Origin of the sequence: Imperialibacter sp. EC-SDR9 (genome assembly GCF_902498805.1) — a bacterium.
Classification (GTDB): domain Bacteria; phylum Bacteroidota; class Bacteroidia; order Cytophagales; family Cyclobacteriaceae; genus Imperialibacter.
The window spans coordinates 173,014-229,106 of record NZ_LR701578.1 but is presented as its reverse complement, the minus strand read 5'-3'; the positions used below and the strand labels follow the sequence as shown (position 1 = coordinate 229,106).

The 56,093-nt window shown below is 46.8% G+C and carries 58 protein-coding genes, 1 pseudogene and 1 riboswitch (2 of these 60 only partly in view); of the genes and pseudogenes, 23 read left to right on the top strand and 36 right to left on the bottom strand.

Translation table 11 applies throughout. From position 1 onward, the window contains the following. The 8 genes from GC130_RS07995 to guaB all read right to left on the bottom strand — a co-directional run. On the bottom strand, positions 1-146 hold the 5' end (the start) of the coding sequence (locus GC130_RS07995; protein WP_151997751.1) for a MoxR family ATPase. It extends 817 nt beyond the left edge of the window; the window shows 146 of its 963 coding nt (coding positions 1-146); the start codon lies at positions 144-146; its stop codon lies beyond the left edge, outside the window. 6 nt (positions 147-152) lie between these two features. Further along, complete coding sequence (locus GC130_RS07990; RefSeq protein WP_151997750.1) at positions 153-1,505, bottom strand: peptidylprolyl isomerase; 1,353 nt, start codon at positions 1,503-1,505, stop codon at positions 153-155. Then, positions 1,480-2,355 carry a peptidyl-prolyl cis-trans isomerase gene (locus GC130_RS07985; RefSeq protein WP_226940407.1) on the bottom strand — a complete coding sequence of 292 codons (876 nt, stop codon included), beginning with the start codon at positions 2,353-2,355 and terminating at the stop codon, positions 1,480-1,482. Before GC130_RS07985 ends, GC130_RS07990 begins: the two co-directional genes overlap by 26 nt. After that, positions 2,345-4,513: a peptidylprolyl isomerase gene (locus GC130_RS07980; RefSeq protein ID WP_193217806.1), complete on the bottom strand. Its 2,169-nt coding sequence runs from the start codon at positions 4,511-4,513 to the stop codon at positions 2,345-2,347. The genes GC130_RS07985 and GC130_RS07980 overlap by 11 nt, the downstream gene beginning before the upstream one ends. Before the next feature lie 22 nt (positions 4,514-4,535). Next, complete coding sequence (locus GC130_RS07975; protein ID WP_151997748.1) at positions 4,536-4,952, bottom strand: ATP-binding protein; 417 nt, start codon at positions 4,950-4,952, stop codon at positions 4,536-4,538. Beyond that, the gene (locus GC130_RS07970; protein WP_151997747.1) at positions 4,942-5,286 is read right to left on the bottom strand and encodes an STAS domain-containing protein; all 345 of its coding nucleotides are present in this window, start codon (positions 5,284-5,286) and stop codon (positions 4,942-4,944) included. The genes GC130_RS07975 and GC130_RS07970 overlap by 11 nt, the downstream gene beginning before the upstream one ends. Further along, complete coding sequence (locus tag GC130_RS07965) at positions 5,283-7,382, bottom strand: GAF domain-containing SpoIIE family protein phosphatase (protein WP_151997746.1); 2,100 nt, start codon at positions 7,380-7,382, stop codon at positions 5,283-5,285. The genes GC130_RS07970 and GC130_RS07965 overlap by 4 nt, the downstream gene beginning before the upstream one ends. Positions 7,383-7,490: 108 nt before the next feature. After that, the gene (gene guaB / locus GC130_RS07960; RefSeq protein WP_151997745.1) at positions 7,491-8,963 is read right to left on the bottom strand and encodes an IMP dehydrogenase; all 1,473 of its coding nucleotides are present in this window, start codon (positions 8,961-8,963) and stop codon (positions 7,491-7,493) included. A 102-nt stretch (positions 8,964-9,065) separates the two neighbouring features. Between guaB and pnuC the strand changes: the two genes are divergently transcribed. The 5 genes from pnuC (at position 9,066) to GC130_RS07935 (ending at position 14,636) form a co-directional block, all read left to right on the top strand. Then, entirely contained in the window at positions 9,066-9,689 is a 624-nt protein-coding gene (pnuC, locus tag GC130_RS07955; protein ID WP_370455767.1) for a nicotinamide riboside transporter PnuC, read from the top strand. Beyond that, positions 9,686-10,201, top strand: coding sequence for an AAA family ATPase (locus tag GC130_RS07950; RefSeq protein WP_151997743.1), 516 nt, complete (start codon positions 9,686-9,688; stop codon positions 10,199-10,201). The genes pnuC and GC130_RS07950 overlap by 4 nt, the downstream gene beginning before the upstream one ends. Before the next feature lie 73 nt (positions 10,202-10,274). Next, a riboswitch (TPP riboswitch) is annotated at positions 10,275-10,390 on the top strand. Between the two features lie 53 nt (positions 10,391-10,443). After that, on the top strand, positions 10,444-12,915 hold the full coding sequence (locus GC130_RS07945) for a TonB-dependent receptor (RefSeq protein WP_151997742.1): 2,472 nt from the start codon (positions 10,444-10,446) through the stop codon (positions 12,913-12,915). Then, positions 12,915-13,982 carry a DUF6687 family protein gene (locus GC130_RS07940; protein WP_151997741.1) on the top strand — a complete coding sequence of 356 codons (1,068 nt, stop codon included), beginning with the start codon at positions 12,915-12,917 and terminating at the stop codon, positions 13,980-13,982. The genes GC130_RS07945 and GC130_RS07940 overlap by 1 nt, the downstream gene beginning before the upstream one ends. A gap of 30 nt (positions 13,983-14,012) precedes the next feature. Further along, complete coding sequence (locus GC130_RS07935) at positions 14,013-14,636, top strand: hypothetical protein (protein ID WP_151997740.1); 624 nt, start codon at positions 14,013-14,015, stop codon at positions 14,634-14,636. Here the strand turns inward: GC130_RS07935 and prmC are convergent. Beyond that, positions 14,633-15,499 (bottom strand): peptide chain release factor N(5)-glutamine methyltransferase, encoded by an 867-nt coding sequence (gene prmC, locus GC130_RS07930; RefSeq protein ID WP_226940406.1) that lies wholly within the window; start codon positions 15,497-15,499, stop codon positions 14,633-14,635. The genes GC130_RS07935 and prmC overlap by 4 nt on opposite strands. 47 nt (positions 15,500-15,546) lie before the next feature. Between prmC and ribD the strand changes: the two genes are divergently transcribed. Together ribD and GC130_RS07920 are read left to right on the top strand one after the other, a co-directional pair. Then, positions 15,547-16,584 carry a bifunctional diaminohydroxyphosphoribosylaminopyrimidine deaminase/5-amino-6-(5-phosphoribosylamino)uracil reductase RibD gene (gene ribD, locus GC130_RS07925; protein WP_151997739.1) on the top strand — a complete coding sequence of 346 codons (1,038 nt, stop codon included), beginning with the start codon at positions 15,547-15,549 and terminating at the stop codon, positions 16,582-16,584. Then, complete coding sequence (locus tag GC130_RS07920; RefSeq protein ID WP_151997738.1) at positions 16,584-17,066, top strand: GAF domain-containing protein; 483 nt, start codon at positions 16,584-16,586, stop codon at positions 17,064-17,066. Before ribD ends, GC130_RS07920 begins: the two co-directional genes overlap by 1 nt. Here GC130_RS07920 and GC130_RS07915 read toward each other — a convergent pair. The 6 genes from GC130_RS07915 to GC130_RS07890 form a co-directional block, all read right to left on the bottom strand. Next, positions 17,056-17,538 carry an RDD family protein gene (locus GC130_RS07915; protein WP_151997737.1) on the bottom strand — a complete coding sequence of 161 codons (483 nt, stop codon included), beginning with the start codon at positions 17,536-17,538 and terminating at the stop codon, positions 17,056-17,058. The two genes, GC130_RS07920 and GC130_RS07915, sit on opposite strands and share 11 nt — an antisense overlap. A 74-nt stretch (positions 17,539-17,612) precedes the next feature. Further along, entirely contained in the window at positions 17,613-18,269 is a 657-nt protein-coding gene (locus tag GC130_RS07910; RefSeq protein WP_151997736.1) for a phosphatidylserine decarboxylase family protein, read from the bottom strand. Between the two features lie 4 nt (positions 18,270-18,273). Next, positions 18,274-19,548 (bottom strand): Glu/Leu/Phe/Val dehydrogenase, encoded by a 1,275-nt coding sequence (locus GC130_RS07905; RefSeq protein ID WP_151997735.1) that lies wholly within the window; start codon positions 19,546-19,548, stop codon positions 18,274-18,276. 143 nt (positions 19,549-19,691) lie between these two features. Beyond that, a complete protein-coding gene (locus GC130_RS07900; RefSeq protein WP_151997734.1) occupies positions 19,692-20,522 on the bottom strand; it encodes a phosphatidate cytidylyltransferase in 831 nt (276 codons plus the stop codon). Next, on the bottom strand, positions 20,503-20,709 hold the full coding sequence (locus GC130_RS07895; RefSeq protein WP_151997733.1) for a putative signal transducing protein: 207 nt from the start codon (positions 20,707-20,709) through the stop codon (positions 20,503-20,505). The genes GC130_RS07900 and GC130_RS07895 overlap by 20 nt, the downstream gene beginning before the upstream one ends. Next, positions 20,702-21,643, bottom strand: a complete 942-nt coding sequence (locus tag GC130_RS07890; protein ID WP_151997732.1) for a CPBP family intramembrane glutamic endopeptidase — start codon at positions 21,641-21,643, stop codon at positions 20,702-20,704. The genes GC130_RS07895 and GC130_RS07890 overlap by 8 nt, the downstream gene beginning before the upstream one ends. 60 nt (positions 21,644-21,703) lie before the next feature. Between GC130_RS07890 and dusB the strand changes: the two genes are divergently transcribed. Both dusB and GC130_RS07880 read left to right on the top strand, forming a co-directional pair. Then, complete coding sequence (gene dusB / locus GC130_RS07885) at positions 21,704-22,699, top strand: tRNA dihydrouridine synthase DusB (RefSeq protein ID WP_151997808.1); 996 nt, start codon at positions 21,704-21,706, stop codon at positions 22,697-22,699. 26 nt (positions 22,700-22,725) lie between these two features. Then, a complete protein-coding gene (locus tag GC130_RS07880) occupies positions 22,726-23,598 on the top strand; it encodes a DMT family transporter (protein ID WP_226940405.1) in 873 nt (290 codons plus the stop codon). 5 nt (positions 23,599-23,603) lie between these two features. Here GC130_RS07880 and GC130_RS07875 read toward each other — a convergent pair whose 3' ends face one another. The 4 genes from GC130_RS07875 to GC130_RS07860 form a co-directional block, all read right to left on the bottom strand. Further along, complete coding sequence (locus tag GC130_RS07875) at positions 23,604-25,088, bottom strand: DASS family sodium-coupled anion symporter (protein WP_151997730.1); 1,485 nt, start codon at positions 25,086-25,088, stop codon at positions 23,604-23,606. Positions 25,089-25,169: 81 nt separating this feature from the next. Further along, positions 25,170-26,108: a DUF1684 domain-containing protein gene (locus GC130_RS07870; RefSeq protein ID WP_151997729.1), complete on the bottom strand. Its 939-nt coding sequence runs from the start codon at positions 26,106-26,108 to the stop codon at positions 25,170-25,172. A 59-nt stretch (positions 26,109-26,167) separates the two neighbouring features. Further along, positions 26,168-26,578, bottom strand: a complete 411-nt coding sequence (locus GC130_RS07865) for a DUF2141 domain-containing protein (RefSeq protein ID WP_151997728.1) — start codon at positions 26,576-26,578, stop codon at positions 26,168-26,170. After that, positions 26,575-27,492, bottom strand: a complete 918-nt coding sequence (locus GC130_RS07860) for a hypothetical protein (protein WP_226940404.1) — start codon at positions 27,490-27,492, stop codon at positions 26,575-26,577. The genes GC130_RS07865 and GC130_RS07860 overlap by 4 nt, the downstream gene beginning before the upstream one ends. Positions 27,493-27,598: 106 nt before the next feature. Here GC130_RS07860 and GC130_RS07855 point away from each other — a divergent pair, with 106 nt between their 5' ends. Both GC130_RS07855 and GC130_RS07850 read left to right on the top strand, forming a co-directional pair. Further along, complete coding sequence (locus GC130_RS07855) at positions 27,599-28,828, top strand: FAD-dependent oxidoreductase (protein ID WP_151997727.1); 1,230 nt, start codon at positions 27,599-27,601, stop codon at positions 28,826-28,828. An 86-nt stretch (positions 28,829-28,914) separates the two neighbouring features. Continuing rightward, positions 28,915-29,898, top strand: coding sequence for a Gfo/Idh/MocA family protein (locus GC130_RS07850; protein WP_151997726.1), 984 nt, complete (start codon positions 28,915-28,917; stop codon positions 29,896-29,898). On the opposite strand, the gene GC130_RS07845 is transcribed toward GC130_RS07850, so the two are convergent. Both GC130_RS07845 and rmuC read right to left on the bottom strand, forming a co-directional pair. Beyond that, positions 29,895-30,275, bottom strand: a complete 381-nt coding sequence (locus GC130_RS07845) for a co-chaperone GroES family protein (protein WP_151997806.1) — start codon at positions 30,273-30,275, stop codon at positions 29,895-29,897. The genes GC130_RS07850 and GC130_RS07845 overlap by 4 nt on opposite strands. 59 nt (positions 30,276-30,334) lie before the next feature. Beyond that, positions 30,335-31,669: a DNA recombination protein RmuC gene (rmuC, locus tag GC130_RS07840; protein ID WP_151997725.1), complete on the bottom strand. Its 1,335-nt coding sequence runs from the start codon at positions 31,667-31,669 to the stop codon at positions 30,335-30,337. 289 nt (positions 31,670-31,958) lie between these two features. Here rmuC and GC130_RS07835 point away from each other — a divergent pair, with 289 nt between their 5' ends. The 3 genes from GC130_RS07835 to GC130_RS07825 all read left to right on the top strand — a co-directional run bounded on the left by GC130_RS07835 (position 31,959) and on the right by GC130_RS07825 (position 34,501). Then, a complete protein-coding gene (locus GC130_RS07835; protein ID WP_151997724.1) occupies positions 31,959-32,360 on the top strand; it encodes a hypothetical protein in 402 nt (133 codons plus the stop codon). Between the two features lie 129 nt (positions 32,361-32,489). Beyond that, on the top strand, positions 32,490-33,038 hold the full coding sequence (locus GC130_RS07830) for a DUF3124 domain-containing protein (protein ID WP_151997723.1): 549 nt from the start codon (positions 32,490-32,492) through the stop codon (positions 33,036-33,038). Positions 33,039-33,049: 11 nt separating this feature from the next. After that, positions 33,050-34,501 carry a potassium/proton antiporter gene (locus GC130_RS07825; RefSeq protein ID WP_151997722.1) on the top strand — a complete coding sequence of 484 codons (1,452 nt, stop codon included), beginning with the start codon at positions 33,050-33,052 and terminating at the stop codon, positions 34,499-34,501. 132 nt (positions 34,502-34,633) lie between these two features. On the opposite strand, the gene GC130_RS07820 is transcribed toward GC130_RS07825, so the two are convergent. Continuing rightward, complete coding sequence (locus GC130_RS07820) at positions 34,634-36,109, bottom strand: FAD-dependent oxidoreductase (RefSeq protein ID WP_151997805.1); 1,476 nt, start codon at positions 36,107-36,109, stop codon at positions 34,634-34,636. Positions 36,110-36,248: 139 nt separating this feature from the next. Beyond that, positions 36,249-37,865: an alpha/beta hydrolase-fold protein gene (locus tag GC130_RS07815; RefSeq protein ID WP_151997721.1), complete on the bottom strand. Its 1,617-nt coding sequence runs from the start codon at positions 37,863-37,865 to the stop codon at positions 36,249-36,251. A gap of 325 nt (positions 37,866-38,190) precedes the next feature. Between GC130_RS07815 and GC130_RS07810 the strand changes: the two genes are divergently transcribed. Further along, complete coding sequence (locus GC130_RS07810) at positions 38,191-39,933, top strand: ABC transporter ATP-binding protein (RefSeq protein WP_151997720.1); 1,743 nt, start codon at positions 38,191-38,193, stop codon at positions 39,931-39,933. 69 nt (positions 39,934-40,002) lie between these two features. On the opposite strand, the gene GC130_RS07805 is transcribed toward GC130_RS07810, so the two are convergent. From GC130_RS07805 to rimO, 3 genes are read right to left on the bottom strand one after another with little or no spacing between them, the layout of a single operon-like run. Next, positions 40,003-40,560 carry a 5-formyltetrahydrofolate cyclo-ligase gene (locus GC130_RS07805; RefSeq protein ID WP_151997719.1) on the bottom strand — a complete coding sequence of 186 codons (558 nt, stop codon included), beginning with the start codon at positions 40,558-40,560 and terminating at the stop codon, positions 40,003-40,005. Positions 40,561-40,566: 6 nt separating this feature from the next. After that, positions 40,567-42,129 (bottom strand): bacillithiol biosynthesis cysteine-adding enzyme BshC, encoded by a 1,563-nt coding sequence (gene bshC, locus GC130_RS07800; RefSeq protein WP_151997718.1) that lies wholly within the window; start codon positions 42,127-42,129, stop codon positions 40,567-40,569. Between the two features lie 6 nt (positions 42,130-42,135). Next, the gene (rimO, locus tag GC130_RS07795) at positions 42,136-43,446 is read right to left on the bottom strand and encodes a 30S ribosomal protein S12 methylthiotransferase RimO (protein WP_151997717.1); all 1,311 of its coding nucleotides are present in this window, start codon (positions 43,444-43,446) and stop codon (positions 42,136-42,138) included. Positions 43,447-43,649: 203 nt separating this feature from the next. On the opposite strand from rimO, the gene GC130_RS07790 reads away from it, so the two are divergent. Together GC130_RS07790 and GC130_RS07785 are read left to right on the top strand one after the other, a co-directional pair. Next, on the top strand, positions 43,650-44,111 hold the full coding sequence (locus GC130_RS07790; protein WP_151997716.1) for a DUF6452 family protein: 462 nt from the start codon (positions 43,650-43,652) through the stop codon (positions 44,109-44,111). After that, the gene (locus GC130_RS07785; RefSeq protein ID WP_151997715.1) at positions 44,092-44,784 is read left to right on the top strand and encodes a DUF6048 family protein; all 693 of its coding nucleotides are present in this window, start codon (positions 44,092-44,094) and stop codon (positions 44,782-44,784) included. Before GC130_RS07790 ends, GC130_RS07785 begins: the two co-directional genes overlap by 20 nt. Before the next feature lie 231 nt (positions 44,785-45,015). Here GC130_RS07785 and GC130_RS29205 read toward each other — a convergent pair. The 7 genes and pseudogenes from GC130_RS29205 to GC130_RS28565 all read right to left on the bottom strand — a co-directional run. Then, positions 45,016-45,123 (bottom strand): annotated as a pseudogene (locus tag GC130_RS29205) (type II toxin-antitoxin system RelE/ParE family toxin); the annotation flags it as partial. Between the two features lie 129 nt (positions 45,124-45,252). After that, positions 45,253-45,486: a hypothetical protein gene (locus GC130_RS07775; RefSeq protein WP_151997714.1), complete on the bottom strand. Its 234-nt coding sequence runs from the start codon at positions 45,484-45,486 to the stop codon at positions 45,253-45,255. A gap of 47 nt (positions 45,487-45,533) precedes the next feature. Next, positions 45,534-46,490, bottom strand: coding sequence for a signal recognition particle-docking protein FtsY (gene ftsY, locus GC130_RS07770; protein ID WP_151997713.1), 957 nt, complete (start codon positions 46,488-46,490; stop codon positions 45,534-45,536). A 216-nt stretch (positions 46,491-46,706) separates the two neighbouring features. Continuing rightward, positions 46,707-46,859, bottom strand: coding sequence for a DUF4295 domain-containing protein (locus tag GC130_RS07765; RefSeq protein WP_151997712.1), 153 nt, complete (start codon positions 46,857-46,859; stop codon positions 46,707-46,709). A 2-nt stretch (positions 46,860-46,861) separates the two neighbouring features. Then, the gene (gene rpmG, locus GC130_RS07760; protein WP_151997711.1) at positions 46,862-47,044 is read right to left on the bottom strand and encodes a 50S ribosomal protein L33; all 183 of its coding nucleotides are present in this window, start codon (positions 47,042-47,044) and stop codon (positions 46,862-46,864) included. Positions 47,045-47,064: 20 nt separating this feature from the next. Continuing rightward, a complete protein-coding gene (gene rpmB / locus GC130_RS07755; RefSeq protein WP_151997710.1) occupies positions 47,065-47,304 on the bottom strand; it encodes a 50S ribosomal protein L28 in 240 nt (79 codons plus the stop codon). Positions 47,305-47,380: 76 nt separating this feature from the next. Further along, the gene (locus GC130_RS28565) at positions 47,381-47,551 is read right to left on the bottom strand and encodes a DUF5522 domain-containing protein (protein ID WP_193217805.1); all 171 of its coding nucleotides are present in this window, start codon (positions 47,549-47,551) and stop codon (positions 47,381-47,383) included. Between the two features lie 80 nt (positions 47,552-47,631). On the opposite strand from GC130_RS28565, the gene rocD reads away from it, so the two are divergent. The 5 genes from rocD to GC130_RS07730 all read left to right on the top strand — a co-directional run bounded on the left by rocD (position 47,632) and on the right by GC130_RS07730 (position 52,882). Then, complete coding sequence (rocD, locus tag GC130_RS07750; protein WP_151997709.1) at positions 47,632-48,912, top strand: ornithine--oxo-acid transaminase; 1,281 nt, start codon at positions 47,632-47,634, stop codon at positions 48,910-48,912. Positions 48,913-49,036: 124 nt separating this feature from the next. Next, positions 49,037-51,055 carry a tetratricopeptide repeat protein gene (locus GC130_RS07745; protein ID WP_151997708.1) on the top strand — a complete coding sequence of 673 codons (2,019 nt, stop codon included), beginning with the start codon at positions 49,037-49,039 and terminating at the stop codon, positions 51,053-51,055. A 135-nt stretch (positions 51,056-51,190) separates the two neighbouring features. Next, positions 51,191-51,817 carry a response regulator transcription factor gene (locus tag GC130_RS07740; RefSeq protein ID WP_151997707.1) on the top strand — a complete coding sequence of 209 codons (627 nt, stop codon included), beginning with the start codon at positions 51,191-51,193 and terminating at the stop codon, positions 51,815-51,817. A 59-nt stretch (positions 51,818-51,876) separates the two neighbouring features. After that, complete coding sequence (locus GC130_RS07735) at positions 51,877-52,425, top strand: biopolymer transporter ExbD (RefSeq protein ID WP_151997706.1); 549 nt, start codon at positions 51,877-51,879, stop codon at positions 52,423-52,425. A 4-nt stretch (positions 52,426-52,429) separates the two neighbouring features. Beyond that, on the top strand, positions 52,430-52,882 hold the full coding sequence (locus GC130_RS07730; RefSeq protein WP_151997705.1) for a biopolymer transporter ExbD: 453 nt from the start codon (positions 52,430-52,432) through the stop codon (positions 52,880-52,882). Here GC130_RS07730 and GC130_RS07725 read toward each other — a convergent pair. From GC130_RS07725 to GC130_RS07715, 3 genes are read right to left on the bottom strand one after another with little or no spacing between them, the layout of a single operon-like run. Next, on the bottom strand, positions 52,879-53,967 hold the full coding sequence (locus GC130_RS07725; protein ID WP_151997704.1) for a glycoside hydrolase family 3 protein: 1,089 nt from the start codon (positions 53,965-53,967) through the stop codon (positions 52,879-52,881). The two genes, GC130_RS07730 and GC130_RS07725, sit on opposite strands and share 4 nt — an antisense overlap. After that, entirely contained in the window at positions 53,964-55,316 is a 1,353-nt protein-coding gene (locus GC130_RS07720; RefSeq protein ID WP_151997703.1) for a neutral/alkaline non-lysosomal ceramidase N-terminal domain-containing protein, read from the bottom strand. Before GC130_RS07720 ends, GC130_RS07725 begins: the two co-directional genes overlap by 4 nt. Before the next feature lies 1 nt (position 55,317). Next, positions 55,318-55,767: a DinB family protein gene (locus tag GC130_RS07715; RefSeq protein ID WP_193217804.1), complete on the bottom strand. Its 450-nt coding sequence runs from the start codon at positions 55,765-55,767 to the stop codon at positions 55,318-55,320. 141 nt (positions 55,768-55,908) lie between these two features. On the opposite strand from GC130_RS07715, the gene GC130_RS07710 reads away from it, so the two are divergent. Further along, positions 55,909-56,093: the 5' portion of a glycosyl hydrolase gene (locus GC130_RS07710; protein ID WP_226940403.1), read on the top strand. It continues 2,977 nt past the right edge of the window; the window shows 185 of its 3,162 coding nt (coding positions 1-185); the start codon lies at positions 55,909-55,911; its stop codon lies beyond the right edge, outside the window.

The following is a 56,093-nucleotide window of genomic DNA, read 5'->3' as shown; positions in this document are numbered from 1 at the left end:
GAATGCCCCTGACAGAAAATAGACGAAATTAATAGCTTAACTACCTTGTCCTGACCAACTATTACTTTCGAAACTTCCTTTGTTAACTGTAGATATGACTGGTGAAAAGCATCAGCGGCCTCTTTGTCGTTTTTAAACTGAACCATTGTTTATCAGTAATTCTCTTTTAAAAGATTGCAGAAGTCGAATTCTGGATCAACGTCAATGTACACATCTCCCTGTGCTTTACGAAACCACTCAGATAGAATCTTATTTTTTTTGGCGCTTAGTGTAGCCTGATAAATCTTCTGGAAATCTTGCTCCAGGTTTGCCTGGTGGGGCGAAACCTTGTCTTTGTAGTAGATCAGTCTCAAAGCCTGAGTCCCGTCATCTAGCCTGTAGTCAATGGGTGCAGTAATGTTACCAACCTTCATCGTGTCTAAAGTAAAGAAAAGCACTGGGTCGATTTCTTCAACGGAAACTCTCGGAGCTCCGGTACCATCAAGCAGAAAACCGCCGTCGGAAGCTGTCGCCTTGTCGTCGCTATATTCTTTCGCTGCCTTTTCAAAAGTTATTGTCTTTGCCTCAATTTGCGTTTTTAGGCTGTCGAGGTAGTCCCGGGAGGCTTTGATGTCAGCAGGAGAGGGCACAGGAATCATCAAGATGTGCCGACTGTTGTAGGTGTTTCCTCTTCTTTCTACAAGTTGTATGATATGAAACCCAAAGTCGGTTTCAACAGGCATCGAAATTTCTCCTGGCTGCATGCTAAGCGCAGTGGCTTCAAACTCGGGTGCCAAATCTCCTCGTCTGAAGAATCCGAGTTCACCATTGTTTCTCCTCACACTTGGATCCATGGAATACTGTTGGGCAAGTGTAGCCATGCTTTCACCGGCTAGGATTTTATTTCTGATGGCAGTTAACTGTGTGCGAATTTTTTCCTTTTCGACCTCACCAGGCTCAGGAATTTTTACGATTTGGCCAATCGTTACTTCAGTTGAGAAAAATGGCAGAGAGTCGGTGGGAATGGTTTTGAAGAACTTCTTCACTTCTGCTGGTGTCACGGTCAAGTCTTTGGTGATGGTTCCCTGCATTTTTTCCACAACCATCTGCTCCTTTACACTCTCACGAAGCTCGTCCTTGAACTGATCTATGGTTTTCCCGTAGAATTCCTCCAGCCGCTCCTCGGAGCCGACCTGATTGATGAAGAATTGCAGTCTGCGATCCAAATTATTTTCTACATCACCATCTTCCACCATCACAGAGTCGATTTCAGCTTTGGCAACAAGCATTTTATTGATAACCAACGTTTCCAGGGCATCACATCTTGTGATACCTGTAATATCGTTTCTCGATAGCATTTCCAGGTAGGATTTTTCCATGTCCGACCTTAATATGATATAGTTATCGACCTTAGCGATGATCTCATCCAATACCATGGTTTGTTGTCCCATTACTTTTAGGGATGCCACCGCAGTCAAAGCCAGTGAAAGTGCGAATATTCTAGTTCCTGTAAATTTCAAATTCATCGTTTTGTTGCGCCTCGTTTATGATCTCTTCTTCCAGTTTCTTAGCGAGCTCAATTTTACGCTTATTAAGAATAATATTAACTATGTCTTCTCTGATAAACTCCAACGGAGAAACCTGATCAGAGATTTTGTATTCAAGCAGTTTTATGAAGTAAATAAACTTGTCATCCGACGACTCGACGAAAGAATTATCCCGCAAAAACTGAACTTTGTTGGGAATGGTGGCAAGCGGCGTGCTTTTCACCACCTCATCAAAGTTGAGCCAGGCGTTGTCCTCAAGTGAGGAGGATATTGCAAACCTGAAGCAATATGACTTGATTTCTTCCATGTCGGAGTCGGGGTAACTTCTTAACAGACCCCGGATTCGTGAAATTCGTGGGGCCTCCTTGGGAATTTTGACAAAGAGGCACTTGATAATATTCTGCTTCAGCAGAAAGTTCTCAAACTTATCGTCGTAATAGGTTTGTATTTCCTGCTCAGAAACCTCCTTGCTAAGGCGCCTGCTGATCTCATATTTTTCAAACTCATGCACCATGAGGGCATATTTATAGTCAAGCACTTTGCGTTCGATTTCTGCTTCGTTGAATTCTATCTTCGAAGACGCCTTGGCAATCATGAGTTGTTTTTTTATCCAACCATCAACGTACTTCTCAACAAGCTTGACACTGTCTTCAGGAGATAAATTTTCAGGAGCAATTCCCGTGAGGTCCGCTTTATAGAGGTAAGTGTCAAACACACGTGCTACCGGAATTTCCTGAACATTAGCTTCCTCTCCTGATTTTAGCTTTATGAACTCGCAGCTATGCAGTAGAGAAACGAAGAGAATAAAAGGAAGGTATTTACTTTTCATTAAGTTGTTTTACTACATTTTTCCAAGCCCTGCCGTTCACCTTTACCGGGTACTTTGCCTTCAGCTCATTTAGCCACGTGGTTTCCAGAAATTCCTGGTAATCTGAAACCACTTTGCCTTTGACCTCTACCAGATCTTTTCGGGTAGGCTGCTGTATATTCCTTATATACATTATCCTCGAGAAGGCGCCGTCGTTGACGAAATGAATCCCCGCCTTCCAGTATTCTTTGGGAACCAGATTGTTGTCTTTCTCAAGTAGAGTATTTGAAACCTTCAAAGATAGCGTATCCGGGCCATTGAAATATTTTTCTAACACACTTTTTGATTGGGTGAGCAATTCAATTTGCCAGGAGTTGATTTCATCTTCGATAAAGCCGACTCTTGACACCACATCTGGAAATGCGGTCTTTATTTCCTGAATGGTTTTTTCCTTTGTATAAATGTATAGGCCTAACGTGTCAATCGAACTGAATACCTGTGCAAGGCCTGTCTTTGTCGCTCCCCATTCTGTGGCGGTGCCAACCGTGTATTTTCTTAAAAGAAACAATGTGTCGATGGAAGAGTCCATCAGGGTTTCCAGCGCTTTATTTTCACCTTCAATGGCTAACACCTCTGCCCGTTCATTCCATACATAGTCACCCCTGTGCTCTGAGAAAAAGTTGTTCAAGCCCACCGTATCGGTGTTTGCCATCTGCCACACCTTTTCATTCATGACCTCAAACAGCAGAGTGCCATCAAAGTACTCATTGTACAAAAACCGGTAAGCTGGATTAGTGGCATAGAGTTGCTGGAGCTCGATGTCTTCCAGTTTCTCGAGTAAGAAATCGTCCCAAAGCTCAGCAGCATATTTTTCAGCCGTTAGGTGGCTGGTCTTCTTTTGGTTTATCTCCACATACCTAAAGAAATCTTCAGTTGTTAGCTGGGTATCGGCAGCACTAACCAGCACTTTTTTCAATTCTGACCCTTTGGAGTCGTAAGACCAATTACCTTCAATGATCCTGCCGTCTATCAATAAAAAGGCAGCCCTTTTCGGCTCAATAAAAATCTTCACGTTTAGTCGGCTGATCAAACTATCAATAGTTTGATCATTTCTGCTGGAGGAGCGGTCATCGCCCGAAATGCGTGATTCAATCATTGCCCTTACCTCTTCCAAAGGCGGCACTGGCTTCTTCTCCGCCAGTTTGATGATGTGCCACCCATTTTGTGCCTTGAGAGGCTCGGAAATGTCGCCGGGCTTGTTCAAACCACTTGCCGCCGTATAAAATGATGCTGGTAGCTGCCTAAAGGTTAGCCAGGGTAGTTCTCCACCTTTGCTTTTGTTGGAGGCTTCGTCGCTGTATTGTGCTACCAAGGTGTTCCAGTCTTCACCTTTGTCGAGTTTTGCTTTTACCTCCGTAGCCCTGGTGTACGCCAATGTTGAATCGGTATTTATTTTGAAGAATATATGGGCGAGTTTAATAGACCCCAGGGCTTTTCGCCTTGAATGGACATACACAACGTGGTAACCGAACGATGTTTTGAACGGGTCAGATACTTTTCCGGGCGCTGTTTTAAAGGCCGCATTTTCGAAGGGGTACACCATTTGGAAGGCTCCAAAATAACCCAAATAGCCATTGTTTTGCGCAGCCGACGGATCTTGCGAATATTGTTTGGCCAATGTGGCAAATGATTCTCCATTACCTACCCTTTTTTTGATGTCAAGAAGTAGGTTGTATGCTTTGAGAGTATCTTCAGGTGAGGCATTCGCTGGAATTTCTATGAGGATATGGGAAGCCTCCACCTCCTCCAGGGTGCGGCTGTAAGCTTCTCTGACCAGCTCCTCGTTAATGAGGTTTTCGGTCAGGTAAGGTTTTGCCAATTGTTTTTTGTAGCCAGCCATTTCCTCAACAAATGCTGGCTTTTTATCGTAACCAAGTGCTTTTGCCTCCTTTACCTTGAGCCGGAAATTGACATAGAGCTTGAAGTAGTCGTTGAGTTCTTTCTCTGTGAAAGACCCGGAAGTCGCCTGCCGGTTTTTGTTGAAGGCATAGAGAAACTCGTCTGTCGAAAAGGTTTCGTCACCAATCTGAAATAGGTGATCATCTTTCTGGGAGAGTAACGGATTGGATAGACCAAATGAAAAAATGAAAAAGGCAAAAAGGACTCCCTTGGGCTTCATTATTCTGTTCGAGGTGTTTTGACTATTTGTTAAAATCCTTCGTGAGTCTGCAAACATTGTAACCATTGGACTGGTAGAATTCGATTTTATCCATGATCCGGTTAACTAGCATCAGGCCAATGCCTCCCTTTTTCTTGGTTCTGATAATATCTGACAGCGAGGGCTCTTTGTACTGAGCCATGTTGAATGCCTCACCGTGGTCTTTTATTTCAAATACTGTCGTTTTATCTGCTTTGAATTCGACCGAAATTTCAATGGATTCGTTGGCATCGCACCCATGGGAATGAATGATTAGGTTAGCGCACACCTCGTCCACAGCAAGCACAACCTTGTGACTTTCCACATCGGAAAGGCCATGCTGCCTCAGCAAATCGTCAACGAATTGACGAATTTCCTGAAGTTTATCAGTACTGCACGATGCCTTATAATTATATAACATTTAATAAACCCTTAGCGGACTTTTCGTCATCAACAATTTTTAAAAGCTGATCGAGACCCAAAATTTGAAAAACATGGAAAACCTTGTCCTGCAAGCCGAAAATAACCATGTTAATTTCCTTTATTTCCAGTTCTTGTATGTACGACATAAATACTCCCAGTCCTGCAGAAGAAATATAGTTAAGCCCAGAGCAGTCGATCATTATTTTTTTGAAGCCATCAGATACAGCGTTCTGGATGGTTGCATCGAGCTGAATAGATGAACTTGCATCCACTTCGCCTCCAACGCTAATGCACACATATTCTTTGTCTTCTGCTGTAGAGATTTCAATCATTTTTTAGTTTTTACGGATTCAACACTTTTAACGTTTTCATGCCCAGTGAACTTTACGATGAGCATGGTATAATCATCGTCCAACGATCGTTTTCCACAGAAATCGTATAAATCATCAATGATTCCGTCCTTTATTTTGTCGGGCGATAGGTTAGCATGCTTAAGTAGAGAGGTGCGGAGGCGATCGTAGCCAAATTCCTCCTGGTTCTGATTAGTGGCTTCCGTAATACCGTCAGTGTATAACACAAACACATCCTCCGGCTTATAGTAGAACTCATTAACCTGAACATAGTCTTCGAAGGAAGAGTTTCGTAATATCCCCAACCCCAGACCCTTATTCTTGAAGAAGCTGGTCTCCCTTGTACGGCCATCCAGATATAAAGTTGGGCAGTGCCCTGCTCTGGTGAACCTGACGATTTTACTTTTTGTATCAATAATGAAATAGGAAGCAGTAATAAACGAGGTTTTTTCAAGGCACCTACTTAATGCACTGTTGGCTTGCACCATAAACTCCTTCGGCTCCAGGTCGAGCTGGGCAAGGCTGTGGAAAATCCCCTTCATCTGGCTCATATGGAAGGCCGCTGACGTGCCTTTGCCGGAAACGTCGGCTATGATAAGGGCTACTTTATTGTCGTTGATGCGAAAGGTGTCGTAATAATCGCCCCCTACTTCATCGGCAGCCATAGAAAATGCCGTAATGTTATAGTCGTGGTTTTTATCCAGCGTTTGAGGTAAAAGGCTTTTTTGAACCCGGGAGGCAATTTTCAGCTCTTCCTTGTACCGTTCGTTTTCCAGGGCCTCGTTTAACAGGCGAAAGTTTTCAATCGAAATGCTCGCCTGATTCACATAGGTGTTAATGATGTCGATCATTTCCTTGTTGAAGGAGTCATCGACCTCTTTTAGCAAGGCAAGTGTCCCTATTTGCTCGTTTTTAACAATGATCGGATAAACCAGTATTGACTTGAAGGGCACTTTTTTCAGCGTAGCAGTTAGCTTTTGACTGCTAGGGTTCCGTTCAAGTTCGGAATTGAGGATGCGTTTGAGCGTGCTGTTTTGAGCCGCCTCCTTTATTTTATCAATGAGGTCTGGGTTGAGGTTTCTTACCAGCAACTCCTGCTTGCCAGCTTTGGCATCAGTCACTTCTAGCCAGGCAGCGTCGGCAAACACAGCGCTTACAGCACTATCAAGCAGTATTTCGAAGACCTGTTCTTCCTTTTGTCCGGTTGGGATGGTTTGGCTCAACCGCTGGAAATTGATGACCTCTTCCAACTTGCTCTCAAAAACGGAGGAAGTGGGGAGGTTGAATAGGATAACAAGGACAGAAAAAACGGAGTAAATGAAGATGAAGGCGAAGACTGCCAGCACGAACACATTGTTGAGGAGGTCGGTGATCAGCACAGACTCATTGGAATAACCAACCAGGCTCATGAAGAAGTACCACAGATAAATGATAACCAGCAGTAGAAACAATATACTTTTCCACTTTTGCTTGAAATTGAGATAGGCGACCCATTTCAAATTGACAGACAAGATCAACCCAATGCCAACGAGCAAGAGAATTACTGTGTTAAATGGAACATCGAATAACTTGTATCCGGAAAACTCAAAGGCTAGACTTAGAAAAAGAAAGTATTCAAAGAACTGCCAGGTGCGCAGTAGCTTCTTGGATTTCTGATAGAGGATCAGCCTTTTCCAAACAATGAAGGTGGAGATCAAAAACGCCAGGATCAGCCCCAGGTTGACAAGGTAAAAGAAGTTGATTAGCAGAATGTTTTTGGTGAGCATGGAGCCACCAAAAACATAGAAAAAGAACTTGATCGACAGTGAAACGATGGTAGTAAGGAGGCCCGTTACAAATACCCTCCACAACAAGTCGATAAAATTGATGCTCTCCGCTTTGCCAATGCTGTAGCGATAATAAACGCCAACAGACAAGATAAAAAGGATGAGAAAAGCGTGGGGTAAGAACTGCGGTATCCCCAATGAGGCGTTGTTCTTCTGATCGAAAAGGATCGACAGGTTGGTCAATAGCAGCAACGTCCAGAATATAATTCCGAAGGCTATGCTAAGTCTGACGATGCTTTTGTTCGACAACATCCAATAGTGTTACACCTGTTTGACAGGGCAATTTAAATAAATCACTAATTACTGTAAAAATATAAAAGCTGCCCAAAGACAGCTTTTATTATGCTATGGTGATAATTATTATCTCGACGAATAATTGGGAGCCTCTCTGGTGACGGCAATATCATGCGGATGACTTTCACGCACACCAGCGGCAGTAATTTTCACAAAATGGGCTTTCTGCAAGTCTTCGATGCCAGCAGCACCACAATAGCCCATGCCCGCCTTCAGTCCGCCAACGAGTTGGTATAGAACTTCCGACACCAGGCCTTTGAAAGGAACACGGCCAACAATACCTTCCGGCACCAGTTTCTTCACGTCGTCCTCAGCATCCTGGAAGTAACGGTCTTTTGAGCCACTTTCCATGGCTTCGACTGAGCCCATTCCTCTGTATGTCTTGAATTTCCTTCCTTCGTAAATAATGATCTCCCCGGGTGCCTCTTCTGTCCCAGCCAGTAGCGACCCAATCATGATGCTGCTGGCACCACCTGCAATGGCCTTCACCAGGTCACCAGAGAAGCGGACGCCGCCGTCGGCAATGACTGGCACTCCGCTGCCCTTGATAGCTTCTGCGGACTCTACCACTGCTGATAGCTGAGGTACGCCCACACCAGCAATGATTCTGGTGGTACAGATACTGCCCGGGCCTACGCCTACCTTCACAGCGTCGGCACCTGCATCAACAAGCGCTTTGGCCGCTTCGCCAGTAGCAATGTTTCCGACAATCATATCAAGGTCGGGATAGGCCTTCTTCACCCTTTTGGCTGTGTCAATAACTCCTTTGGAATGACCGTGTGCGGTGTCAATACTGATTACGTCCACGCCAGCTTTTATCAACAAATCAACCCGATCCAAAATGTCCTCTGTAACGCCCACCGCAGCTCCTACTCTCAGCCTGCCAAACTCATCCTTACATGCATATGGACGATCCTTTTTCTTTAAAATGTCTTTATAGGTAATTAAGCCACTCAGTCTGCCCGACTTGTCGACGATGGGAAGCTTCTCAATTTTAAACTCCTGCAAAATATCCTCAGCCTGCGCAAGGTCGATGCCCACATCTGCAGTAATCAGCTTACCTGTGGTCATTACGTCCTTTACCGGCACGTTCATTTTTTTCTGAAAGCGCAAATCCCGGTTGGTAATGATGCCAACCAGTTTTCGATCTCCGTCAATGACCGGAATACCCCCAATCTTGAATTCACGCATGATAGCGACGGCATCGCCTACTGTCGAGTTCACATCAAGCGTGATGGGGTCGAGGATCATCCCACTTTGAGAGCGTTTCACTTTTCGCACCTGCTCGGCCTGGGCCTCTATCGACATGTTTTTGTGAATGAAACCAAGACCACCTTCTAATGCCATAGCAATGGCGAGAGAATATTCGGTGACCGTGTCCATAGCCGCAGACACCAGGGGCACATTAAGTCTGATATTTCTGGTAAGTTGCGTCGAAGTATCTGTCTGACGTGGAAGTACTTCAGAATACGCTGGGAGTAATAGTACGTCGTCGTAAGTGAGCGCTTCGTACTTGAACTTGGAGTTATTGAGGGCCATTTGCAAATAATAATTTACGTGATATTATTTGCGGGGCAAAATTAAAGATATTAAAGATTATTCGGAACGGTTAGTTCGAAATTAATTTTAACGAAAGAATATTTGGGCATGGAGTGGTTTCTGGAAGGATTGAAAAGTGGCGTGCAGCAAATGACCTGGCTGGAAGCAATAGCCGTATTCTTTGGGCTTTTGAGCGTGTGGTATTCAATGCGGAGAGACATTTTGGTTTTCCCTACCGGAATAGTAAGTACCATCATTTTTGTCTATATCTGCTTTCCGGCCAAACTTTATGCCGACATGGCCATCAATGTTTATTACACTGCTATGAGCGTGTATGGATGGATTCTCTGGAGTAAAAAGATTCCTGGCGAAGAGGCTCTTCCTGTAAGCTATAATAGCCGAACAGAAAATGTGATTACGGCCTTTTTCCTGATTGGGTCATTTGCTTTCTGGTATTACATTCTTACCCAACATACCGATAGTGACGTGCCCTTGTGGGACTCTTTGACCACGGCCATTTTCATTGTGGGCATGTGGCTCATGGCAAAAAAGAAGGTGGAGAACTGGGTGGCATGGATTCTCGGCGACCTGATTTCCGTGCCACTTTACTTCTACAAAGGGCTATTGCTGGCCAGCTTTCAGTTTTTCATTTTCACAATAATTGCCGTGGTGGGACTTGTCGCCTGGATAAATGATGTGAAGCAGCAAAAGAAGGAGGCTGTATGACCAAAAGGATCGCCATCATCGGCCCCGAATCGACTGGCAAGTCAACTTTGAGCCAGCAGCTGGCAGCCCATTTTCAAACACAGTGGGTACCCGAGTTTGCCAGGCAATACCTTATCGACATTAATCGACCGTACGAGGAAAGTGATTTGTTGACCATTGCAAAAGGTCAGAAAGCGAAAGAGGAGCAATTATTTCGAGGCGCCAACAACTTTTTGTTTTGCGACACCACACTTATCGTCGTTAAGGTGTGGAGCGAACATAGCTATGGCCGATGTGACCCCTGGATTGCAGAGCAGGTTGATCAAATGCAATACGATTTTTTTCTGCTGACCGACATTGACATGCCCTGGGAAGAAGATCCCCAGAGGGAACATCCGCATATGCGAAAGTATTTTTTTGACGTTTACCGAACCTACCTCGAGAAGGAAGGTCTCCCTTATACGTTAGTCAGTGGCAATGAGGCAGAAAGGCTCCAGTTGGCGATTGCGAAAGTCACCTCATTGACTGTTTGAAATAGGCTTCAATTCACAGCTGTCGGCTCCATCGATTTGATTCCTATCTAAATTCTTCCTTACCTTAGCAGCGTAATTTTACCAGGGGTGCCCTATCTGCCAGTAGGCGGAATAAGTTCGGGCTGAGATTATACCCTTTGAACCTGATCCGGGTAATGCCGGCGCAAGGGAAAGGAGGTGAAACGTTAAGGTGGCAGAAACCCCTTGATGCCACTGATGTTTAACCGCAAAATTTAAAGTACATGTTTAACAAAAAAATGTTAGGCGTCAGCTTATGGCTGGCACTGACGGGTGTGTTCGCCGGAGCGAATGCCGATGCCCAGTCGCTTTCAGGCAAAGTGACTGACGCAGAAACGAATGAGGCCCTACCGGGGGCTAATGTGGTCATTGTAGGGAGTGGAAAAGGAGTTTCCACCAATAATTTGGGTAATTACTACCTGACAGGACTGCCTACAGGGCAGGCAACTATCAAAGTGTCATTTGTAGGGTATGAAACGGTCGAGAAAGCAATTTCACTTGGTACAGAGGAAGTCATGAACTTTGGCCTTTCCAAAGACTTGCTGCTCGATGAAGGCATCATTGTGTCCTCAACACGGGCCAATGAGAAAACACCGATGACATTTTCCACTATTTCCAACAAGGAAATAAAGGCGCAAAACCTCGGCCAGGACATGCCGATGCTGGTTAACTGGTCGCCATCGGTGGTGACTACTTCCGATGCAGGGGCTGGAGTTGGTTACACCGGCATCCGGATCAGGGGAAGCGACGCTACCCGGATTAATGTGACCATTAATGGGGTTCCGCTCAATGATTCAGAGTCGCACGGCACTTTCTGGGTCAATACACCCGATCTGGCCTCGTCTACCAACAATATTCAGATCCAGCGGGGCGTGGGTGCTTCGACCAATGGAGCAGGGGCGTTTGGCGCCACCATCAACCTCCAAACTTCCATGCCCTCCACCGAAGGTTTTGGTGAGATCAATAACTCTTTTGGCTCCTACGGCACAAGAAAACACAACATTGTGTACAACACCGGTCTCATCAAGGACCACTGGTCGTTTGAAGGCAGGCTGTCAAAAATTGCTTCCGACGGTTATATCGACAGGGCGTCGTCAGATTTACAATCTTATTTCCTTTCCGGAGGCTATTACGGCAAGAAAACCATTGTGAAAGCGCTTGTGTTTGGAGGCAAAGAAGTTACCTATCAGTCGTGGTGGGGTACACCCGAAGCGAGACTCAACAACGACGAGGAGGGTATGCAGGAGGTGATCGCCAACAACGGGTATTCGCAGGCTCAGGCAGACAACTTGCTGAACTCAGGCCGCACTTTCAACTACTATCAGTACGACAATGAGGTTGATAACTACCAGCAAGACCACTACCAACTGCACCTGACGCATCAGCTTAGTAAAGAGTGGTCGGTGAATGGTGCATTGCATTACACCTATGGCCGTGGCTATTATGAACAGTACCGGGAAGGTGACGATTTTTCCGACTATGGACTTGACCCGATCGTAATAGAAAATACTACTATTGAGACCACAGATTTGATTCGCCGTCGCTGGCTTGACAACGACTTCTACGGGTTTACCTATAGCATCAACTACAGTGGCCAGAAGTGGCAGACAACGTTGGGCGGAGGCCTCAACGTGTATGATGGAGATCACTTTGGCGAGATCATTTGGGCCAGGTATGCAAGCAATTCCGAAATCAGAGACAGGTATTACGAAAGCAATGCGCTGAAGAAGGACTTCAATAGCTACCTGAAAGCCAACTATCAACTTACCGACAGGCTGAATGCCTACGGCGATCTGCAAATCCGCACGATTGGCTACACTACCGAAGGGGTTGACAGCGACCAGGCCGCTATTGATGTGGACGAGAATTTTTTCTTTTTTAATCCAAAGGCGGGTCTTACTTATGCGCTTGAAGAGACTTCCCAGCTTTACGCCTCCTACAGTGTGGCGCACAGAGAGCCTATTCGAAGCGACTTCATCGATGCTCCTGGCGGAAACGTGCCGTCGCCTGAAATGCTGGGCAACTGGGAAGCTGGATACAAAACGGCCGGTGAGCGCTACTCGGCTGGTGCCAACCTCTATCTGATGGACTACCAAGATCAGTTGGTATTGACTGGCGAGGTTAACGACGTAGGCTCGTCCGTCCGCACCAATGTAGCCGACAGCTACCGGGCTGGGCTCGAACTACAGGGCTCCGTGCAGTTAAACAACCAGCTCACCTGGAACGCCAACCTGACGCTGAGCAGAAACAAAATCAAAGAGTTCACTGAAGTGCTTTACGACTACGGCACCAACTTTGACGAATACAACGAGATCAGAAATGTTTATAAAGACACCGACATCTCTTTCTCTCCTAATGTCGTTGCGGGGTCTCAGCTTTTCTACCGGCCGATTCCGGCGTTTGAAGCAGGGCTGCTTACCAAGTATGTTGGCCGTCAATTCATGGACAACACGCAGATGGAATCCCGCTCTATCGATCCCTACTTTGTCAATGATCTCCGGTTTACCTATGACTGGAAACCAGCATGGGTAGAAAGAATAGGCCTCAGCTTGTTGGTGAACAATGTTTTCAGCACACTATACTCCTCTAATGGATATACCTTCGGATATTTCGGGGGCGCTTATGAGGTGCGGGAGAACTACTATTATCCTCAGGCAACGAGGAACTTTCTGGCAGCTTTATCTGTGAGGTTTTAATGGAATTCATTCCGTTTGCTGAAGCCAAAAAACTTGATCACCATCAGGTGATTGGAGTAGACTGCTTCCTTCCGGGGAGGCTCAATTTGAGCCACTGGAGGGGAGCAGGCCCTCCTGCTGAACTGGCCGAGGACACCAGTGCTGCCATTGCTATCAATGCTGTGGTAAAAGGCGCCGTTCCAGTTGAAGCGAGGTTTGTCACCAATAACCACTTTGATGTCGATGGGTTTATTGGCATTTGGTCGCTGCTGAACCCGAAACTGGCGCTAATGCACCAGCAGTTGTTAAAGGCAATGGCTTTACTAGGCGACTTCAGGGAGTTGCCCGAAAATGCGGAGCTTGCTGATCAGGCGCTGAAACTTGTGGTATGGCTGAATAGCGTAGAAAAGAGAAAGTTTTATGCCCCTTTCGGAAAAGCTTATCTGGAAGAGGAGGCATGTGTTGAAAAGTACATCTTCTTTTTGTCAGCGTTTGAAGAGGTATTGATTGACCCGGAGGCATTTCGGGAAGATTGGGAAGAGGAATATGAGATGGTCAGACAGCACTTATCGCTATTGGCCAACCAGGGTAGTTTGAAGTTCTATGAAGACATAAGGCTGTTGGTGGTTCGTGCTCCAAAGCCACTTCATTATTATGCTCTTTTTGGAAAGTCGGCGACGGCAGACATGGTGCTGACCATTTACCCGGAAAGCCAATATGAGTTGGAATACAAATACACTACCTGGGTAGACGCCTTCGGCCGAAAGCCTTACCCGAGGATTAACTTTCAGCTGCTTATGGATAAGCTAAATGGGCTGGAAATTTCCGGCGAAAAGTGGACAGGTGCCGACGTAACAGACACCGGGCCTATTCTTCGCCTTGGCCCTTCTATTAATGACAAGGAAATACGTTTTGATCACCCTTTTAACAGACGGTTCTACTCATCGTCTATTGCTCCGGAGTTGCTGGAAGACACTATCGTTTCTTTTTACCACAAGGCCTACCAGTCAACAGAGCGAAAGAAAATATGGACATGGCAGGAAATAAGACAGGTGAATGAAAGGCTTATGAAAACCTGGAGGAAATAGTCATCTTCGTGCTGGGGTAAATCACTGTCAATGTCTTCACACCATATTGTACGAGATGAGCAGGAACCAGCTTTGCTGGTGTTGAATGCCACATGGCTTCGCAACGAAACGCTGGCAAGCCTGCTGGAGTGGAGCCCGACGATAGTGGTACCTGCCGGGGAGGTGGAGGTGTTAACCACCCTGGGAATTAAGCCCGATGTAGTGGTGGCGACCCATGAAGAGAAAATGGAACATGCTGCCATCTGGGAGGCTTTCGCTCCCTTGACCATTTTGGAACGAACAAGTGAACAGCCTGCTGTTATTGCTGCCCTTCATTACCTTCTGGCAAACAAATACAAGGCGGTCAATATTTTTGCCTCTCCTTTCGACTTATCCCTTTCGGAGTTTGCACTCTTTTTCGCCAATATGGACATTGTATTCTATAGCGAGGGGAGCCGTTGGCTTTGGATCCGACAAGGTAAATACAGCAAATGGCTGCCAGCAGGCACCAAGCTCAGCATAAAGTCGCTGGATGAGCCACAGGAGTTTATGTGGAGCGGGTTTACGGCAAAGCCACCCAAGCAACTTTTGGACAAGGCGACTCTTTCCATTGGGAAGGATAGCTTGGTTTCTATTCAATCCGGGCAGCCCTTTCTTCTCGAAGAACAACTTTAGCCGACCCGTCCTCTGACCATCCTGTCTTTGCCATTGATGTCCTGCCGCAGTTCGATTTGGGAGTAACCCAATGAATCGAGCAAATCTTTCATTTCCGGGCCAAAGGCTTCGTTGATCTCGAAGTAGAGCCAGCCTTCCTGTTTCAAGCCTGTTTTGGCCAGCGTTGCAATTCTTTTGTAAAAAATAAGCGGATCATTGTCGCCGACAAACAGGGCCAGGCTGGGATCAAATGCCAACACGTTTTTGCTCATTAAAGGCTTTTCTGAATCCCTCACGTAAGGGGGGTTGCTAACGATGACGTCGAAAGTTTCATCATCAATCGTTGCTTCAAGGATATTGGCTCGTTTAAAAAGCACGTTGGCTTCTAGCTTAATAGCATTCTCCCTGGCGATTTCTAAAGCGACCTCCGAAATATCCCATCCTTCGCATTGGAGGCCTGGCGCTTCCAAGCTGATTGTGATTGGAATGCACCCACTGCCGCTGCCTATGTCGAGTAGATTCAAATCACTGCCGCTCTTGTGAGAATTGGCAATCCAGTGCACCAGTTCCTCTGTCTCGGGGCGTGGAATTAGCACGTTTTTGTTCACCTGAAATTTTCTGCCATAAAACCACCCGTAGCCCACCACATGTTGCACCGGCTCTTGATTTTTGAGCCTTTTAACTGCTTCTTCAAGCACGTCGAGATCGAAGTCCGACACCTCCAGTGGTTTTTTAGCCAGCCTTTCTTTACCAGTTATTCCTAAAGCTCCTTCCAGCAGGTAGTCGGTGATACTTTGCGCTTCATTGACCTCATATAAGGGTATCAGTTGATTGGCCACCTCGGTGAATAGTTTGTCTGCAGAAGTAATAGAAGGGATAGGCAAAGCAATAATTTTTTTGTCTCACAATTTATATCAAATTTATGAGGCAAATGGCAATTGATTTGGAACAACACCAGGTATTCATGCGGCGGGCTATTGAACTGGCGCAGATGGGTTTGGGCAGTGTAAGCCCTAATCCACTGGTTGGCTGCGTGATAGTGAAAGACGGCCTGGTCATTGGGGAAGGCTGGCACCGCAAATATGGAGAGGGGCATGCCGAAGTAAACGCTGTGAATGCGGTAAAAGACCCTGAGCAGCTTAAAGGCGCTACTGTGTATGTCACACTTGAGCCTTGCTCCCATTTTGGTAAAACACCACCCTGTGCTGATCTTTTAATAGAAAAAAAAGTGACAAAGGTGATGGTGGCGGTTGTAGACCCCAATCCACAGGTGGCTGGGCAGGGCATCACCAGACTGAAACAGGCTGGTATCGAAGTGCAAGTGGGATTGCTGGCTGAGGAGACTACGTGGCTGAACCGGCGGTTTTTAACGGCCATGAAGGATCACAGGCCCTACATCATCCTGAAATGGGCTCAAACTATGGACGGCTTTGTTGCCCGGGAAAACCACGACTCAAAATGGATCAGCAATGCCTATTCGAGAAAGCTGGTGCATAAATGGCGCACGGAGGAAGATGCCATTTTGGTGGGGAGCAATACTGTGGCATATGACAACCCTCAGCTGACCGCAAGGGATTGGCCAGGCAATAATCCTGTGCGGGTAGTGCTGGATCCTGGCGATGAGTTGGATGGTAACTACCATGTGCTAGATGGCTCAGTTTCGACGATCATCTACACAACCATACGAGAGTCGCTGGAGGCTAACCTTGAGCTTGTAAAGGTCGACGCACATCACTACTTATCGGAGGTGCTGGCTGATTTGCATAGGAAAAATATCCGATCGGTGATTATAGAGGGAGGAGCCAAAACGCTGGAATCGTTTATAGAAATGAACCTTTGGGACGAGGCCAGGGTTTTTTATGCGCCCATGACATTTACCACGGGCATAAAGGCTCCGGCTTGTGGAGGCACAATTTTGAGTAAAGAAGATATTTTGGGCGATACATTGATTATTTACACAAGAGACTAATGGCTGAAACTCTTTTTATTCCGCAGGAAGCGACTAAACAAGATAAATACGAATCGCTTGTGCCTCAGGTTGAAGCGTTGATTGCTGGTGAGCCTGACCTGACAGCTAACCTGGCCAATATTGCGGCGGCTCTGAAGTATGGGATGGGCTTTTTTTGGGTTGGTTTTTATATCATCAAAGAAGACCAGCTGGTGCTTGGGCCGTTCCAGGGGCCGATTGCCTGCACCAGAATCAACCTGGGTAAAGGTGTTTGCGGCTCTTCATGGAAAGAGGCCAGGACTTTTATTGTGCCTGACGTCGAGCAATTTCCTGGACACATAGCCTGCAGTAGCGACTCTAAATCTGAGATTGTGCTACCGATAATAAGAAATGGGAAAGTGCTTGGCGTTCTTGATGTGGACAGCGATAAACTCAATGAGTTTGACGAGGTAGACCAGCGCTACCTCGAACAAATCATTGACATGCTTCAAATTACTTCTTAACTACCAACGTGCTGGCAATCATGTCGTGAAGCGCTTGTTTCTTTTCAGTAAAGCCCGCCATGATGTACCCGATGCCCAGGATCATTGAAGAAACAATCTTACCCAGGTTCCGGAGCAGGGCTTTTCCAAAATCGAGTTTGTTGCCGTCAGCGTCCGTAACTTTCAGGCCGAGTGCAATTTTACCAACAGTGGCTTGGCTTTTACTCGATTCCATTAAGGAGAAGTAGAGCACTTGAATAGCAAACGTGATGAAAATAGTGACGCTCATGACGCTAGCAAAAGCAGCTATCATACCCACGGCCTCTTCTGTGCTCATCGAGTCATCAAATAAGCCGGGCGTGGTGGCAAAGCCAAAGCCCAAAGCTGCAAAAATTGGTAGTAAAACGAAAGATTGAGCTACATAAACAATTATATAGTCGATAATGTAGGCTACAAATCGCAGCCAAAATCCAGCATAATTAGTAGATGACATAGTATGTAAGGGTTGGTTTTTATGAAAAGATATAAATTTCTTTTCACTAAACCACCTTTGTGGAAGCGAATGCTTTAGGCCAGCCTGGCAATCACCGTTTTGCCGCCAGTAGTTTTGTCGTTGATGTTGACTTCAATTTTTGCATCAAGGGGTAAAAAAACGTCAACTCTGGAGCCGAATTTGATGAAGCCGAATTCCTCGCCCTGGGCCAATAGGTCGCCCTCTTTCACATACCACTTGATGCGGCGGGCTACTGCTCCGGCTATCTGCCGAAAGAGGACTTTCACTCCTTTGTCATTTTCCATCACCACGGTAGTTCTTTCGTTCTCTGTGCTTGATTTAGGGTGCCAGGCAACAAGGTATTTGCCAGGATGGTACTTGAAGAAACTGACCTTACCTTTTATCGGTGCCCTGTTAACATGCACGTTTAAAGGTGACATAAAAATAGAGATCTGTATGCGTTCGTCTTTCAGGCACTCGTCCTCGGTGGTTTTTTCAATCACTACCACTTTTCCTTCAGCCGGTGCGTAAACAGCTTTAGGGTCTTCTGGAGTCACACATTTTGGAAGCCTGAAAAACTGAAGAAAAAGAAGGTAGATCACCATGCTGGCCGCAAGCACCAGACTCTGGATAAGAGCCGCAGACACATAGTTGAAAACTACGTAGTTCAAGCCGATGAAAATAATCGCCATTACCAGCAATAATGTTCTACCTTCTTTGTGTATGGTCATCTTCCTAGAATCTACCTCTGAATTTATAAGTTTTGGCTACTTTATCGATGGCTACAATATAAGCGGCAATCCTTAAAGAAACGTTATACTCCTGAGACGTTTTGAATACGTTGTTGAACGCATCCTTCATGATCCTGTCGGAGCGACGGCTTACTCTGTCGGCGGTCCACTTATAGCCGAGGCGGTTTTGCACCCACTCGAAGTAGGATACAGTTACCCCACCAGCGTTGGCCAGGATGTCAGGCACAGCCATGATACCCTTGTCATTCAACAAAGCATCGGCTTTGGCTGAAGTTGGCCCATTGGCGCCTTCCACAATCAGCTTCGCTTTTATCTGGTCTGCGTTGTGCACGGTAATCACGTCTTCTTTTGCTGCTGGCACCAAAACATCGAGGTTAAGGGTGAGCAGGTCGTCGCCTGCAATTTTTTCGGCACCTTTGAAGCCTTCAAGTGAGCCGTTGTTGGCATTCCGATACTCTATGGCTTTGTTAATGTCAATTCCGTTGTCGTTGTAATAGGCTCCGGAAATATCGCTCACAGCAACGACTGAGGCACCTCTTTCTTCCAGAAGTGTAGCAGCCCATGATCCTACGTTGCCAAACCCCTGCACGGCTACTTTCGCATGGTAGGGATTGATTTTCAATTTCTCCATTGCTGCCAGCGCAGTAATCATTACCCCACGACCGGTAGCTTCAGTGCGGCCTAAAGAACCACCCAAAACGAGAGGCTTGCCCGTAACAACCGCATTCACAGTCATGCCCTGAGCACGGGAGTATTCGTCCATCAACCAGGCCATTTCACGAGGACCGGTACCCATGTCGGGGGCGGGAATGTCTCTGTCAGGGCCGAAGATTTCGACAAGTGCACCCGTATAGGCCCTGGTCAATCGTTCGATTTCACCTGGCGACATATTGCGTGGATTGCAGATGATGCCGCCTTTGGCACCACCATAGGGAATGTCCACCACGGCGCATTTCCATGTCATCCAGGCGGCCAATGCTTTTACTTCATCCAGGTGAACGTCCATGTCGTAGCGGATGCCACCTTTGGACGGGCCCAGAATGTTGGAGTGAATTACCCGATAGCCTTCAAACACTTGTACGCTGCCATCATCCATGGTAATAGGAAGGTTCACTATTACCTGCTTAACGGGTGACTTCAGCACGTTGTACACCTCATCATCCAGTCCAAGACATTTTGCTGCAATGTCAAACCTGGACATCATCGATTCGAAAGGATTTTCTTTATCCTTTATCGGTGCCGGTTCTATGTAAGCCATAAAAATATAATAGGGTTAATGTGTTGTATTCGGTGGCAAAGCTACTAAAAGCAATAGAAAGTTTGCTCAAAAAAGCTGAAATGTACATTTTTTAGCAAAGACGTCAACTATCTGTAGAATGCTGGCTTAGCACGCTGGTAAAATCAAAGAAGCCTTAGGAAAACGATAATAAAAGGGACAGAAAGCAGCAAACCATCAAATCGATCCAAAAACCCTCCATGACCCGGAATACTTTTCCCCGAATCTTTGATTTCCATGCTTCTTTTGAAAAGAGACTCCACCAGGTCGCCATAGGTTCCGGCGACGATGATGATGACTGAAACGGACAGCCACTCCCAGAGGGGCAATACAGTAAAGAACATCGAAAGGCCATAAGCCATAGCCAGGGAAGTTAGGGCACCACCCACGCTGCCTTCCCAGGACTTTTTTGGAGACACTCTTTCGAAGAGCTTGGTTTTGCCGAAGTTGACACCTGCAAAGTAGGCACCGGTATCGCTTGCCCAAAGTATCAGCAGCAGGCCGACTATTATCTCCCAATGATACTCCCCTCTTGAGAAGGCAATAAAGTTAAGGAGAGCAAAAGGAACCGCCACGTAGATAATTCCGAGAAAGGTAAAACCAATATTGGTAAATGGGTTCTTTTCGTTCTTTTTATAGAGCTTGATAAAAAAGATGGTGGCCAGCAAAGGAAAAACGAGAAAGGCGTATTTACCGTCAATCTCTCCAGTTTCAACAAAGAAGGTGAGACAAAATATAATCGCCCCAATAAAGCAACCCAGGAAGCGCAACGGCAAAATGCCGTGAAGCCGCACCAGATTATAAAACTCCATTTGGGTGAGAAGAGTCAGAATGAAAAAAATGGCAAAATAGGTGTAGGGGCTGTAAATAATCAGGAAGAGCAAGATGGGGGCTCCTATGACTGCGGCAATAATTCTTTGGGTTAGGTTGTTGAACCTATTCAAAATGGATGTCATCGTTGATCATTTTCACAGCGCTGAGGACATTCTCAGATGAAACATACACCTCATAGTTGCCCAACTGATAGAGAGAATCCTTTTTACTAACTACCACAGCGGAAATATCATTTTCCTCTAACACTGCCTTCACAATTTCCGCTTTGTGTTGTTGGTTATTTGTAAACACCTTTTGCCAGTTATCCATCAGCGTTTTCCAGGTTCCTGTGAAACTTAATAAAGAGGTAAGTGAGGGCAGCACCAATAATAAAGAAAAACCCTACTGTTTCCAAAGGCACCGTCTCTGTATCGTCGATGTTGAACCCGACCAGGTCATTTTTGTACAGGTAAAGCATCACCAGGCTAAACCCGTTGTTAAAGAAGTGCGCCACCATGGCTAGCACCAGACTGCCCGACCAGTAGAAAATGTAGCCAAAAAGGGCACCCAGGAGCATCCGGGGAACGAAGCCATAGAACTGAAAATGAAATGCACTGAAGAAAATAGCTGCTACCCAAATGGCGATATGTGGATTGCGTGTGAGTTGCTGAAGTCGGGTTTGGATGAGACCTCTGAAAAGCAGCTCTTCACCAATGCCGGGTATAATGGCCACAACAAGTAATGCAACCAGTAGTTCGCCAAAACCTGAAAAGTCAGTCAGGTAGTCGGTAATCACTTTAAGTTGCTCCTCTTTCGCCTGCGCCCATTGCTCAAAGCCACTCATAAACTCCGGAAACTTCAGGTTGAGGTTCCATTCTATGAAAAGACTGTTGACAACCATGAAACAGAAAGTGATCAGGGTGACATAAATCAATGGTTGCCAATTTCGGGTGTCAACGGAAAAATAGGTGCTCACTTTTGTGCCTTGATAGAGTTTGATGTAGAACAGGGGCACCAGGATAAACGCTCCGAGCGATCCCACAGCCTGGGTGGTGTACAGCGCCACTTTGGATCGTGGGTCGCCCATGTCCGTCAGGAGCCTCATTGTTCCTTCAAACCCCGTATTAAAAAGCAGCATCAGCGGCATCACGGAAATTATCTGAAACACGATCATTCCACCAAAACAAAATAAAACCAGCTGAAGCAGGCCAAGCCCCGGCCCCTTCAAATCTCTGATTTCAAGGAAACTATTGTACTTTTGCATCTTGTTAGATTAGCTGATGTAACACAACTGGTCACATTCGGCCCTAAAGGTAGACATACGGTGGTAAAAATAGGTAACATAGAACTGGGAGAATTCCCGCTTTTGCTCGCACCCATGGAGGATGTAAGTGATCCCCCGTTCCGTGCAGTGTGCAAAGACAACGGCGCTGACCTGATGTACACCGAGTTTATCAGCAGCGAAGGCCTCATCCGTGACGCCATAAAAAGCCGCAAGAAGCTCGATATTTTTCCTTACGAAAAACCTATTGGTATTCAGATTTTTGGTGGCGACGAGGAGGCCATGGCGATGTCGGCAAGAATAGTAGATGCCACCCAGCCCGATATTTTGGATATCAACTATGGTTGTCCGGTGAAGAAAGTGGTCTGCAAAGGTGCGGGTGCCGGGGTGCTGCGGGATATTCCGTTGATGGTCAGGCTGACTCAGGCAGTGGTGAAGTCTACCAGCTTGCCAGTGACAGTAAAAACCAGGCTTGGCTGGGATGACAGCAGCATCAACATAGAAGAGGTAGCAGAACGACTTCAGGACGTAGGGATAAAAGCCCTGAGCATACATGGTCGAACCAGAGCGCAGCTCTACAAGGGTGAGGCCGACTGGACACTGATCAGAAAAGTGAAGGAAAACCCCAGGATACAGATACCGATCTTTGGCAATGGCGACATTGACACTCCGGAAAAGGCGCTTGAATACAAGAACAAGTATGGAGTAGACGGCATCATGATAGGAAGGGCAGCAATTGGCTATCCATGGATTTTTAATGAGATCAAACATTTCATGAAAACCGGAGAAAAGCTGGCAGCGCCGAGCATGAAGCAAAGAATAGAGGTGGCCAGAAAGCACCTTAAGTTCTCTGTTGAATGGAAGGGTGAGAAGACCGGCATTCTGGAAATGCGCAGGCACTACACCAGTTATTTTAGAAACATCCCCAACATAAAGCCCTACAGGCAAAAGCTTGTAGAGTTCGACGCCTATGAACAGGTTGATGAACTGCTTTGTGAAATGGAGCAGGAATTCATGAACGCTTTCGTGGAGGCATAGACAATATGAGCAAGCCAGCCAGCCAGATGAGTGACAAAGCACTCGCATGGCTTTTATTGATTACACTTTCCTTCATTTGGGGTAGCAGTTTTATTCTGATAAAAAGAGGTCTCGAAGTCTATTCTCCATTGGAACTTGGTGCCCTTCGGATAGTGACAGCGGGCTTGTTTCTTTCGCCGGTGGCAGTAAGCCGTATTGGCAAACTTTCGAAGCGGAACTGGCAGATTCTTCTTCTTGCTGGTTTTGTAGGAAGTTTCGGGCCTGCTTTTTTATTTGCCCTTGCTCAAACGCATCTCGATAGCGGGCTGGCAGGGTCGCTCAACGCACTTACGCCGCTTTTTACCATTTTGATAGGGAGCTGGTTTTTTAGCTCCACTTTCACCAGAAGGAACGCTATTGGCATTGCTATTGGCTTTGTGGGTACGGTACTTTTGATTTTTGCCGGGAGCGATGGCCGTATCTCAGGCTTCAATTTTTATGCGCTTTTTGTGGTGCTTGCTACCATCATGTACGCAACCAACCTGAACATCATCAAGGCGTATTTGGGAGACCTGAAGCCATTGACAATTACCAGTGTTTCGCTGCTTATGGTGCTGCCTCTGGCCCTGGTTATTCTGGCAAGCGCCACCGACTTCAGCACAAAAATTATCTATACGAAAGGGGCCTGGGAGGCCCTTGGCTATATAAGCATTCTCGGCGTTGTCGGGACAGCTATTGCATTGATCATATTCAATAAAACTGTGCAGATTTCAACACCCCTGTTCACCAGTTCAGTCACTTATATCATACCCCTCATTGCGGTGATATGGGGTCTTCTGGACGGAGAAAAACTACTTGTCACCCACTATATAAGCATGGCGCTTATTCTTGCGGGTGTTTTTATTGCCAACAGAAAGTAGTTCACCTAAAACGGGTTCACTGATAAGTCGATACCGAGCACCAGCTCCATCAAAAAATAAACAGAAAGCGTTATCAGCACCGTGCTGGCGAGGTTCAGTGCAAAGCCTTTTCGAATCATATCTTTCATTTCCACATGGCCAAAACTAAATACAATGGCATTTGGCGGAGTGGCAATAGGCAGCATAAAAGCGCAGGAGGCAGCGAGCGTAGCGGCGATCATTGGCCCAAACGGGTGCACACCAATCGACTGAGAAAGTGCAGCCAAAATCGGCAGCATGATAGAAGCTGTGGCTACATTGGAAGTTACCTCGGTTAAGAAATTGAGCATGAGGGCGACTATAAAAATAAGAAGCAGGAGGTTAACGCCTTCGAGCAACGACATTTGCTGGCCGATCCATTCAGCCAGGCCAGATTCCTGAAAGCCAGCTGCCAATGCCAGCCCACCACCGAACAGCACAATTATCCCCCAGGGGAGCTTCACCGCCGACTCCCAGTCCATGACCATTTTGTTCGCTTCACTTTTAGCAGGAACCAGAAACAAAGCCAATGCTCCACTCATGGCAATGATGGTGTCGTCAAGACCAGGAAGGACTTTTTTGAGAAGGAATGAACTGGTTATCCAGGAAAAGGCTGTTAAGGTGAAGACAGCAAAAACGGCTTTTTCTTCCCAGCTCATTTTGCCTAGTTCTTTCAGGTCGTCTTCGATTTGCTTCCTGCCGCCCGCCAGTGGTTTTTTGGGCAGCGGATAGGCAACCCTCACCATATACCACCAAAGGATTGTTAAGAGAACGACAACAAGAGGCATCGCAAAAGCCATCCAAAGAGCAAAAGATATTTCGACATCAAAAAGCTGCTGAGCAATGGCAGAGAAAACGACATTGGTAGGCGTACCTATCAATGTTCCCATGCCTCCGATGGAAGCCGCATAGGCAATGCTGAGCATCAGCGCCTTCCCCAAATTTGCCTTTAGCTTCACTTTGTCGGGCATGTCACTCTTGTCGATAATGCCTCCAAGCTGACTGATCAACGCAATGCCAATAGTCACCATCATGAGCGAAGTGGCAGTGTTCGAAATCCACATGGAAAGGAACGCCGTAGCGATGATGAAGCCGAGCACGATACCCCGGCTGTTGGTGCCTACCCATGAAATAATGGTGAGGGCGATTCTTTTGTGCAGGTTCCACTTCTCCATGGCAATGGCGATAATAAAGCCTCCCATGTAGAGGAATAAAATTTTATTGCCATAAGCGGCTGTCACTGTGTCAATTTGGGCGCCGCCGGTTAATGGAAGTATCACAATGGGTAATAATGAAGTAGCAGCCATAGGAATGGCTTCTGTTGTCCACCAGGTGGCTACCCAAAGGGTACAGGCTAAGACGGAGCGGCCCGATTCGCTCATCCCTTCGGGCTGCACTATAAACTGGAAGATAATGAAAAGGACGGGCCCCAGCACGAGTCCAATTTTAGAAGCCAGCGATTTGCTTTCCATTCAGTGGATATATTTAGGTAGGTGCCTGAAATTAGAAAATAGCACAGAAAAGCCCAATCCTTTGATCAAAAGTGTGGACAATCAATAGTGGCGGGCAAATTTTTCCCCGGCCAATATTGCCACCTTCAACTTGTTTTGAGGGGGAGGAAGCGGACAAGTTGCAAAAGGTGTATACACGCAGGGTGGATTGTATCCCTTGTTGAAGTCCATCACCACTTCCCCGCTGCTGTTGGGCTTTGTAGTATACATATAGCGGCCACCTCCGTACGTTTCTTCTCCGGTTGTTTCATCAGCATAAGTCACAAAAAACTCATCACCTTCTTCTGTCACATCGAGCGCATATTCCTCGCCATCTTTTTCAAACACAAGCCTGCCCGGGCTTGGCTGGTCATAAGTGATGCCAAGGATGTTTTGGATTTTCAGCACTTTAGGGGGATCGTACGGCTCAAATTCAGCGGTGACCACCCAATTCACATCCACAGGGTAGGAATCGATCGATTGAAGAGAGTCTAATTTTGGGTTTTCAAAGTCTCGCAGGCGCACTGCCAGCTCATCACCTCTTTTGATAACAAACCAGGTAAGCGCCTCGTGGCTCATTTGCAGACTCATATGCATCGAGTCGTCATAAACCAGCTGCAGGGCCGGGGCTTCCCAAATTGAGTCTTTTCCTGTTTCCTTCATCATTACCACAGGCTCAGAGGGAGCCTCATACAGTACAGATTTGGTATTTGTCACTCGCAGCTTACCAAGAAAAGCGGGGGCTTTTTCAGGAAATACAATCTTATTGGACGAATCCGACCCGAAGGTAGACAAGCCCTTGTTAAGGATGTAAAGGCCTGCAAGGTTGACATAGCCGTTGGGGGCCTTTAGTTTTTCGATTCGTTCCTGTTGCCATTTTTGATGTGCTACTTTGTAAGCTGCTACTTCTTCCTCCGACATTTTATGGTCGCAAGAGGTCAAAAGAAATGACGTGATAAGCGATAAAAAGGAAAGACGGACAATTATCGTTGAGACTTTCATGGCTGGATTGGTCGGTAGACTATGCTTTTCCTTTTTACGAGATAGTAATATCTGACGAATTATCGAAGCGAGATGCTATGGGTGGCAGTCTTTGCCTGAAAGTTAACTGAAGCTTCTTCGAAATCAGGAGGGCCTAATACCCCCATGGAATCATTTCCAAAACCATAAGGTTCTTTTGGTATGCCGAACAGGCCAGTATCAAGCTTGCCGTTTTCATTTTCGTCGTGAAACACACTAATGGCATAAGAGCCAAAGGGAAGACTTGTGAATTGCACCAGCGCCGACTCTCCTTTTACCTTTTCTACCCTGCCTTTGTAAAGCCGATCTGTGAGAAAATTTTCTTTTAAATCGTAAAGGGCCACACGAATGTCGCCCTTTACGTTTTTTATCCCTTTGACCTCCACAGTAAGTGTGCCTGATGAATCGCTTTGGAGCCAATTCAAAAGAAGGCTTAGAACTACTACTATCACTTTTCCACTACTCGGTCAAAGTCAAACTCGTCCATGAATTTCTGCGCCTCTTTAAGGTTTTGGAACTCGAAGGATTTAGATTCACCGTCTTTGGCATGAATCTCCACCTTGATAAGAATCACCTTTTTACCACCCAAAGGATCATCAACAAAAGTGGCGTTCTCCGGCACAATAAACTGGCCGTCTTTTCTAACCAGCCCCAATTTCTTGTCTTTGTGCTTTATGCGGTTACAGTACGAGCATTTGTAGTGCTGAACAATTTTGCCTTCCTCTGTTTCCGTGGCTTCGCTGATTATTTCCTCGCTTTCAAGCTTCAGCGTTTGGAAACCACACCTGTCGCACTCAATCGCAATGAGGTTGCCCGGATACTTTTCAATCTTAGTTTCGCCTGTTTCCTGATCTATCCATACATCGTAATCAACACTGAAGATATTCTCTTCCGCCTGCATCCCCTCGTCAAGGTAAACATCCTCTTCTTCTTCACTAAGCAGCTTCATTTTGTTGCCAGTTTTAGGATTGACCCGGGGAGTATATCTGAACTTTTTCAGCCTTTTTGATTGGGCTGTAGGGTAATAGAATTTAAGGATAAGAAATGCAACATAACCGTACAAAGTACCTATGGCAATGGTGATAAACAGCCTAACGAAGAACCACACAAAGTTCAGTTCGACTGTCTCGTCTTTGTAAGTGTTGGCATACGCTGTAATGGCCAGCGCAATGCACAAATGCATCACCCAAAGGAGCTTTGATTCATATTTGCTGGTAAAATCATACTTCTGCTTGAGCTCTTTAAAACTGGAAATGCGAAGCTTTGTAATAATGTATATAGCAACTGCGAGAGCAATCAATATATAGGCTCCATTTTCCATGAAGTTGTGCCAAGCCAAAAGAAATCCCGACGCCTGTTCTTCCATAATTTTCTTTTTAATTAAGGTTCTAATTCAATATTACATAAATTTCATTTACCAAGTAAAATCAAGTTACCTGAACTCTAATAACACATCAAAATAATTATACCCCATGGCCTGGAAAAATATGTCGACCATCGCTCCCAGATACGCTGAGGCCGATAATGTTGCGGATGTTTTTAAGCCTGCGCTTCCTTTGTCCACCCGTATTGCTGTGGCTGGTGCGGGTGCCTTTGGCGGGTGGACAGCGCTGAATTTGCTTAGGCTTGGCTACAAAGTAACGCTGTTTGACCCATGGGGCGCAGGCAATTCCCTATCAAGTTCTGGTGGAGAAACAAGGTTGATGAGGAGCGTGTACGGAAGCAATAGCTTTTATACGAAGCTGGCCAACGAGTCGTACGATATGTGGCTGGAAACGGAAGCATGGGAGGGTAGCAAGCTATTGCATACTACGGGCAATTTGTGGATGGTGGGTGAAAATGACAACGAGATGGAGAGCGCCGTCGTTCAGATGGATGGTTTGAAGCTTCCTTACCAGCTTTACAAAGCCACTGAAGTGCCGGATCGGTTTTCGTATGTGAATTGTTCCGATCTTTCATACCTGATTCTGGAAGAAAAGGCAGGTGTGCTTAAAGCCAGGGAAAGCTGTCAGGCTGTGCTGAAAAAATTTGTCTCTGAGGGAGGCCAATATATTGCAGAGGCGCTGACGCCAGGTTCAGTTAGAAATGGTAAAATGGGTGGCTGTAAAACTTCATCAGGAGGCAGGCATGAAATGGACATCTACCTGTTCGCCGGTGGCCCGTGGCTCAAGTCGTTGTTTCCGGAGGTGCTCGGACAGCACCTGGCCGTGACCCGGCAGGAAGTACATTACTTTGGTTTGCCTGATGCAAAAGCTGGTTTTTTTGAAGCAAATTTGCCCGGCTGGATTGATATGGCCAATGATGGGGGCTTTTACGGCATTCCCGGGGGCTTTCAAAGGGGCTTTAAGGTAGCGTCCGACAAGCGGGGTCGTGAAATTGATCCAACAACCCAGAGCCGGATACCAGAAGAGTCAGAAGTGGAGAGAGCAAGAGATTATGCGCATCACCGGTTTCCGGGCCTGGGAAGTCTGCCACTGGTTGAGTCGAGGGTGTGTCAATACACAAATACGCCTGATGGGAGCTTTATTCTGGACACACATCCCGAAGCTTCAAACGTTTGGTTGCTGGGTGGAGGATCGGGACATGGTTTCAAGCATGGGCCTGGCCTGGGCAAGCTGGCAGCAAGTATTATCGCCGGTCAGCAGGGGCTCCCTACTTTGCTCTCACTCAGCAGGTTAAAAAGTAGTGGTTTGATAGTATAACTATTGTTATAAATTGGCGTTCAAATGAAAATATTGATGTATTTAGCTAAAGATTTGTCTAATACTATTCTAATAAAAGAGAATTAATGAATACCTATCGCTGGGGGATTGTAGGACTGGGGAGGATTGCCCACAAATTTGCGGAAGCGTTAAAAGTGATTCCTACTGCCCAGCTGGTAGCAGTGGCCTCCAGAGACAAAAAAAATGCAGAGGCTTTTGCTGAACGTTTTGAAGCGAAGACGTTTTACGACAATTATGAAGATCTCATTCTCGACAAGGAAGTTGACATAGTTTACATTGCCACTACGCATCCGTCCCACGCATCACTGGCCAAGGCCTGTCTGCGTTTTGGCAAGCCAGTTCTTTGCGAGAAGCCCTTCGCCATGAATTACCAGCAGGCCAAAGAGGTATATGAGGTGGCCCGTGAGTCAGGTGTGTTTATCATGGAGGCTTTGTGGACAAGGTTTCTTCCATCGATGAAGCGGGTGATTGAGATAGTGAAAAAGGAGGAGATCGGTCATGTTGTTTCTGTCCAGGCTGATTTTGGTTTCAAAGCTCCCTATGACCCTGGAGCCCGGCTTTTTAACAAAGAATTAGGCGGCGGGGCATTGCTCGACGTGGGTATTTACCCTGTTTTTCTCACGACAGCCCTTCTGGGTGAGCCGACAAAAATACAGGCCAGCGGAGTGATTGGGCCAACCGGTGTGGATGAGCAGTGTGCTATGCTGCTGGAGTATGACAATGGGGCAATTGCCAGCCTTTCGTGCTCCATTATTTCAAATAATACTCAGGTGGCCAGCATCAACGGATCGAAGAGCCGCATCCAGATAGATCAGCCTTTTTGGGGGCAAACCAATATCAATATTTTTACCGATTGGAAGCCCCGGGGGCTTGTGAAGTTTGACTACCCAAGCAATGGGCTTAACTACCAAGTGGCAGAAGTGCACAAATGCCTGGATGAAGGCAAAACAGAGAGCGATCTTTGGAGCTATGGCGACAGCCTCCTTGTGTTAAAGACCCTCGACAGAATCAGGGAAAAAATTGGGTTGAAGTACGAGGCGGATGTTTAATCAAACAAATCCTCTTCCCGCTCCAGCATCAAAATAGCCGACTGCGGCACAATGAAGTACTTTTCGCCTTTGTAGTGCACCTCAAAAGCAGCCTTTTGCAGGAAAATGGCCATGTCCCCTTCTTTTGCCTGAAGCGGTACATATTTCACTTTGTCCTCTTCAGCTTTCCAGGGTTCGTCGTCGTCGGCCTGCATAGGAATAGGGTAGCCAGGCCCGGCTTTCACGATGTATCCGCTTTGTATTTTTTCTTTCTCCTGCACTCCTGGAGGCAGGTAAAGCCCACTTTCGGTTTTCTCTGATTCTTTTTTTGGCTTGACCAATACCCTGTCGCCCACTATCACCAGCTTTTTCAGCTTGTTGTCTGCTGTCAATTCCATTCTTTTTCCCTTCATCAGGTTTCAAAGTTACTCTTAAACCAAAAAATGCACAAAACAGTTTAGTCCATTGATCTGTCGATGAGCCTCTGGTCAAGTTGCTTGGTGGTTTTTGCTCCCAGCTCTCTCAACCGCTCGGTTTTACGAACAAGGTTGTCCTTGCCATCTACCAGCTTATTCATTGCCGAATCGTAGTTTTCTTTGGTTTGTTTAAGGCTGTTGCCCACCTTCACCAAGTCGGCCACGAAGCCATCGAATTTGTCATAGAGTGCGCCGGCTTGCCTGGCAATTTCCTCAGCATTTTTGTTCTGCATGTCCTGCTTCCATATGTACGAAATAGTGCGCAGGGTGGCAAGGAGTGTAGTGGTGGACACCAGCACGATATTTTTGTCTAGCCCTTTTTCATAGAGTGCATGATCCTCTTTGTAAGCAACAGTCAGTGCAGGTTCGTTTGCCACAAACATCATCACATAGTCGGGCTGGCTAATTTCGTAAAGATTTTGATAGTTGCGCTCGCCGAGCAACTTGATATGGCTGTAAATGCTATCAATATGCAGCTTCAGGAATTTCGCTTGTTCCAGGTCGTTTTCGGCATTGAAAAAGTTGGTATAGGCCGTTAGCGACACTTTTGAATCAAGGACCAGATACTTTTCATCCGGAAGTTTGATGATGTAGTCGGGGCGCTGATTGGAGCCGTCCTCATTCTTGAAGTTCTTCTCTTTGAAATAGTGGATGTCTTTTTGGAGACCGGCTTTTTCAAGGATCGCCTCCAGCTGCATTTCACCCCAGCTTCCCTGTGATTTGCTGTCGCCTTTCAAGGCTCGGGTGAGGTTCTCCGCTTCTTTGGTAATCTGTTGATTCAACTCACGGAGGTTTTTGATTTGCTCGCTCAGGCTGCTGTTCCACTTCAGGCTTTCTTTGTTCGTGTCTTCCACCTTTTTTTCAAACTCGGCTATTTTCTCCCGTAGCGGATTGAGCACCTCGGCTATATTCGTCTTATTCTGGTCAGTGAATTTTTTACTTTTTTCTTCAAAGATTTCCTGAGCAAGGTGCTTGAACTCTACGGTGAAACGTTGCTGGAGCTCAGCCACTTCCTTTTTGTGCTCGTCCAGCCTCTCCTGTAGATTTTTATAATTGGCCTCCAGCGTGGAATTTCTTGTGCTCAGTTGAATTACCTTTTCTCTTTCTGACTTAATCTCTTGCACGTACCCAGCTGCTTCTTTCTCCACCTCTTCCAGCTTGCCCTTCAGTAGGGCGTTTTGTGTATTCTGCTCATTGCTTTTTGCTTCAAACTCACGTTGCAAACTTTGTTTGGTGGTCGACTGCCTGGCTAGCAGGACAAGTGCTGTAGCCACCAAGCCAATGGCTAATCCGATAAGGAGTGAAATCAAATCCATGGTTAACGTGTAAGAATTTTAGCACCGAAAATAGTGCCGCTAAGTTAAGACCTTCGCTACCCTTTTATTCCCTGATGTGCCACTAATTTTCATTTATTGCCCGCAATCGTAAGTGGGCAAAAGTATTGTTCTTAAATAAGTTGATGGGTTAAAGATGCATTACTAAAAGAGACCCACACAAAGTATAAAATGACTTTCAAAACTATTTTAGCCGTGATGGCTCCCGGCTTTGGGGATCCAACTCGGGGAAGTTGAACGGCTTGAAGATAAAACCCCGACCCTGTGTTGAATGAAGTTTACCATTCCCTGGAACTTCTTTGTCTTTCCCTTTGTCTCAAATGTTGTTATTTGCAATATGCTGCTTCGGTTCCGGGTCATCGCACTATTTCTTTTACTCGTCATCGCCTTTCCCCCTGGAAACGAGACTGTGCGCACGGTTTTCGACCACCAGGATGACGAGCTGACCTCTCTCATATCCGACACAGCTGTGGAGTTTTTATTCCAATCCCGGCTCAATCCCACTCGTCAAAAAACCCAACTACCTTACCTTCTTCTCTTTTGTGCCCGCCCTGCTGCGTTTTCGGCTGTGCCTGTCAATGGCAATGATTTGGTTCAATCGGCGGGGAATGCCTGGCCGTGGCTGCACCTTTTCCGGTCCACACAACTATTCCCCTTTCATTTCTTCAGGTAACATCCCTTCTTTTTAGTCAGCCGGAAGGCGGGTGCTGCAGCAAGGTTTCCCCCTCCGCAAAAGACTGATACGGAATATCAGGCGGATTGAATCTGCCTTTATATAGTTTTAACTAAAAAAGAAGCTTACATGGATGATCCAAAAAAACAACTCCTGCGAATTGCAGGGGGCTTTCTGCTTGGGTATATATTTCTCGTAGTCATTACCCTCTACCTGGCCCAGATGCAGGAAGACATTTCAATATTGAGTGAAGGCCACATCGAAGAAAACTATGTGGCTCCACCAGATATCACATTGGCGAGAGGGCAGAAGATGTATGTACCCGCCTATTCAAGTATCCCATTGTCCGACAATTCCCGGCAGAATCTTTCTATCTTGTTGAGTATAAGGAACACCGACCCCACCACGTCAATTAACATTACCCGGGTTGACTACTACGACACCCGAGGCCAGCTGGTCAGGCACTTTACACCCCGCATCGTAGAAGCGGGGCCAATGGAAACTATCGAGTACTTTATTCCGCAGAACGATGAATCGGGTGGGTCTGGCGCCAACTTTTTTGTAGAATGGAGTGCCGAAACGGCCGTCTTCCAGCCAGTGGTGGAGGCACTGATGTATGGAAAAACGGCAGGAAGGGACCATGAGTTTAAAAGCATTGGGCTTGTAGTAAAAAAATAGACAGAAAGCAGATGGTCATAACCAGTCACAATATCCTTTTGGTGGGTTCTATCCTGCTGCTGCTGAGCATTTTTGCCGGCAAAACAACCTATAAGCTGGGCGTGCCTACCCTTATTCTTTTTCTTATTGTTGGCATGCTGGCAGGTTCGGATGGTATTGGTGGCATCTATTTCGATAATCCCGTATCGGCGCAGTTCATTGGCGTGGTTGCCTTGAACATCATCCTGTTTTCAGGCGGGCTCGACACCCGTTGGGACAGTGTGAAGCCGGTGCTTGGCCAGGGCATTACCCTGGCCACGGTGGGGGTGTTTCTTACAGCCGGTAGCGTAGGATTGTTTATTTACTGGATATCTGACTTTACACTTCTTGACGGGCTGCTGCTGGGTTCCATTGTCTCTTCTACCGATGCAGCAGCCGTATTTTCTATTCTTCGGTCAAAAGGGATCAACCTGAAAGGAAATATAAGGCCCATTCTTGAGCTTGAAAGTGGGAGCAACGACCCCATGGCCTACTTTCTCACCATCACGCTTGTCGGGATTGAACAGGTGCATGAGTTAGATTTTGTTGCGGCGCTGGGAAGCCTCTTCTTTCAATTTGCTTTGGGAGGAGCCTCTGGTTTCCTCTTCGGGAAGCTAAGTAAGCTGGTGATCAACAAAATCAAGCTGGATTTCGAAGGGCTGTACCCTGTGCTTACACTCACTTTGTGCTTTATTACGTTCTCCGTCACCGATTTTATTGGGGGCAACGGCTTTCTGGCAGTTTACATCTGTGCGGTGATGTTGGGCAACACCAACCTCATCCACAAAAGCTCGACTATCAAATTCTTTGATGGGGTGGCCTGGTTGATGCAGATCATATTGTTCCTTACGCTGGGGCTACTCGTGTTTCCATCCCAAATCATTCCCATCATTTCAATTGGCCTTCCTATAGCCTTGTTTATGATCCTGGTCGCACGGCCTTTGAGTGTGTTTGTGAGCCTGGCGGCCTTCAGGCTCGGGTTTCGCACCAAGCTCTTTATCTCGTGGGTTGGGCTGCGGGGCGCTGTGCCCATCGTTTTCGCCACCTACCCCATGGTGGCAGGCGTGGAAAATGCTGATGTAATTTTTAATATCGTTTTCTTCATCACTTTGCTGTCAGTGACCATTCAGGGGACCACCATTTCCTTTATGGCCAAATTATTGGGAGTGAAAGACGCCGACAAGGTAACTGAGGGGTTGAGCTCCGGTTTCATCGAAAATGTGAAAGGCACTTCCTCGGAAATACTGGTAAGGGCGGGCAGCAGTGTGGTAGGAAAGAAAATTTACCAACTGGGCATACCTGCGTCAGTACTGGTGGTAATGATCAAACGGGACAAAAAGTATTTTGTGCCCGGGGGAGCCACAGAGCTTGTGGAAGGCGACTTCCTGTATATCATTGGAGACGATACCAGCAGCATAGACTCCACCAGAGAGCTTTTCGCCTAGCGCAAGTGAGTCAGCACAGGCACTTTTTCCTGAAGATGCCTTTACTGCTCTATCGTTTTATATGTATTCACGCTAAGTTCAGCCGTGGCGGCAATTGTTACCGGCTGTGTCTTCATAACCTGCCAGCTAACCTCAAAAGCTATTTACCTCTTTCGCCGTCCTGTTGCCTGACTCAATAGCACCCTGTATCCACCCATGATAGGCCGAAGCATGCTCCCCGGCAAAGTGAATCCGGCCCTCGGCTGTGATCAGGTGGGGCAGGTGTAACGTTAAGTCATTGGGTGTGCCAATGGCGTGTGCATACCCGGCCCAGGGATCCTCACCCCATACTTTAATAAACGCCCCTTCCAGCTGCGGCTTGAGGCCGGGAAAGACTGAGTTAACATGGTTGGCAGAAAAGGCCAGGCGCTCCTCAGTACTCATTGTCATAAACTTACCAGCGTCCCTGCCTTTCACATAGTGGGCGATAATGCCCCGGTTGGCATCCGACTCATAGTGTGGGTCCCAGATTTCGGAAGGAAGGTCAGTAGCAGCAAAGCCCGTCAGGCCGTCCTTTTTCCAGTAGCGGTCTCTTACCTGCATGGCCGTGCGGCCGAGGTTCCAGCCCCCCATATTGTTGATAGCAGTTTGCTTGGAGCTCGAAAACGTCTTCACAAAATCCATTTTCTTCAGCACCGGCAAGGGCAGGGTACAAATCACCCTGTCGGCCCTGAGTGTGGAGCGTTCACCTCCTCTATCCACGGTTACGCTTACACCCGTCTCATCCTGATCGACGGCCAGCACTTTGGTGCCGTATTGTATCAATCGCTCAAGGTCTTTGGCCAACGCACGAGGCAGCAGGTCATTGCCTCCCACAATCTTGTTGCGAGTGGCACCAAACGACAGGCTTGTCTCCCGAACCATCTCAAGAATCGAGAAGTAGAGTCCTTTTTCCCCTGCTTCTTCCCAACCCAGCATCAGCGCACCAGCGATATCCGGGCTGTAGCCCTCACTCACAAGAAATTCCTTGAAAGTGAGTTTGTCGTAGCCTGCAATGGCGGCCGGTGGCCAGCTCAAATCCCTGGCATCACCCACCTGAGTCATGATGGATTGAAACGGTTGTGTACTAATGCCCGCCCAGTCCATGGCGACTTCTTTGGGGGTGAGCGAAAAGGGATAATCTTTCAATGGAGCTGGTTGGTTGCTGGTATAGCGGATTTTTTTTCCTTTTACCATGTGCAGCAAACCGCCTTTAGCTGGGTTGAAAGGATATAACTCAAGCCCGTATTGCTTCACGTATTTCATGGTCCACTCATGGTCTTCAGGGATTCGGGCGGCGCCCATGTCGGCATAGAGTCCGTCAGCAAACATGTTTCGGGCAGTGAACACACGCCCTCCGGCCCTCATCTGCCCCTCAACGATTTGGACGTCATGACCCAGGTTGCGCAGTTCCATACCAGCCGACAAGCCAGACATGCCTGCGCCGATAATGATGACTTTCTGCTTATTGCCCCGTCTCGTTTTCCAGGGGTCGTTGACGGACAGTGCCTGCACAGGCTGTGTGGCCAAAGCGGCTGCGAGAATTGAACTGAGTTTTACAAAGTCCCGACGGGTAAAGGTAGGGTGCATGGGTAGGTAGTCAGTTAGCGAATAAAGGCTGCCGGAAAAAAGGCGCTCATCGGCAGTAATAATGTCTGAATGTACGGAAAATTCTGAATTGCATAAGCAGCATGTCGGGTTAGCGGCTGGAGGAGATAGGCGCCGCTGCTTACTTGTCGGAGTGGCGGGTTAGCCCCTCTTCAAACGCCGGAATGGCAGCGCCCATATGCTCCAGCCCTTTGAAAGTATGAAGCTTTACCTCAACAGATGACTGACTTTTCAGCAGCTGCCCAAAAGTCTCAAAACGGCGGCCAAGATCCTCTTCTTTGGCACCCAGTGTCATATATACCTGGGTGCTGCTGTTGGAGCCCACGGAAACGGGCAACGCCTGAAACTCCGTGAAAAGATACTCCTCCCCATACCACAGGGAAGGGCTGGCTGCCACATAGTGGGAAAAAGTGCTTTGACGGCCGGTTTGCAAATTTTGCAACAGCGCATAAAGGACGAAATAGCCACCCAGCGAGTGCCCCATCAGGCTGTTGTTTGAAGGAGTGGTTCGATAGTTCTTTTGCACATAAGGGACAAGCTCGTCTGTGATAAATTGGTGAAACTTGTGACCACCTCCACTCAGAGGAAAACTGTCGGCAGGGTTGGCTGTCGGAAATGTATAATCCCTGTTGCGCAGCGAGTCCATCAAATAGGCATCCTTATAGCCTATGCCTATCAAAATCACCTCCGCTTGTTTTTTCTTCTTTTCTTGTCCGTCGATGGTGCTACTGATGGGATCGAAATAGGCATTGCCATCAAGCAGGTAAACCACAGGATAGTTGCGCTCAGGGTGTTGGTCGTAGCCCAGTGGCAACCTAACGAACAGGTTATAGACCGTGCCGCTACCAGCTGATTTCATCACGAATGTGGGCAGTGTTTCCAGGTCGTCGTCTACTTCCGGTGTCGACTTGTCGATGAGTACCGCCACGTTGAGGCAATAGTGATGGGGTGGTCGGTTCCAACTCCCAAGACTGTTTCCCCGGTAGAAGCTTTTGGAGGTGCCGCCCAGCTTTACTTCATAATAGATAGGTGCAATGCCCGGTTTCCCCTCAGGGATGAATTCTACGGCAGCAAGGACGTCCCCCGTTAGTATGATGTTGTAAGGCTTGAGGTCGAAATGCAGCCAACCCGCTATGATGGCATGGCGTTGGAAAACACTTTTTTCGAAGACCCTTTCGACGGGCTGACTTTTGGCGCCATCATATCGGTAAAAGTTGATCCGAAAACTCGCACTGTCGGGCCTGTTGCTGTTCACGTGGAGGTTAAGTCCGGTTATCTGTGCGGCGTGGTCGCCCAGCCTGATTACCTGCCCAATTTCAAATGCATCGTCAGACTGAAAGATGCCATCTGTGAAGTGGATAAGACCCCGCTTTCTTATCCCTACCGTGCGTTCGATAAGTTTTTCTCCCAAAACAAACACCTCGCTGAGTGTGGTGGTTTTCTCGTTGAGCATGACCTGAAGATTAGTTTTGAGGTTGCTAATAGGGACAGACACGTCAAAGTAGCCAACCATCGAAAAAGTGAGCGAATCCCCGAAGTAGCTTTGAGGAATCTTGATCGCAAAGGAGCCATCCTTTGCTGAAGTGGTGCCGATATTTTTACCTGCAATGCCGATATTGACGAATGCCAATGACTCCTGGTCGGCTGCATCAACAACTTTCCCACGTATCAGGCTTTGCGAGAAGCACGAAAAGAACCCACAAAAACCAATAAGAATAAAAGGGACTCTTAAATACATTGAATTTGTTTCGTCTGTTAAAGTATTTCAAACAGTGGCTTTCATGCGGCTAATGACAAGAAACCTGTAAGTGAAAAATAGTTGTATATGGATGCATCTTGCGAGCTAACCATTTGGAATATTACTAACCTGGGCATTAAAGATCAAAAAACGCAGGTTGATGATTCTTAGGGAATTTTGTAAAACACTAGCCTCTTTTTAAAGTAATCCATGCTGCGTGTGCGTCTTTCTGAAAGGGCGTCCGTCTTAGGTAGAACTATTTGCCCCGATAAATCAGTTACTAATCCGTTAACTTACAACCGAGAAATCAACCATCCCTTTTTTCATGTCCAAACCGAAATCAAAAGTAACCGTAGCCCAGGCGTTCAAAGACTTTATCTGGCCACGTCGCAAGATTGTGGCGGTTGGCCTGGTGCTCATCATCATTAGTCGCCTCGCCAGCCTGGTGCTTCCGGGTGCCACCAAATACCTGATCGACGATGTCATCGTCAATCACGATTTACACATGCTTAAGCTGTTGCTCATAGCGGTGGTGGCATCCATTACTTTGCAAGCCGTGACGTCGTTTTCTCTCACCCGCCTGCTTAGCGTAGAGGCCCAGCTGCTCATTAGTAAACTCAGAGCACAGGTGCAGAGAAAGATTTTGTCGCTGCCCATTTCGTATTTTGATAACAACAAGTCAGGCGCCTTAGTCAGCCGTGTCATGAGCGATGTGGAAGGCGTGCGAAACCTGGTAGGTACCGGCCTGGTTCAATTGGTTGGGGGAAGTATCACTGCTGTTATTTCGCTGGTGCTGCTGATCCGCATCAGCCCTATGATGACGTTCTATGTGTTGGTGCCGGTAGGTATTTTCGCCTTTATCGCCATGAAGGCCTTTGGGAAAATTCGCCCCATTTTCAGAGAGCGTGGTGTGATTAACGCCGAAGTGACGGGCCGCCTCACGGAAACCCTGAATGGCGTTCGGGTGATCAAGGGCTTCAACGCCGAAGAGCAGGAAAACAATACTTTTGCAGCTGGCGTGGAGCGGCTTTTTCAAAATGTGAAAGCAAGCCTTACCGCCACCGCACTAGTGACCAGCTCCGCTACTTTTCTGCTTGGTTTGGCCTCCACAGGTATCATGGGCATAGGTGGCTACCAGATCATCACCAACGAGATGACCATGGGTGATTTCATCGCTTTCACCCTCTACCTGGGCTTCATGATTGCGCCCATCGTTCAAATGAGCAATATCGGTAGCCAGCTAACCGAAGCCTTTGCCGGGCTTGACCGTACCGAGGAGATCATGAACATGGATCCTGAAGACATGCCGGAGGAAAGGCCGATACAGCTGAAAAAGCTGAAAGGAGATTATGCGTTTGAGAATGTCAGCTTCGCTTATGAAGAAGGCAAGGAAGTGATCCACGATATTACGTTCACTGCTCCCTCTGGTTCGGTCACAGCCCTGGTGGGCTCTTCAGGGTCGGGAAAAACAACCATAGCGGGTTTGGCGGCCACCTTCCTCACACCAAAGACTGGCCGCATTACGCTCGATGGGGAAGACCTGTCGAAAGTGGGGCTGAAAAGCTTCCGTCAATACCTCGGCGTAGTGTTACAGGATGACTTCCTCTTCGAAGGCACCATCCGGGAAAACATTCTTTTCCCAAGGCCCAACGCTACCGAAGAGGAGTTGAAAAATGCAGTAACGGCTGCCTATGTGCACGAATTTACCGACCGGTTTGATGATGGGCTGGATACGGTGATTGGTGAAAGAGGCGTGAAACTTTCCGGCGGACAGCGCCAGCGTATTGCCATTGCCAGGGCCATTCTGGCTAATCCTAAAGTGATCATTCTGGACGAGGCTACCTCGAACCTGGACACAGAAAGTGAGTCGATGATCCAAAAGAGTTTGGCAGAGCTGATGAAAGACCGCACCACCTTTGTCATTGCTCACCGTCTCAGCACCATCCGCCGGGCAGATCAAATTCTGGTGATCGAGCAGGGCAAAATTGCTGAAAGAGGTACACATGAAGAGCTGATAGAGAAGAAAGGCCGGTACTTCGATCTGTATACTTATCAGGCGAGGATTTAAGGAAGGTAATTGGTAATCAGTAGACGGTAAGTGGTGGCTGGCTCGCCAGTAACTACTTGCTGTTGGTTATCAATTTCGCTTCGGTGCCAAAACGATATCAAGCCTAACGTCATGCTGTTCCGTTACGTGAATCTCTTCCACTACAGGCAGCAGAGAGAGTCCCACTTTTTTTGTCTTCTCGGATAGCGACGAAAGAAATCCATCATAAAAGCCCTTTCCATAGCCAATGCGGTTCCCGTGTTTGTCAGCTACCAGAAGCGGCACAAAAATCACGGTACAGAGCGAAGGATCAGCCGGAGGAGTATATACGGGTTCTGGAATCCCCCATTTACTGGTGTTGAAATGTGTTTTGTCGTCAAACCAAACGTGAGAAAGCGTGCCTTGCTCAATATCGGTGAGCGAAGTCATCGTGCGAATCCCCTCCCGCCACAACCAGCGAATGATGGGCCAGGTGTCTACTTCTTTGAACTTCTCTATAGGCAAAAAAATATGAACCGGGCCACGTCCAATAAGTTCTTTATTGGCTTTCACCTGGTCAAACAGGCTGTCACAGGCCGCTTGCCACTCCTGATAGCTTAGCGCTTTTCTCTTGTCCAGGTATTGTTTTCGAAGTGCCTGTTTGTCCATCGTGGCTTATTCTTCCATAAAAATATGGAAGGAAAAGTCGAATGCATCAAATCCGTTCAGGAACTCGTCCAAAATAGCAGGATTGGTGAGGTAAAAGTTGAGAAAGTTGTCGTGGCGCTCCTGCAATGAGCCTCCCGGGAAAAGCTTCTCTTTAATACTTTCAATCTGGTTGATCGCCACCGCCTGGTTATTCTCTTCGGCCTTTTGCAGCTTTTTCTCCATGCCCTCAAACTCCTGTAGTAGCCGGGTTTCCTGCTTGCCCATGTAGCCATCCAGCGTTTTATCAATGGCCACTGCTTTGGCCTTCACCTGCTCCATGAGCCTGGCAAAGGCCGCTTTTTCTTCGCCCAGCAGCAGGTCATTTTCGGAGTTCTCCCTCACATACTTCTTCCTGATCTCATGGCCTTCCATAAATAGGTCAGCGAGTTTCAGTCCCAGCTTCTCTATTTTACTTGCCTGGCTTTTTTGTACCACCAGTCCAAAATTCCTGGGCATCAGCATGGGGAAAGGTAGCTGATAATGATCGAAAACAGCCTTGAATTGCAGCCAGTAGGCTACCTCAGCCGGGCCACCTATATAGGCCAGGTTGGGGAGAATGGCCTCCTGGTACACTGGCCTCATGATTACGTTGGGGCTAAATTTCTCCGGGCTTTTCTCTAGCAGCTTCCAGAGCTCTTCCCTGGTGAACGACAGGTCAGTATTGTTGACTTTGTAGATACCATCTTCTTCTATGATCCTGTCCCTGTGGATGCTGTTCAGGTAAAAGAAGTTGATTTCCCGGGCATGCACCTGCGTCTTAAAGCCGACGTCGTCAAGCTTTTTAGTGGTTTCGTCAACCAGCTTCCCAGATACATGTTCTTCAAGATCTTTTTTGATGATGGGAGCAAAAATCCTTTTTAAATCCGGGTGATCTCCATCCACCATCACCAGGCCTTCGTGGCCAAATAGCTCATTCACATAGTACCGAACAGCGTCAGCCAGGTTGTTGTGATCGAGGTATGCTTTTTCAAAGACGGACGCTCTGTCGGGCATCTCATCGAGCACTTTGCTTAGTGAATGGGGCATAAAGCGGCCCACGGCACCTTTCTGATCAGTTTCCCAGGTATATTTCTTGCCATACAGGTAGCAATAGCTAATCTCCTCAAAATCGTGATCCTCAGAAGCAGCCCAGTACACAGGCACAAAGTGGAAATCGGGGTACTTTGCCTTTAGTTGCTTGCAGGCATCTATCACCGTCACAATTTTGTAGATAAAGTACAGGGGCCCGGTGAAAATATTTAGCTGGTGCCCGGTGGTGACGGTGAATGTGTTTTCTTCAGAAAGTGCGTGAATATTCTCTCTCAGCTTGGGAGACATATCCAATGCACCATACTGCTCGTCGAGTACTGCCTCCAGCCTTAGCCTGTTCTTTTTGGGGAAAGCTTTTTTCAGTGCTATCTGCTTCTCAGCATTTTCTACAGAGGGATAGTATTGATAAAAGTCTTTTAGTGACTCATTTTTTGCCAGGTACTCCAAAAAAATAGGAGAGAACTGTCCAGTCTCTCCCAGGGATATTTTTTCTACTCTCATTTCAGGTTACAACAATTCTCCAAACAAATCGAATTCGGCAGCATCATATATCTTAACTGTGGCGAAGTCGCCAATACGTAAATAGTTTTCTTTTCCATCAATGATGACTTCGTTGTCAACTTCGGGTGAGTCATACTCTGTTCGACCGATGAAATTACCACCTTCTTTGCGATCCACCAACACTTTAAAGGTCTTGCCTATTTTCTGCTGGTTGAGCTCGTAGGAAATGGCTTCCTGAACCTCCATAACGGCGTCGGCTCGTTCTTGTTTAACATTTTCAGGAATATTGTCTTCAAAGCTATATGAGTGGGTGTTTTCTTCATGTGAGTAGTTAAACACCCCGAGCCTGTCAAACTTCGACTTTTGCACAAAGTCCATCATCTCTTCGAAATCCTGCTCTGTTTCACCCGGATGTCCGGCAATCAATGTGGTACGGATGGCAATGCCCGGAACTTTAGATCGCATGGTCGCCAGCAGGTCTTCGGTTTTCTCCCGTGTGGTTCCCCGCCTCATCATCTTCAGCATGTTGTTGGAAGCATGCTGAAGGGGAATGTCTACGTAGTTGCAAATGTTAGGGCGTTCCGCCATTACATCAAGTGCATCCATAGGGAAGCCAGCCGGAAATGCGTAGTGGAGGCGGATCCAGTCAATGCCGTTTACATCCGAAAGGCGCTGTAGCAGCTCAGCAAGGTTTCTTTTCTTGTACAGATCCAGACCATAGTAGGTTGAATCCTGGGCGATAAGCAGAAGTTCTTTAGTGCCATTCTTGGCCAGGTGCGACGCCTCTTTCACCAATTCTTCAATAGGCCGGGAGATATGGCCGCCACGCATCAGTGGAATGGCACAAAAGGAGCATGGTCTGTCGCAGCCTTCAGATATTTTCATGTAGGCGTAGTGAGCAGGATTAGTTAAAATCCTTTCACCCACCAGTTCGTGCTTATAGTCGGCTTTGAACTCCTTCAAAAGCCTCGACAAATCTCTCGTACCAAAATAGGCATCCACTTCCGGAATCTCCTTTTCCAGGTCGTCCTTATATCTTTGCGACAGACAGCCCGTCACATATATCTTTTCAACCAGCCCTTCCTTTTTCGCATCTACATAGCGCAGGATGGTATCGATGGATTCTTGCTTGGCATTATCGATGAACCCGCAAGTGTTAATAACAACCACATTGGAATCGTCGTCTTCCGATTCGTGCACGGCATCGATTTCGTTGCCCCGCAGTTGGGTAAGCAAAACTTCCGAATCAACAGAGTTTTTGGAACATCCAAGGGTAACGATGTTCACCTTCGTATTTTTTAGTCCTTTAGTTTTCAAATGTCAGATTGGATTTGGCCACTGGTTTCCACGAAATTGTTCTCTATCTGCCAATGGGCTCGCAAGTTAACAATTTCCGGTGGTGTTAGTTACCCGTTGGCAAAAGTGTTGCGTTTAGTATGATAGCTCCTATTCAAATTTGGAATAGGGTTACGTATCCAACAATAAATTCTATTTTTGCAGTTGGGTTAGTCGATATGATCTTGAAGAAATTTTCCTGGCATCTTTGGTTATTAATTTTTGTGTTGGGCTGGTCTGCCTGTGCACCCGACCCCTCCTGCTCAGATATTTACCTGCCTTATGTAACGGCAAGCTTTTACACGGTTAACGACGCTGGTGTTGAAACCGTTGAATCTGTCCAGCTTGACTCGCTTTGGGCCGATGATGCGGACACTTTGCTTTATGCCGACACAACGCTTTCAATTTATGGATTATACGTAAACCCCGAAGCAGCGAGCACCACTTACCATTTCTGCCTCAACGATACGTGCAACTCAGTGACCTTTATGTACGATAGAAAGGAATACCTGATTTCGCCAGAATGTGGCCCCCGGTTCAGGTTTCAAAACCTTACGACTGGGTTTGAAGGATTTTACGACTCCGTCATTGTAAACAAGCCAGAACTTACCCTACTTGGAGAAGTTAATGTTAAAATCTACCGCTAGCCCACTTTTGCTTTTTCTGCTACTGTTGCCCATAATCAGCAGGGCCCAGGATGAAGACTGGCGTCCTTCAGCGGTTAGGGTGGGGGCGGACGTTTTCGGCCTTGCAAAAACAGCCCTGACTGATGGCTATAATCGGCAGGAGATTCAGGCAGACATTGATTTCAACAAATACTTTTTTGTACTGGATCTGGGAAGAGAAGAGATCGACAATTCGGCAGAAGGGTTTACACACACCACCAATGGCACATTCTACCGGGCCGGGGTCGACGTTAACCTGACTCCTTACAACCCAAACAAAGACGTTGTTTTTTTCGGGCTAAGGTATGCGCACGCCACTTTCGACGAGTCGCTGGCATTCGATTATGCGGTGCCGTACTGGGGCCCTGCCAGTGTGGACGTGACGAATGCCGGGCTCAGTGCCTACTGGATAGAGGCTGTGTTCGGCATGAAAGTGAAGGTGTGGAGGCAGTTTTACATGGGCTACACCCTGCGGGGCAAGTTTGGGCAAAAGACAAAGGGAGCAGAAACACTCATTCCGTATACTGTGCCCGGTTATGGGGTAGTGACCGATGGCGGAAATTTTGGTTTCGGCTACCACATCTACTACAAGCTGGCTTTCAGAGACAAAGCCGTTCCCTTGCGGCCGAAGGATTCCAAGAAAAAGTTAAAGTAACGTGAGTTCGATATAAAAATGTCGTCATTCCGGAAAATATTGGCCTAGAATTCAAACAGGCCAATATTTGTCCGGAATCTCAAATGTCTTGGGGGCAGAGATTGCGGATAATTTTCTTCAGATGAGAAAAATATCTGAAGAAAATTTCCGCAATGACGCCCCTCGGTGATGTTTTGTTACATTCTTATATCGAACTCACGTTAAAGTAGGTAAACGACTGGAAAAGGGAACTCAAGGAAATTTTTTATAAATCTCTTTTCTATGTAAAAATCGCAGTATTGTTACACGTTCGCCATCAACGTGGATTCCCAGTCGGTAGTTGCCGAGCCGCGTCCGAAAGAAGCCTTTATGACCCTTGAGCTTTTTTTAATGTTTGGAATATCACGAATAGTTTGTGCTGATTCTATTAATTCAAGAGTTTCCTGGAGGAGCAGGTTAACAGACAGCGTTTGGATCGAATCAATGTCTTTAAGTAGTCTCTTTCCGCAGGTTACTTTCATTCGCTTTCAATGATTTCACAATCATATCCTTGGATACGAACTCCTTAGTTTTGAGTTCCTCTTCCAACAAGTCAGCGAAAGCGTCATCCTCACCTTCCTCAGTATATGCCCGAAGCTTCGCAATATTTAGCTCTTGAGCATTTTCTAATAAAGCTTTGCCTTTTTTGCTCTCTTCGTCAACGCTGATAATATACTCTGCCATAACAACGCTTTAAACAAATCTACAAAACATTACTAAAATAGCTTTTTTCAATTCCTTGTAAAGAACGACTCCACAAAAGCCATTTTGTTGAAAACCTGTAGCTCCTCCATTTTCTCGCCAACACCAATATACTTCACCGGAATCTTGAACTGATCTGAAATACCAATAACGACACCACCCTTGGCCGTGCCATCCAGCTTAGTGATGGCCAGGGAGGTTACATCTGTCGCTTTTGTAAACTCCTGTGCCTGAATAAAAGCATTCTGGCCAGTGCTGCCATCCAGTACTAACATTACCTCATGTGGGGCATCTGGAATGAACTTCTGGATCACTTTCTTGATTTTGGAAAGTTCATTCATCAGGTTCACTTTCGTGTGAAGGCGTCCTGCCGTGTCAATAATGACAAGATCAGCTTTTTCGTCTACGCCCTTTTTAACAGCATCGAAGGCCACCGAGGCCGGGTCGGTATTCATACCATGCTCTACCACGGGTACACCAACACGCTCCCCCCAAAGTTTGATCTGATCTACAGCTGCTGCCCTGAAAGTGTCGGCAGCGCCCAATATCACCTTATATCCTTTCTGCTTGAACTGATGTGAAAGCTTGCCAATAGTGGTAGTCTTGCCCACGCCGTTGACACCCACCACCAGGATCACATATGGCTTTTTATCTTTTGGCAATTCAAAATCTTCAACATCCTCAGTGTTGTTTTCGGAGAGCAGCCCGGCAATCTCCTCCCTCAGAATAACGTTCAGCTCGGATGTGCCCAGGTACTTGTCTTTGGCCACCCTTGCCTCCACTCTGTCAATTATTTTTACTGTGGTTTCAATGCCAACATCTGACGATACCAGTACCTCCTCAAGCTCGTCGAGCACATCTATGTCTACCGTCGACTTTCCGGCTACCGCCTTGCCGAGCTTCGAGAAAAAATTCTCCTTCGTTTTCTCCAGTCCTTTGTCCAGTGACTCTTTTTTGTCCTTGGACATGAATCCAAATAAAGCCATATATAATAGGGTTGCTTATTGACTGCGGAGTTGCACAATGAGCATCTCCTTTAGCCAACGGAAAATACAAATTTCAAACTTAAACCACCGGAAAATGATTCTGCGTTTGGTTATTATTGAAAAAATAATGCAGGCGCCAGGGGTTGACTGCCGTCTTTTGGTAACAAAAAAAGTCCCATGAAGGGACTTTCTTGTCAATAAGTACTGTTGACTAGCTTATTTCGCTAGTGTATCTTTTACGAGGTCAGCAGGAACCATTTCCTCACGGAAAGTATATGCACCAGTTTTTTCAGACCTTACAGCCTTGATCACTTTCGCATAGGTTTTGCCACCTTCTTTCTTCAGGGTTGCAACTACTTTCTTTGCCATGATTATTTAATTTCTTTGTGGACAGTATACTTACGAAGTATGGGGTTATACTTCTTCATCTCAAGTCTTTCAGGAGTATTTTTCCTGTTTTTTGTGGTAATGTGACGTGACGTACCTGGAAGACCAGTCGTCTTGTGCTCTGTGCACTCTAGTATTACCTGAACTCTATTTTTGTTCTTAGCCATGACTATTCTATTCTTCTAGCTTAAAATACTACGTTGCCCTTAGCTCTCGCCTTTTTCAAAACAGCGCTGATACCATTCTTGTTGATGGTTCTTAAAGCAGTTGATGAAACCTTTAACGTAATCCAAAGATTTTCTTCAGGGATAAAAAAACGCTTTGTGTGCAGGTTTGGGTAAAACTTGCGCTTCGTTTTATTGTTTGCATGAGAAACATTGTTTCCCACACGTGTGCTTTTTCCGGTTATCTGACAAACTCTCGCCATTGTCTTATAAGTGTATTTTTGAAATGGGTCTGCAAATATCGGAAAAATTTGATTACCAACAAACGAGGGCGAATAATTATGCATCTTTTCTTTTGTAGTCGTAAGGGCAGTGTCTGCATCCGCTCTTACAACAATAGCCTCTTTTCAGATGGTATTCCTTTGTAAAGACAAGGAACCCCTCTTTGGTGTGGTAATAATCTTCGGTCTTTAACCCGTACTCAACCCTCTTTGCTGATTCTTTCTCCATCGCCTTTTTCGGTCTAGGGGCTTTTATTTACCTTTGAAACCCTGCCCAACAGGCAATTGTTCAATCCTAAAGTCAAAGATATGATCAAGACAATGAGTAGCAAAGAAGCGATGGAGCTGGAAAACAAGTATGGAGCTCATAACTACCACCCGTTGCCGGTCGTGCTTTCGAGGGGAGAAGGAGTCTTTGTGTGGGACATTGAAGGAAAGAAGTACTACGATTTTCTTTCGGCTTACTCAGCAGTTAATCAGGGGCACTGCCATCCAAAAATTATCGGCGCCTTAAAAGAACAGGCAGAGACTTTGACACTGACTTCAAGGGCCTTTTATAGTGATGCCCTTGGTGCCTTTCAAAAATATGCCACTGAGTATTTTGACTTCGAAAAAGTGCTGCCAATGAACACTGGCGCTGAAGGCGTAGAAACTGCGCTTAAAATTTGTCGGAAGTGGGGTTATGAGAAGAAAGGCATTGCTGCCGATCAGGCTAAAATCATAGTTTGTGAACAGAATTTCCACGGCCGTACCACTACGATCGTGTCTTTTTCCAGCGATGAGGGGGCCAGAAGAAACTTTGGGCCGCTTACACCAGGGTTTGTAAAGATCCCTTACAATAATATAGATGCTTTAAAAGAAGCTTTGAAAGACCCCAATGTGGCCGGCTTTTTGGTGGAGCCTATTCAGGGTGAAGCAGGAGTTTACACACCAACCGACACCTATATAAGAGAAGCCGCTGCTTTGTGCAAAGCCAGCAACGTTCTTTTCATTGCCGATGAAATTCAAACGGGCATCGCCCGTACTGGCAGTTTGCTGGCAGTTTGCGGCAACTGCTCGTGTGAAGGCAATTGCGAGCGACAGCCTGCCACTTATACAAAGCCTGATATTCTCATCCTGGGCAAAGCCATGTCGGGTGGTGCTTATCCGGTGTCTGCCGTTCTTGCCGATGACCGCATCATGGATGTGCTCACCCCCGGCACGCATGGCTCTACCTTCGGTGGTAACCCAGTGGCATGCAAGGTGGCCATGGCGGCGCTAGACGTCGTAAAAGAGGAAAAGCTGGCGCAGAATGCCCGCCAACTGGGGGCAGTCTTTCGTGAAAGAATGAGCAAATTCATTGAGACAACAAAGCTTGTGAAAATGGTGCGGGGCAAGGGACTGCTCAACGCCATTCTCATCAACGATACAGAAGACAGCAGCACAGCCTGGGACATTTGCGTCGCCCTGAAGGACAATGGCCTGCTGGCCAAGCCTACCCATGGCAATATTATCCGCTTTGCTCCGCCGTTGGTAATGACGGAAGAACAACTCCATGAGTGCTGTGACATCATTGAGAAAACCATCCGGGAGTTCGAGCAAAAAAGCTGATTGGCAAATTACTGCTGCGATTTGTTTTTACACTTGAGCAACAGGGTTGGCTTATACCCCATAAGGGGCATTTGCAATTCCATGTTACTCATATACCTTTAGGGGTTTACAGCCAACAGTTAGTATGAGCCTAAGGGTCTTGTTATTTTTTGTTTTCTCGCTTTTAGGAGGGGCGCCCCTACTGGCGCAAAACGCCGAACTTGACAGCCTGGAGAAAGTTCTGCCACAACAAGCGGGCAGCGACAAAATATCGACTCTCAACGCCATTTCCTGGCATTACCGGCAAGCAAATACTACAAAAGCGATGGAGCTCGCCAAATCCGCCCTCAAATTGTCCACGGAAGTTAATTATCTGGAAGGAGAGGCGCTATCACTTCAGTCGGTTGGTGCTGTTTATGAAGCCACCAGCAACTTTGACAGTGCGCTGCTTTTTTTCAATAAGTCCCTGGTCATCAAGCAGGCGCTTGGCGATACTACCGACATCGCCGCATCACTCAACAACATTGCCATGGTGTATGACCAGCTCGGCAAAGATGAAATGGCGCTGACCAACTACTTTCAGGCCCTAAGGATGTACGAAGCCGTAAATGACCTTTTCTCCGAAGCCATGGTACTTGGCAACATTGGCATCGTGTACAAAAAACAAAAGGACTATGCCAAAGTGCTCACTTACTACGAACGGGCACTCGAAATTTACGAAAACGAACAATCGGTTTTCGGCTCATCAGTGGTGCAGGGAAACATAGCCTCCATTCTTATTATTCTGGGAAACTACACCCAAGCCATTGAGGTTGCCAAAAAATCGCTCCAGGGCTACGAAAGCCTCGGATACAGCAGGCTCATGGCCTATTCGCTAGGCAACCTGGCCATCGCTTATGACAGTCTGAAGGAGCTTTCGGTTGCCCGTGATTATTACAAACAGGCCTTAGTACTGCATAAAAATAACAACAACACAGCTGAGGTGGCTTTTACGCTAAAGAACCTCGCAGGCAACGAATTGGCGTCGGGAGAATACACCAGGGCATTGGCTCATGCCACAGAAGCATACCACCTGGCGTCTTCTGCCAAAGCCAGCGACGTACTGATGCAGGCATTGGTAATTATCACCAGATGTGAGCAGCGGCTAGGCAACTATGAAAAAGCTTTTGCCTACCAGCAACAGTACATCGACTTGCGAGACAAAGCTTTTGAAGAAGAAAAAACCAAAGCTACGCTGGAGCTCGAAGCAAAATACGAAACCGAAAAAAAGGATCGGGAGCTTGAGCTGCAACGTCTTTCTCTTGTCGAAAAAGATCTTGAGATTCAAAAAAGCAGGGTCGCCCAACTGGCACTTGGAGGCGCCTTACTTTTGCTTTTCGTACTCGGCCTGCTTGTAAGAGCCAGAACCAAGCTTAGCTACCAGAGAAAGTTGGATGAGGAAAAACTGGCTAAGCAAGAGGAATTGCTAAGGGCCGTGATCAGCTCCGTGGAAGGGGAAAGAAAGCGCTTTTCCGAGGACTTGCACGACAGTTTTGGCCAGCTTATTTCGGTATTGAAAATGAATGTCGATTCACTGTCGGCAGCACCCCCTTCTGCTTCAGCCGACCGACAGCGAATGTTTGACCAATCGGTATCGGTGCTCAACGACATGTATGGTGAGTTGAAAAACGTATGCTTTAACTTAATGCCCAAAGCGTTGATTCAACACGGATTGCCCGTTGGGGTCAATGAGCTGGTGGCACGAATCAATCACACAGGCAAGCTTAGGGCCGAAAGTCATTTCTTTGATTTGGACGAACGACTAGTCGATATTCAGGAGATATCCTTGTACCGAATCGTGCAAGAGTGGACCAACAACATCCTCAAATATTCCGATGCCAAAAACCTTTTTATTCAAATCACACGTGACGAGGCAGAGATAACGCTTACTATCGAAGATGATGGTATGGGTTTCGATGAAAAAATATTAAAGATGGGCCAGGGAAACGGCTGGAAAAACTTACAGTCACGTACTAATCTAATGAAAGGGACAATTGATCTGGACACGGCCCCAGGCCGAAAAGGTACAATGCTAACGGTGAACGTTCCGGCTATTCTAAAGGGAGATCAATCGCAAACGGGCGCTAACAAAGTGGAAACATTGCTTACCTATGCGCTGTTTTAGTAAGGGGTGGTACGTAGTGCAAAATCACCTGCCGGGGGGATGTTGAAAAACTGATTGTCGGACTAATTTTCGGACATGAAGTCTTTCAGCAATATTTCCTCTAAATTCATCCGGAAGTTTAGCGGGACTAGAAAAATGAATAGAACAAAGGTGTACCTGGTCGATGACCATGCTATCCTCATGGATGGTGTCAAGTCGTTGCTCAATGCTACCGATGAGTATGAAGTCGCTGGCACAGCTTCTACCGCCGAGGATGCATTGAAATACCTTCAGAATGAACCGGTTGATATTCTCATTTCGGACTACAGCTTGCCGGGAATGGATGGCCTGGGGCTGGTAAAAGTGATGCAACGCATAAGACCAGAGGTAAAAATTCTCATCATGAGTATGCACGATGAAGGGCATCTGGTAAAGGAAATTCTAAAGGAGGGCATTAAGGGTTACTTGCTAAAGAAGGACTCACAAAAGGAGCTTATTGCGGCTCTCGATCAAATTAGAGCTGGCAGAACTTATCTGAGTAATGAGATTAATACGCTGCTAATACAAAACTTGCAAAACCCCGATGAGGGAAAACTGCTCACCGAGCGGGAAAGGGAAATACTGAAGCTGATTGCGAAAGAGTATACGAATAAGGACATTGCTGAAGAACTGTTCATCAGTGAACGCACAGTGGAAACCCATCGCAAAAATATCTTTCGAAAAACCAAGACTAACTCTCTTGTTGGCCTGATCAAGTTTGCTTATGCGAACAATCTGGTATAGAAAAACCAGCGATAATGTGACTTTATAGCCTTTCTCTTATTATAAGAGTAAAAAAGGCTATGAAAATCACCCGAAAACTAAATCAGGAGCCAGTCAATACAGGCTCAATGGCGGACATCGCTTTTCTGCTTCTCATATTCTTTCTTGTCTCCACCACCATCCTTCAGGAGAAAGGGCTCATGATTACGCTGCCGCCTGATAAGGAAAAGCAGGAGGCGATGCCAGTGAATGACAGGAACCTTTTCAAAATAAGCATCAACTCCAAAAACCAGTTTTTGATCCAGGACGAACCAAGAGAAGATCTTGCTGGGCTTAAGGAAGAAGTGAGAATGTTCATTTTGAACCCTGCCGCAGCCAGCGACCTGGCCGAGTCTCCCAAAAAGGCCATTGTATCGCTAAAGTCAAACCGTGGTACAGACTACGCAGCTTTTATTGGTGTGCTGGACGAATTGAAAGGTGCTTACTACGATATATATGGGGAAAGGGTAGGATTATCTGGTGACCAGTACAGACATCTCGACCTGGACAACCCCCGGCAGCTAGCCTTATACGAGAGGGGTAAAGAAGGGATACCGATGAACATATCCATTGCAGAACCAAACAAATAGCGCCATGAAGTCATTTAAAAGAAAAACCAGTGTGAATGCCGAGATTTCTACGGCGTCGCTTCCTGATATCGTCTTCTTACTGCTGTTCTTTTTTATGGTAACGGCTGTCATCAGAACAGACGAAAAGCTCGTAAAGTACGAAGTGCCCAAGGCGAAGCATATCAACAAGGCTGAAATGAAGACCCTCATCAGGGAGCTTCAGGTGGGCTTGCCAGCCAATGCCCGGCTAGGCTCGGAGCCTTTGATCTCCGATGGAAGCCACTACTTGAAGATCAACGAGTTGGTACAGTGGGTCAACCAGGAAAAGGCTACCTTACCGGAGGCTTACAAAGACCAGATGATCATTGTGCTGAAGGCTGATGAAGCAGTGAAGATGGGGTTGATCGCCGATATACAACAGGAACTGAGAAAGTCGAATGCAAGAAAGGTGCTGTACAGGTCGAAGGAAAATATTTAATATCCTCTGGCCCTCTTCAGCTTCACTATTCTGTCATAAGATTGCTTGATTCTTTCCTTTGGGATTTCTCCATTTTCCACCTTGCTTCGGATGATCTGATGGATTTGATTCGCCGAATATCTTTCTGTTTGCCCCACGTTGTTACAAATCAGCAGCATGTCCACTCCTGCGTTGATAGCCAGCTCAATGGCTTTGTCCATGCCATAGTGTTTGCTGATGGCGTGCATTTGCATATCGTCGGAGAAAACAACGCCGTCAAACCCGATAAAGTCTCTGAGGATGTTTTGAACAATTTTCTTTGAAAGTGTGGCTGGCAGAGAATCAGGATCGAGGTGTGCATTCACAATATGCGCCGACATCACGGCGTCCAGGCGGCCCTCGTCAATAAGCAGCTTAAAAGGTCTGATTTCGTCAAATTGCCAGCTATTGCTCACGTCGGCCATGCTGCTGTGCGTGTCCTTGCTGGAGCTGCCGTGGCCGGGAAAGTGCTTGATGGAAGTGACAATGCCTTCCTCCTGATGTGCTTTGATGAAAGCAGCTGCATGCAAGGCCACTGAATCAGCATTGCTGCTGAAAGACCTGCCGAGCTTTACGATGACAGGGTTGTCGGGGTTCACAGCCACATCCACTGAAGGGGCAAAGTTGAGGTTGAACCCTAGTTCTCGCAATTGCTCGGCCATGCGCCTGGCCTGTGCGTTGGTGCTGTCGGGAACGCCCTGCTTGCCCAGCTCTTGTGCTGATTGAGTGGTAACGAATCCATATTTTGGCTTAAGCCGGTTCACCCTTCCGCCTTCTTCGTCAATCGCAATCCAAAGAGGAATACCTGAGGCATATTTTAGCGTATTGTTGAGCTGTCGGAGATTCTCGGCAGTATTGGTCTTGGTCAGATTTTTCTCAAAATATATCACGCCGCCCACTTTGCCATCTTCAATTGCTTTCAGCAGCACATCTCCTTCTTTTATGGACTGCCTTTCCTCCAGACCAATCATGATCATTTGGCCAATCATAATGTCGAGGCTGTCTGTTTGCGCCACTACGTTGCCACACAGACAGAGGAATATTAATAAGCTATAAATGTTTTTCATTTAGTGGTGTCGATTATATCGCCAATGACTTCGGAAAAGTAAGTGCCGTTATAAGGTCCAAACCAGTTCATTGTTCTGGTTTCGTATTTGTTTAAATCGTACCACTCGTCTTTGGTAATGTAACCTATATAACCGCCGTTGAAACTGGTGACCATCAGGTTTTGTCCCTGAGCCCGGGCCATGCTGTCAAGTGGTGCCATTAGCTCTCCCGAAAAGTCGCAAGGTGTGCCGACCAAAAGGTTGTCTCCAATCTTCAAATAGCTGATGCCGGAGTCATAGTCGCCGAACAACCAATAGAACACCCACGGCCGGGCGGCAATACTCTCGGAAACCTTGAAACTTGGCTGCCTCAGCTCCAATGGCAAGTATCCACTCGAAATCGACGTAACGTATCCCGGCTGTATTAAAAAGCTAATTTGCGCAAACTGATCCGCAAGGTGCTCGGAAATGTATTCAGCTTTGTCCCATCCGTCAATTCCTTTTGGACTATTGGGCCCTTGACTGCCCACAGCACCAGCACCGTATATAACAAAGTCGGCCAGGGAGTCGGCGACAAACGTTTTTCGCAATGCAGCCGGGTAGTCGGCCGACAAGGCCAGGAAGCTGGAGGGCAGCGTGGTCGCATGCGCCGCAAACGTGGTAAACAAGGCACTTTTGCCGGAGTCTTTCACCACCTTCATCACCCTGAACCAGGGGTCAATAGAGCCTTTTTCTTTCACGAGGCGGTTGTAAATGAGCTCCCCGGCATCGAACGTGGCAAAGCCGATTCTGGCTTTTTCTTTGTTTTCTTCAGCGTCCTTGATGCTCTGTACCACGGCTTCAGCAATAAAATCAGCTACTTCCGGTTGGTAGGTGCCTGCAAACAACTTTCCTGTCAATCCGGGACTCCAGGCACCAATGCTGCAGTGCGAGTGTACTGCGGTGAAAAATGTATTTTGAATTGAATAGCCCAGCGTTGGCAGGAGCTTTCTAAGTCTGATGACTACCTCTGGTGGTGTAATAAGAAGATCAAGGCTTACGATTGCCGCTTTTGTTTTTCCGTTAGAAAATACCATCGTCTTCACCGCCACAGAATCATGAACGCCCTCAAAGTGAGCGCCTTTTCTTTTCCCATATCCAGCCAATGGAATTGATTCCGTGTAAACCAGCGACGCCTCTGCCCAGCCTACTTGCAGCGTATCGCCATTCGTATTTTCATAGGCAGCTTCCAAAGAGTCCATCCTGGCATGCATGGCCGCATAGTAGGACATTTCCTGATAGGGAGTCCTGTCAATCGTCGTTAGCAGGCTTAACGCCAGTACTAAAACAGCGCCTGCCACCCACGCCAGTACTTTGAGGAGGCGCTTCATACTAGCTAGCCACTATTCTGCGGAAGTAATTGATCTGACCGTAATGGTAGTTAAGGTGACCACTAAGGTGTATGAGGAAGTTTTGCGTCGTCATTGGCTTGCCGAAAACCTCAATAGGGTAGTTGCTGTGCAGTTGCTCTGACGTCATTTTAGCCAGCGTTTCAAGCACAGCCTTTCTTGTTGCCTGTAGCTCACTCGCTAGCTCGCTTTTGGGAAGTCCCTTTTTACCAAACTCCCCCTCTCTGTCTCTTACGAAAGGTGTTTTGCCAATAACTGCGCCAATAAAGTGTTGCAGGTTGCCTGCCAGGTGGAGGAAAAGATTGCCGGGCGAATTATTGATTTGCCCTACGGTTTTCCACAAAACAGCATCGGGTGTCAATTCGAGCTCTTTCTGTAGCCTATCTATATCTCTTTCGAAAAGCTCCATTAAATCTTTAACAACAGTTTCCATCGCTTCTTATTTTTGTATTCAAAGACTAAAATTCCCGGCCAGTTCTATGAGTGGTGTTGGGCTTTAGACCCGAAATTAAGACATTGGAAGAAAATACTACTTCAAACGAACGATTTACTTAGCCATATAACCAACCTTAACATGATGAAGAGAAATCTATTGATTCTTCTGGCACTTATTCCCACCATGCTTTTTGCGCAAAAGAAGGGCGCCAAAGAGAAAGCAGAACAAGTAGCGCTGGATGAAAAGCTTTACGCCGGACTTGAGTGGAGAAACATTGGGCCTACACGAGGAGGCAGGTCCACAGCGGTAGCCGGTGTGTTGGG

Coding starts and splice junctions, on each gene's coding strand:
- rpmB (WP_151997710.1), bottom strand. CDS start 47,304: ATGGCGAGAGTTTGTCAGATAACCGGAAAAAGCACACGTGTGGGAAAC.
- GC130_RS07915 (WP_151997737.1), bottom strand. CDS start 17,538: ATGTCATCTACTAATTATGCTGGATTTTGGCTGCGATTTGTAGCCTAC.
- GC130_RS28565 (WP_193217805.1), bottom strand. CDS start 47,551: ATGGAGAAAGAATCAGCAAAGAGGGTTGAGTACGGGTTAAAGACCGAA.
- GC130_RS07985 (WP_226940407.1), bottom strand. CDS start 2,355: ATGAAAAGTAAATACCTTCCTTTTATTCTCTTCGTTTCTCTACTGCAT.
- GC130_RS07880 (WP_226940405.1), top strand. CDS start 22,726: ATGAGTGACAAAGCACTCGCATGGCTTTTATTGATTACACTTTCCTTC.
- GC130_RS07870 (WP_151997729.1), bottom strand. CDS start 26,108: ATGAAAGTCTCAACGATAATTGTCCGTCTTTCCTTTTTATCGCTTATC.
- rmuC (WP_151997725.1), bottom strand. CDS start 31,669: ATGGATTTGATTTCACTCCTTATCGGATTAGCCATTGGCTTGGTGGCT.
- GC130_RS07730 (WP_151997705.1), top strand. CDS start 52,430: ATGAAGTCATTTAAAAGAAAAACCAGTGTGAATGCCGAGATTTCTACG.
- GC130_RS07980 (WP_193217806.1), bottom strand. CDS start 4,513: ATGAAGCCCAAGGGAGTCCTTTTTGCCTTTTTCATTTTTTCATTTGGT.
- ribD (WP_151997739.1), top strand. CDS start 15,547: ATGGCAATTGATTTGGAACAACACCAGGTATTCATGCGGCGGGCTATT.
- GC130_RS07935 (WP_151997740.1), top strand. CDS start 14,013: ATGTCTTCACACCATATTGTACGAGATGAGCAGGAACCAGCTTTGCTG.
- GC130_RS07745 (WP_151997708.1), top strand. CDS start 49,037: ATGAGCCTAAGGGTCTTGTTATTTTTTGTTTTCTCGCTTTTAGGAGGG.
- GC130_RS07860 (WP_226940404.1), bottom strand. CDS start 27,492: ATGGAAGAACAGGCGTCGGGATTTCTTTTGGCTTGGCACAACTTCATG.
- GC130_RS07910 (WP_151997736.1), bottom strand. CDS start 18,269: ATGACCATACACAAAGAAGGTAGAACATTATTGCTGGTAATGGCGATT.
- GC130_RS07900 (WP_151997734.1), bottom strand. CDS start 20,522: ATGACATCCATTTTGAATAGGTTCAACAACCTAACCCAAAGAATTATT.
- GC130_RS07905 (WP_151997735.1), bottom strand. CDS start 19,548: ATGGCTTACATAGAACCGGCACCGATAAAGGATAAAGAAAATCCTTTC.
- ftsY (WP_151997713.1), bottom strand. CDS start 46,490: ATGGCTTTATTTGGATTCATGTCCAAGGACAAAAAAGAGTCACTGGAC.
- GC130_RS07855 (WP_151997727.1), top strand. CDS start 27,599: ATGGCCTGGAAAAATATGTCGACCATCGCTCCCAGATACGCTGAGGCC.
- rpmG (WP_151997711.1), bottom strand. CDS start 47,044: ATGGCTAAGAACAAAAATAGAGTTCAGGTAATACTAGAGTGCACAGAG.
- GC130_RS07775 (WP_151997714.1), bottom strand. CDS start 45,486: ATGGCAGAGTATATTATCAGCGTTGACGAAGAGAGCAAAAAAGGCAAA.
- GC130_RS07950 (WP_151997743.1), top strand. CDS start 9,686: ATGACCAAAAGGATCGCCATCATCGGCCCCGAATCGACTGGCAAGTCA.
- GC130_RS07990 (WP_151997750.1), bottom strand. CDS start 1,505: ATGAATTTGAAATTTACAGGAACTAGAATATTCGCACTTTCACTGGCT.
- GC130_RS07810 (WP_151997720.1), top strand. CDS start 38,191: ATGTCCAAACCGAAATCAAAAGTAACCGTAGCCCAGGCGTTCAAAGAC.
- GC130_RS07890 (WP_151997732.1), bottom strand. CDS start 21,643: ATGCAAAAGTACAATAGTTTCCTTGAAATCAGAGATTTGAAGGGGCCG.
- GC130_RS07970 (WP_151997747.1), bottom strand. CDS start 5,286: ATGATTGAAATCTCTACAGCAGAAGACAAAGAATATGTGTGCATTAGC.
- GC130_RS07965 (WP_151997746.1), bottom strand. CDS start 7,382: ATGTTGTCGAACAAAAGCATCGTCAGACTTAGCATAGCCTTCGGAATT.
- GC130_RS07740 (WP_151997707.1), top strand. CDS start 51,191: ATGAATAGAACAAAGGTGTACCTGGTCGATGACCATGCTATCCTCATG.
- rocD (WP_151997709.1), top strand. CDS start 47,632: ATGATCAAGACAATGAGTAGCAAAGAAGCGATGGAGCTGGAAAACAAG.
- GC130_RS07735 (WP_151997706.1), top strand. CDS start 51,877: ATGAAAATCACCCGAAAACTAAATCAGGAGCCAGTCAATACAGGCTCA.
- GC130_RS07975 (WP_151997748.1), bottom strand. CDS start 4,952: ATGTTATATAATTATAAGGCATCGTGCAGTACTGATAAACTTCAGGAA.
- GC130_RS07835 (WP_151997724.1), top strand. CDS start 31,959: ATGAAGTTTACCATTCCCTGGAACTTCTTTGTCTTTCCCTTTGTCTCA.
- GC130_RS07785 (WP_151997715.1), top strand. CDS start 44,092: ATGTTAAAATCTACCGCTAGCCCACTTTTGCTTTTTCTGCTACTGTTG.
- GC130_RS07875 (WP_151997730.1), bottom strand. CDS start 25,088: ATGGAAAGCAAATCGCTGGCTTCTAAAATTGGACTCGTGCTGGGGCCC.
- GC130_RS07945 (WP_151997742.1), top strand. CDS start 10,444: ATGTTTAACAAAAAAATGTTAGGCGTCAGCTTATGGCTGGCACTGACG.
- GC130_RS07820 (WP_151997805.1), bottom strand. CDS start 36,109: ATGCACCCTACCTTTACCCGTCGGGACTTTGTAAAACTCAGTTCAATT.
- GC130_RS07805 (WP_151997719.1), bottom strand. CDS start 40,560: ATGGACAAACAGGCACTTCGAAAACAATACCTGGACAAGAGAAAAGCG.
- GC130_RS07830 (WP_151997723.1), top strand. CDS start 32,490: ATGGATGATCCAAAAAAACAACTCCTGCGAATTGCAGGGGGCTTTCTG.
- GC130_RS07850 (WP_151997726.1), top strand. CDS start 28,915: ATGAATACCTATCGCTGGGGGATTGTAGGACTGGGGAGGATTGCCCAC.
- guaB (WP_151997745.1), bottom strand. CDS start 8,963: ATGGCCCTCAATAACTCCAAGTTCAAGTACGAAGCGCTCACTTACGAC.
- GC130_RS07845 (WP_151997806.1), bottom strand. CDS start 30,275: ATGGAATTGACAGCAGACAACAAGCTGAAAAAGCTGGTGATAGTGGGC.
- GC130_RS07815 (WP_151997721.1), bottom strand. CDS start 37,865: ATGTATTTAAGAGTCCCTTTTATTCTTATTGGTTTTTGTGGGTTCTTT.
- GC130_RS07940 (WP_151997741.1), top strand. CDS start 12,915: ATGGAATTCATTCCGTTTGCTGAAGCCAAAAAACTTGATCACCATCAG.
- GC130_RS07720 (WP_151997703.1), bottom strand. CDS start 55,316: ATGAAGCGCCTCCTCAAAGTACTGGCGTGGGTGGCAGGCGCTGTTTTA.
- GC130_RS07825 (WP_151997722.1), top strand. CDS start 33,050: ATGGTCATAACCAGTCACAATATCCTTTTGGTGGGTTCTATCCTGCTG.
- bshC (WP_151997718.1), bottom strand. CDS start 42,129: ATGAGAGTAGAAAAAATATCCCTGGGAGAGACTGGACAGTTCTCTCCT.
- GC130_RS07715 (WP_193217804.1), bottom strand. CDS start 55,767: ATGGAAACTGTTGTTAAAGATTTAATGGAGCTTTTCGAAAGAGATATA.
- GC130_RS07725 (WP_151997704.1), bottom strand. CDS start 53,967: ATGAAAAACATTTATAGCTTATTAATATTCCTCTGTCTGTGTGGCAAC.
- GC130_RS07895 (WP_151997733.1), bottom strand. CDS start 20,709: ATGGATAACTGGCAAAAGGTGTTTACAAATAACCAACAACACAAAGCG.
- GC130_RS07765 (WP_151997712.1), bottom strand. CDS start 46,859: ATGGCAAAGAAAGTAGTTGCAACCCTGAAGAAAGAAGGTGGCAAAACC.
- GC130_RS07920 (WP_151997738.1), top strand. CDS start 16,584: ATGGCTGAAACTCTTTTTATTCCGCAGGAAGCGACTAAACAAGATAAA.